This is a genomic window from Acidobacteriota bacterium (assembly GCA_026393755.1).
GTDB lineage: Bacteria > Acidobacteriota > Vicinamibacteria > Vicinamibacterales > JAKQTR01 > JBAXOX01.
This window is the reverse complement of record JAPKZO010000015.1, coordinates 1-56,340: the sequence shown is the minus strand read 5'-3', so window position 1 is coordinate 56,340 and position 56,340 is coordinate 1. Positions and strand designations below refer to the sequence as shown.

The following is a 56,340-nucleotide window of genomic DNA, read 5'->3' as shown; positions in this document are numbered from 1 at the left end:
CCGCGCCATCGCCTACGCTAGTCGCCATGCAGGACGTGCTGGCCATCATCCTCGGCGGCGGCCGGGGAAATCGCTTGTCTCCGCTCACGCTGATGCGCTCCAAGCCCGCGGTTCCGATCGGCGGGAAGTACCGGTTGATCGACATTCCGATCAGCAATTGCCTCCATGCCGGGCTGCGGCGGATGTTCATCCTGACCCAGTTCAACTCAGCATCGCTCAACCGGCACATCTCGCAGACGTACCGAATGGATCTGTTCTCGGGGGGCTTCGTCGACATCATCGCCGCCGAGCAGACGCCCGACAATCCCAACTGGTTCCAGGGCACCGCCGATGCCGTTCGGCAGGCGGCGCGGCACTTCGTCGCCTACACGGCCGACTACTATCTCATCCTGGCCGGCGACCACCTGTACCGGATGGACTACGCCAGGCTGATCGATTCGCATGTCGATCGCAACGCGGATATCACGATCGCCGCGCAACCGGTCGGCGCCGACATCGCCGGTGAGATGGGCATCTTCCTGTTCGATCGGGCCGGCCGGATCGTCGATTTCGAGGAGAAGCCGTCGGCCGAGCGGCTCGCCCGGATGGAACGCAGCATCCCGACCGGGTCCAGTTTCGGCGGGCACCAGCCCGACAAGCCCTTTATCGCGTCGATGGGCATCTACGTCTTCTCGCGGGACGTGCTGCTGGAAATCCTCGGGGAGTACGCGGCGACGGATTTCGGGCGGGAGGTCATTCCGGCGTCACTGTCCACGCACCGGGTCAATGCGTTTCTGTACAACGGGTACTGGGCCGATGTCGGAACCATCGAGTCGTTCTACGAAGCGAACATGACGCTGACGCGGGATCACCCGCCGTTCCGGTTCTATGATCCAAAAAAGCCGATCTTCACGCGGGCGCGATTCCTGGCGCCGTCGCGCTTCATCGACGCGCACGTCGAGCACGCGCTGGTCGCAGAGGGGTGCTACGTCAACCGCTGCACGGTGGAAACCTCGATTGTCGGGATCCGGGCCCGCATCGACGAGCGCGCGCGCATTCTCCGATCGGTGCTGCTCGGCGCCGACTACTACGAAGCCGACGAGGATGCAGCGGGCGATCGATCAGTGCCGCTCGGCGTCGGCCAGGATTCCATCCTCGACAGGGTGATCGTGGACAAGAACGCCCGGATCGGGCGCGGCGTGCGGCTGGTGAACGCGGCCCACGTCGAGCACGTGGATGGCGAGAACTACTCCATCCGCAACGGCATCATCGTCGTTCCAAAAGGCGCCGTGATCAAGGACGGCACCGTGGTCTGACCCTTCGACTCAGTTGAGTTGACCACGACGCGATCGTCTCCGAGGCAGTGAAACACGCGGTCATCCCCGAATTGCGTTTCTCAACGCTGATGAGCTCAGGGTTCAACCGGCCAGGCCGCGCAACACGCGGGGCGGCAGGAACCACTGGAGCTGGCCCGACTCGGTTGGCGGCAGCGTGGCCACGTCGATGCGGCATACGGCGCCCTTCTTGAACCGGATCGCGCCTCGCGCCCCCATGAGGCGGGCCGCGGCCATCCCAATCGACGGCTCATGCCCCACCAGCGCCACGCCTCTCACGCGGGGGAGTTTCGCCAGTTCCGCCATCAACGCGTCGAACCGGTCGCCTGGCCTCAGAGCGTCCACTACGACGACAGCCGGCGTGGGCGTGAGCGATTCCCGCAGCAGCGCCGCCGTCTGCATCGCCCGGACAAGCGGACTGGTGAGGACGCGCTCGATCTCCACGTCAAGCCGGCTCAACGCCTTGAACTGTTCGCGCAACCGGGCGGTGCCCTCGTCGGTCAGCGGTCTGGCCGCGTCATCGGGAAACGCCGAGCTCGGCTCGGCAGCGATGCCGTGGCGGACGAAATACAGCGCGCATGGTGACGACATGAGACAAACACCCCCGGAGTGACTGTGCCGGCACAATTCTCGTGCCGGCACCGTTTTCGTTCCGGCACAATCACTCCGGGAGTGACTTGCCCAGCGCTCCGAGCCCCTCGGCCGTGTGGCGCGCCCGAATGATCACGGGAACGAGGGTCTCGCGCTCGTCGAGATAGCGGCTGTGGAATTGGCGCACGCGCTGGTCGAGCTCGTCCGCCAGCGCGCGCAATTCGCGGCGGGCGCCGGCCGCGCGAGTCGCTGCCTCACAATCGCGGACCCGGTTCGCCAGCACCTGAAGGTCGTGGAGAGAACCCAGCAGATCCTGCAGGGACTTCAGCCGCCTCAGTGATCCGTCCAACCGGCATCCCGCGAGATCCGCCGCAATCTCGAAGGCGTAGCGAAACTTCTTCAGCGCGATCCGCACTTCGTGCAATGGCCCTGACGCATAGAGGGCGCCGACGGCCCGGACCGCCTCGTCGAGCCGGGCGATTCGCCCATCGAGGCGGGCCGCCGACCAGGCCGCGCAGCCGACATTCTGTTCTGGCGAACCCAGACTGGCCGCCAGGTCGCGAACGCCCCGCACAATGTGGCTGACGTGAATTCTCGAGAGTGCGCGCTCGGCCTGCCGCCATATCCTCTCGCGCTCGAGCGCCGTCCGCGTTCGGACGCGCGCGATGGCCGCCCGGTGCTCGGGAGCGCTGCCTTCCAGATCGGCCAGCGTCGCCAGCGCCACGTCGATCTCGCGCAGCGGACCGAGCCGCCGCGTGATGGCCCGAGTGTCCCGCTGGAACACACGCGTGGCGTGCTCGCCCTCCACGGCAGCCACCAGCGGCAGGATCTCCCGCAATCGCCGACTGGCGACCCGGGCCTGGTGGATGCCCTCGATCTCGCCGGTCGTCGCACGCGGCATCTGCCGCTCGAGCTCGTTCACGCGACGTCGCAGCAGGAACCCTGGTCGTGTCAGCACCGCCATGGGCCTATTATAGTGACTGCCCCTGGATAGTGCGGCTGCCGCCCAGCCGTGCCGAGAAGTGTTGCCGCGATGCAGTTAGCCGCCATCGACATTGGTACCAACTCGCTCCACATGATCCTCGTCCGGGTCGCTCCGGACGGGTCGTTCACCGTCGTGGGCCGCGAGAAGGACATGGTGCGCCTGGGCGCGGGCGGCCTGGAAGGCCGCCCGCTTGGCGATGCGGCCATGGCGGCGGCGTCCGCCGGCACACCGGCATCGAAGCCCGCGTCATCACGGGCATCGAGGAGGCGCGCCTGATTCACCGGGCGGCCGTTCACGGTGTCGACGTCGGCGCCGGCACGGCCGTCGTCATCGATATCGGGGGCGGGAGTACCGAGATCACGTACGGCACGGCCGCCGGCGCCCAGCAGGCGCGCAGCTTCAGGCTTGGCGTCATCCGCCTGACCGAGCGATTCGGGATCAGCGACCCGCTCAGTCGGTCCGACGAGCGGCGGATGGTGAGGCACATTCGCGGCGAGCTCGGTGGCTACCTCAAGTCACTGGCCAAGGCGGGTTTCGCCCGCGTGATTGGCACGTCGGGCACGGTGCTGAGCCTCGGGGCGCTGGCGCTCGGCACCCCGCGCGCGGCGGCGGAACACCCAATTCACCATAGGCGAGTGCCGGCACGCGCCATCCGGCGCGTGAGGGACCAGTTGACGGTCCTGTCGCTCGAGGAACGACTGGCGCTGCCTGGGCTCGATCCGAAGCGCGCGGATCTCGCGGTCGCGGGCGCCGTGCTGCTCGACATCATCCTGCGCCAGCTGGGCGTGACGCAGCTGACGCTCTGCGGGCTCTCGTTGCGGGAAGGCGCGGTGCTCGATTACGTGCGTCGGAATCGGGTCGCGATCGAGCGGATCGAGCGGTATCCGGACATCCGCCGGCGCAGCGTGATGGAACTGGCGCAGCGCGGCACGCCCTCCGCGGAACACGCCCAGCAGGTTTCGCGCATGGCGCTGTCAATCTTCGATCAGACACGGCGCCAACATCGCCTGGACCAGCGCGCGCGGGAGTGGCTGGAACTCGCCTCGGCGGTCCACGACGTCGGCGAGCACATCAGTTACGAAGACCACCACCGCCACTCGTATTACATGGTGAAGAACGGCAATCTGCGCGGGTTCGAGCCGGACGAGGTCGAAGTGATCGCGCTGCTCACGCGCTACCATCGGCGCGGGACGCCGAAGAAGAGCCACCCGACCTTCGCGCGCCTGCCGCGAACGATGCGCCGGGCGGTCCGCTGGCTCTCGGCGATGCTGCGGATCGCCGAAAGCCTCGACCGAAGCCGGGCGCAACTGGTCGAACGGATCACGCTCACGGAACACGACGACGGCTGGCGGATGCGCGTCGCCGGGCGCGCGGACCTCGAGCTTGAGGTGTGGGCCGCCCAGCGCAACAGCGGGCCCCTGGCCGAGGAACTGGGTGCGCCCGTGCGTGTCGAGGGCGCGCGAGGCCGCCGCCGCGGGATTCGCCGCCCCTCGACCTTGCTCGGGGCGTCCTGAGCAGCGCCGCAGGACGGGCTCCCCGACTTCGCTCGTTGAGCTACGGTCGAGGTCTCGCCGTAGCGCTACGCGCGGAGGCGGACAGCCCGGCCTGCGGTCCGGTCGGCGTGACACCCCTCTGGGATCGCCGGGCCTCAAGACCCGGGCGTATACTACCGTTCATGACCAACGCGCTTCGGCTCGTTCTGATCCCCTGCCTGCTCGTCGTGACCACCTGCTCGTTGATGGCCGTCCAGCCACCCGGCACACCAGCGTTCGACGGCGGAAAAGCCTACGAGCACGTGCGGGCGATGGTGGCCCTCGGCCCGCGGCCGGCGGGCTCGCCCGCGCTCGAAGAAACGCGCAAGTACATTCGGGCCCAGATGACGGCACTTGGGTTCAAGACCGAGGATCAGGCCTTCGACGCCGACACGCCGATCGGCCGGATTCACATGGTGAATCTCCGGACGACGATCCCGGGGACGCGGCCCGAACGTCTGATCATCGGCGGCCACTACGACACGAAGTTCTACCGCCAGTTCCGGTTCGTGGGCGCCAACGATGCCGGCTCGAGCGCGGCGTTCCTGATCGAACTCGCGCGTGTGCTGAAGGCGCGCAAGAACCCGCTGACCGTTGAGCTGGTGTTCTTCGACGGTGAGGAAGCCACCCTGCCTGACTGGACCGGCAACGACCACACCTACGGAAGCCGCCACTACGTCGAGACCGCCAAGCGGACCAACGACCTCGCACGCATCAAGGCGATGATTCTGGTGGATATGATCGGGGATCGCAATCTGAACATCCGCCGCGAGTCGTATTCGACCCCGTGGATGACCGACATCATCTGGTCCGAGGCGCGCGCCAACGGATATGGCGACAGCTTCCCCAACGACACCATGGCCGTCGAAGACGACCACATGGCGTTTCTGCAGGCCGGGTTGCCTGCCGTCGACATCATCGACCTGGACTACTCGACCTACTGGCACACGCCCGAAGACACGCTGGACAAAGTGAGTGCCCGCAGCATCGAAGCCGTGGGACGGACGCTGGTGGCGGCGCTGCCGAAGATCGAAGCGAGGCTACTCGCTCCCGCGCGCTAGCGTTCTGACCCGCCGGCGGCCCGCCAGCCAGACGAGCGTGAGGCCGACGGCCGCGACGCCCCCGCCAATCGCGGTCGCCGTCCGTGCGCCGCGCGCCACGGCCTCGTCCATCACCCCGTGGATGGTCACGGCCGGCCCGATGCCCCGTTGGTGACGCTGCTGCCGGACGAGGTAATCGCGCCCGCCCTGCACGACAATCGTGTCGAAGACCACATTCCACAGGACGCCGCCGAGGACCAGCCACAGCACAACGGCCGCCCTGCGAGAGAGGATCCAACGCCGGGTCGGCGAGTCGGCCTCCCCGTTAGTGACCATGGCGAACGATGAGCACCGTCATGTCGTCGCTCTGGCTGGCGCCCGCCGTAAACGTGCGCACTGAGGTGAGCAGCGCCTCGCGCATGCCGGCCGGCGTCGCGCCGCGGTTGGCCGTCAGGCACCCGATGAGCCGTTCGTCGCCGTATTCCTCGCCCGCCAGGTCCTGCGCCTCGGAAATGCCGTCGCTGAAGAGGACGAGTGTATCGCCGCGATCGAGTTGGATGGTCTCCTGGTCGTAGGCCGCGAAATCGAACAGTCCGAGAATCATGCCGCCCGTCTCGAGCCGCTCGACGCGATCCTGCCTCACCAGTACCGGCGGATTGTGCCCCGCGTTGCAGTAGCTGAGCCTCCCGTCAGGACCGACAATGCCATAGAACATCGTGACGAAGCGCGACTCGACCGACCGGCGCTTCAGGGCCTGATTGATCTCGGCCAGCGCCTCGGCCGGCCCGGAACTGGCCGCCGCCTGCACGGTGAACATCCCCTGCACCATCGCCGTGAGCAGGGCCGCGGGAGCGCCCTTGCCCGACACGTCGCCCAGGGCAAAACCCAATCGGCCGTCGGGCAGGTCGAGGTATTCGAAGAAGTCGCCGCCAATCGCGCGGCACGGCACCGAGGTGCCCGTCGCCTCGAAGAACCCGCCTCGGCGCTCGCCTTCCGGCATCAGCGCCTGTTGAATCTCAGCCGCGATCTTCAACTCCTGTTCGAGTCTGGTCTTCTCCGCCGCCTCCCGGTACAGCCTTGCGTTCTCGATGGCCACGGCCGCCTCGGTCGCCAGTGTCTCGAGCGCGCCGCGCGTCACCGGCGACAGGATTGATCCGCGCTCCCGGCTGTCGAGATACAACACCCCGATGCGCTGCTGGCCCAGGTCGGCTTCTGCCTGCTCCACGTAACGGACCAGCACGAGAGGCACGCAGAGCACGTGCCGGATGCCGAGCGCGACGGTGCCCAGATGGGCGCCAGCCAGATTGCCGTCCAGCAGGTCGGCGACCATGCGGGCTTCGCCGGTCTCGAACACCTCCTCGGGAATCTTGCGGCTGGTTTCGAACGACTTGCCCGGCAGCGTCACGCGGCCGCGGGCGCGCCCCATCTTGAACTCGAGGCGGTTGTTGGATCCGGCCAGCATGATGAACCCGCGCTCGGCACTGGCGACATCGATGGCCGAATCGATGACCATCGCGAGCACCTCGTCGAGGACGCGACCGCTCCCGAGCGCCCGGAGACCTTCGAGCAGAGTGGCCACCTGCCGCAGGTCACCCACCGCCGAGGCCGCCCGCTCGACCGAGGCGGTGCTGCCTGAGTCGAGCTGGAAGATCACCTGACTCTCGTTGTCCTGTCCTAGTCGGACAGTGTCTCCGTGCTTCAGTTCGCGATCGCCGGCCACCGGTTCGCCATTGACGAACGTGCCGAAGCGGGAGCCCCGGTCGCGAAGCAGGTACCGTTCACCGTCGCGGACGATTTCCGCGTGATCGCGCGAGACGTCGGCGCCGGACAAGCGAACATGGCATTCGGTCCGCCGCCCGAGCGTGGTCACCGCATCCTCGATGCCGACGACACGGCGGCCGGTGGGGTCGATGATTTCCAGTCGTGCCGTCATCGCCTCCTCCTCAGGACCAGCCTGGACGCCAGCACGATGGCCGCGCCCGCGGTGATCGTCCAGCGCAGCCATTCCGGGATCCGGCCCGCTGCCGCCGTTGCCATGAACAATCCGGCGGCCACCAGCACCAGCAGGCCAATCGCCGCCGGCCACAGCGGCTTCCGCGTCGCCCGCTTCGTCACTGATGCCGGCTCCGGCAGTCCGGCGGTGGAGCGCCCGCACCGGTAGCAGATCAATGCCTTGTCGGCGACTTCTGTCCCGCAATATGTGCACGTCACGTGGTGAATCCTCGCAGCGGATTATACGTGTCTGCCTGCCGGACACGCCAGCCGCCGGCCGGACACGCCAGCCGCCGGCAGGACCCGATTCTCCGGCATTCGGCGGGCGTGGCATCGGGCCTTCGGTATACTGCTGCGATGATCCCGATCCGGGACGCCGTTCCGTCGCCGACGCGCCCGATCGTGACGCAGTCGCTCGTCGCGGCGGGCGCCGCCGTCATGCTCCTGTTCAGCGTGCTGGAGACGGGACAGCCTGGAGCCCCCGGATCGGCCGATCTCGGGACCGGCGGTGCGCATGGCCCCGCCGCGGCACTCTGGGCGGTGCTCTCGCTGATCCGACCATCAAGTTGGTTTCAGGGCGCCGTCTGCGCCTTCGCCCTCTGGATCTTCGGGCCAACGGTAGAAGATCGAGTGGGACACGGCCGGTTCCTTGTCCTGTACGCCGGATGTGCGGCCGCGGCTGCAGTGGCGGCCGCCGCAGCCGGCGGCCTGCCGCCCACTGCGGTTGTGTTGCTGCCCGGTGCGATCGGCGGCGTCATCGGCGCGCACATCGCGCTCTACCCGAAGGCGCGCGTGCTGGTTCTGATTCCGGTGGCGCGGGGCCTGGATGTCGATGTCGTACCCGCCGTGCTGCCGGCCGGCTTCTGGGTGGTTGCGCAGCTGGCGACCTCTGTAGGCCGTGGGATGTTTCTCGGGCCGTGGTCGCCCAGACTGGCGCTTCTGCAGGTGGCCGCCGGACTCCTGTCAGGGGCCGCCGCCGCGTTCCTGCTCAAACGCCCCGAGCGGATGCGGGTTGAATGGTGGAGCCCTTGACTCGAGGCCGGGGTGTCGGTTCCTGACATCGGGTAGGATGGAAGGCCACACGTGACCGGACTTCTCATGAGAGCAGCTGCTTCGTTCGCCAGCCTCGTGACCGTCGTCTGCCTGACGTCGGCCCTGGACGGCCACCAGACGAATCCAGCGGCGGTGCCGACGACGGCCGCGCCGAAAGCGCCTGCGATCGCGCCCGTCGATCACAACCTCGACGTGAGGCTCGATCCGCCCCGGCACGCCGTCACGATCACTGATCAGATCGCCTGGCCGAACGACGGCAAGGCCTCCCCGTTGTCCTTCGTGCTGAACAGCGCATTGCACATCACCGCGTCGAGCCCCAAGGTAGAGGAAGTGACTGCGCCTGCGGCCGCGCGTCCTGTCGGCATCGATCAGGGCAGCCCCGTTCCGGTGAAGCGCTATCGGGTGACGCCGACGCCGGGCTCGCCGGGGCTGACGCTCACCTACGAGGGCATCATCGACCGGCCGTTGTCGGATCCGAAGGAGGAATACACCCGCGGGTTCCGCGACACATCAGGGTTGATCGGTCCCGAGGGCGTCTACCTCGCTGGAAGCTCGGTCTGGTATCCGCGCTTCAACGAGGACTTCGTCACGTTCCGGCTGCAGGCCGCGGCACCCAACCGATGGCACGTGATCAGCCAGGGCAACGGCACGTCTCGGGGGGTTGATGGCCTGGCGCGGTGGGATTCGGGCGGGTCGATGGACGAGATCTACCTGGTCGGCGGACCGCTCAATATGTTCAAAGACTCGGCCGGCGCGGTCGAGACGCTCGTCTATCTGCACGAGCCGGACGCCTCGATCGCCAGCAAGTACCTGACGGCGACGGCACAGTACATCGAGATGTACCGGACGCTCATCGGCCCCTATCCTTACGGCAAGTTCGCGCTGGTCGAGAACTTCTGGGAGACCGGCTACGGCATGCCGACCTTCACGCTGCTCGGCCCGCAGATCATCAGGTTCCCGTTTATTATCAACTCGTCGTACCCGCACGAGATCCTTCACAACTGGTGGGGCAACTCGGTGTTTGTCGACACGGCCGACGGCAACTGGTGCGAGGGCCTCACCGCGTACATGGCCGACCACCTCATCCAGGAGCAGCGAGGCACGGCCGACGAATACCGGCGGTCGACGCTGCAGAAGTACCGGGATTACGTCAAGACCGGGCGCGACTTCCCGCTGTCCGAGTTCCGCAATCGCTTCAGCGCGGCCACCGAAGCGGTGGGCTATGGCAAGGCGCTGATGGGATTCCACGCCCTGCGGCGCAACATCGGTGATGACGCGTTCCGGACCACGGTCGCACGGTTCTACCGCGCCTTCAAGGGCAAGCGGGCGACATTCCGCGACTTGCAGCGGACGGCCGAATCGGTGAGCGGCAAGCCGCTCGCGTGGCTGTTCGACGATCTCATCACGCGCACGGGTGCGCCGACACTGCAGGTGGCCGGGCCGGTTGGCGCCGGATCAGTGGTCGCGGTGAGCCAGCAGGGCGGGAGGTTCGTCGTCTCGGGAACGCTGCGCCAGACACAGACCGGTGCCCCGTTTGTCATTGACGTGCCTCTCGTGGTCCAGACCGAGCGGGGAACGACACCCTCACTCGTGCGCATGGACAAGGCGGCGCAGACCTTCTCTGTGACCACCGACTCGAGACCGCTGGCGTTGCACGTGGACCCCCGGTTCGACATCTTCCGCCGTCTCGACGCGCGCGAAACGCCGCCGTCGATCGGCCAGATCTTCGGCGAATCGTCCATCCTCGCGGTCCTCCCGTCGAAGGCCGGCGCGGCCGAACTCGACGGCTATCGTGCGCTGCTCAAGGGATGGCAATCCGAGAACCACGCCATCGAAATCACCAGCGACACCGCGATCTCGGCGCTGCCGGCGACGAAGGCCGTCTGGCTGCTCGGTCGAACGAATCGGTTCGCCGGCGCGGTGTTCGGCCGCCAGCACGGATTCAAGTCGACGCCTGACGCGATCGAACTCGAGCGCGAGACGATGGCGCTCGCCGGCCACACGCTGGTCGTCATCACGCGCCATCCAGCCACGCTCGAAAAGGCGGTGGGCTGGATTGTGGCCGACCCGGTGGCGGCCATGCCCGGACTCGGCCGCAAACTGCCCCACTACGGCAAGTACTCGTATCTCGGGTTCGAGGGCGACGAACCCGTCAATACGATCAAAGGACAGTGGCAGCAGTCGGATTCTCCGCTTCGGGTCGATCTGCGGCCGGCGGGTCAGTCGACCACTGCCCTCACGGCACTCGCGCCGGACGTGCGCAAGGCGCTGGCCGAACTGCCGCCGGTGTTTTCGCCGCAGGCGCTCCGCGATCACGTCGCGTATCTCGCGTCACCGGCCTTGCAGGGACGCGGGCTCGGCACCGCCGGCCTCGAGGCCGCGGCCCGGTACGTCGCGGAGCAGTTCAAGGCGTACGGTCTCGTGCCGGGCGGTGATGGCGGCACGTACTTCCAGACCTTCACGTCTCCGCGGGGCGAAGACGGGCAGCCGCACGAGGTGGCCAATGTCATCGGCGTGCTCCCTGGAGCGCGCGGCGACTGGAAGAACCAGAGTGCGATGCTCTGCGCGCACCTCGATCATCTGGGCCTCGGCTGGCCCGACGTCCGCAAGGGAGACGAGGGCAAGATACATCCCGGCGCAGACGACAACGCGAGCGGTGTGGCTGTACTGCTCGAGATGGCGCGAGCGCTCGGCTCGGGCGAGAAACCGCCGCGCACCATTGTCTTCGCGGCCTTCACGGGCGAAGAAGCCGGCCGCCTCGGCTCGAAGTACTATGCGGAGCATCCGTTGTTCCCGCTCAGCGCGATGGAAGGCGTGATCAACCTCGACACGGTCGGGAGGCTCGGCGCGCAGGCGCTGACGGCACTCGGTACGGGCACCGCGACGGAATGGCAGCACATCTTCCGCGGCGCCTCGTTTGTCACGGGCGTCGAAAGCCGAAGCGTGCCGGAATCGATCGAATCCTCCGATCAGACGAGCTTCATCGAGAAGGGCGTGCCGGCGGTGCAGATCTTCACGGCGGCCCATGCCGATTACCACCGGACCACCGATACGCCGGACAAGATCGACGTGGCCGGTCTCGTCAAGGTCGCGACCTTCGTCAAGGAAGGCATCGGCTATCTGGCGGAACGCCCCGAACCTCTGACCAACACGATACGTCCGGCGGCGCCCGCGCCCGCTCAACCGGCAGCCGGGGGCCAGCCGGCAACTGCTCGGCGCGTCAGCTTCGGCACCGTGCCTGACTTCGCGTTCGAGGGCCCCGGCGTCAGGGTCAGCGGACTGGTGCCCGACTCCCCCGCCGCGAAGGCGGGCATCAAAGAGGGCGACACGTTGTTGACGATCGATGGGAAGCCGGTGGCCAATCTGCAGGGATTTTCGGATCTGCTTCGGGCGCTCGCACCAGGTCAGACGGTACAGGTGGTGATCAGCCGCGGGGGCAACCAGCAGACGGTGGCGGTGACGCTGGTGGAGCGGTAACACAGGCTTCGGTGTAGGGGCACGGCATGCCGTGCCCTTGCGTCAGTCGGGCAAGCGTGATTCCAGGCGAGGGAGCATCCATGTCAACGCGATCGATTGTCGCTCTGATTCTTGTGCTGATGCTCGGCGTGCCGGCCATCGCGGCCGCTCAGGACTCCTCGTGGCGCTTGAAGATTGGCGACCCGGCGCGAAAGGACCGTGACGTCGCCCTGGTCCTCGACGGCATCATCGACACGGCGGCCGGCAAGACGCTGACGGCCAGCGAACTGGCCGCGAAGCTCGATGATGTGAAGGTCGTGTTCATCGGCGAAAGCCACACCGACATCGCCTTCCACCGCGTGCAGCTGCAGGTCATCGAGGAACTGCAGAAGCGCGGACGCGATGTTCTGGTCGGCCTCGAGATGTACCCCTATACCGAGCAGGCGTCGCTCGATGTCTGGAATCAGGGCAAGCAGAGTGAGAAGGACTTCGTCGCCGCGTCGAAGTGGTACAAGAACTGGGGTTATCACTGGCACTACTACCGCGACATCTTCCTGTTTGCGCGCGACAAGGGGATGAAGATGTTCGCCGTGAATACGCCCCGCGAGGTGGTGACGGCTGTTCGGAAGAAGGGATTCCAGAATCTGACCCCCGAAGAGGCGGCGCGCATCCCGTCGAAGGTCGATACGTCGAGCGAGGAACACAAGCAGCTGTTCCGTGCCTTCTTCGCGGGCGACGACACCCTGATGCACACGATGAGCGGCGCGATGTTCGACGGCATGTTCGCCGCGCAGTGCACGTGGGATGCCTCCATGGGGTACAACGCCGTGCAGGCGCTGAAGACATTCGGGGGACCCAGAAGCGTGATGGTCGTGCTGATTGGTTCGGGCCACGTCGCCTACGGGCTGGGCATCCAGCGTCAGGCCGCGCTCTGGTTCGACGGCAAGATGGCGTCGATTATTCCCGTGGCGGTCACCGATGGCCGGGACCGGCCGATGGGCAGAATTCAGGCCTCCTACGCGGACTACCTGTGGGGGTTGCCGCAGGAGGACGACCCGGTGTATCCGTCGCTCGGCCTGTCGACGCGCGACAACAAGGGCGAGGCGCCGCTCGAAGTGATCGACGTGCCAAAGGACTCCGTTGCGGGCCTCGCCGGATTCAAGGTGGGCGACGTGCTGCAGGCGATCGACGGCACGCCGCTCAAGAGCCGGGAGCTCATGAACACGCTGATGGCGGAGAAGCGGTGGGCGGACGCCGCGGTGTTCACGGTGGTGCGGGGCAGCGAGACCATCACGTTGACGGCGGTCTTTCGACGGACGCTGCCCGCGGCAGTCAAGTAGGGGCACGGCATGCCGTGCCCCTGCAACGCGCCATCCATCGCGCCCGGGCGGCTACTTGACGGTGCGGTAGACGAAGGCAGGCGGGATGTTGCGCCAGATCGTCCGGGTGGATGACACCTCGGAGAATTGCGCGCGCAAGCGGCTCCGGAAGCGCCGCCCCAACGGCCAGGCCAGACCGCCGAGGTAGGCGAACGTGACGAACCGCCCGCCAGGACTGAGCGAATCATGGACGGCCGCCAGCATCTCGTCCTGCTGCGCAGGAGAGAACGACGAGAACGGCAGCCCCGAGATGATGCAGTCGCACGAGGTCTGGCCGCACTCGTGGAGGCGCTCGCGCACGGAGACCGCGGAGGCGTGAAACACCCGGACACCGGGGCAGCGCTTGCGCGTGGCAGCCGCAAACGATGCATTCGCCTCAATCGCGAAGAACATCGCGCCGGGGTCGAGCTTACGCAGGATCACCTCGGTGAAGGCCCCGGTTCCCGGGCCAAACTCCACTACGACCTTGGCCCGCTCGAGCCCGGCGGCATCGGTGATGAGCTCGGCCAGGCGCCAGGAGCTCTCGGCGACAGCCCCAACCGACGTCGGCTTTCGCACGAACTCGCCCAGAACGTGAAATTTCTCCATCTGTGGGGTTCTTCCGCTGACACGACTCCGTCAGGTTTCACACCGTTCGTACTTCCAGGTGTCGGAATCGATGAGCAGGTACGACTCACCCACCGGACCGAGCCCGATCGACCGCACGCCCTGCCGCACGTCGTCGTGATAGACGTGGTGATGGCCAAACAGGTGCAGCCGCGGCCGCACCGAGGCCAACACTTCGTTGATCGGCGTCTTGCCGACATCCTGCTTGCGCCCGCGCACATCCAGAAGAAACGGCCTCGCCGCTTCGTGCGACACGAACAGATCAATGCGGTCGAGGGCCCGCAGGGCTTCCACTTCCGCGCGAAGAAAGTGCCGGCGCTTGTCGTCCCGGGCCATCACGGGGAAGTCACCTTTCGACGGCGCCAGCCTCGGCCGCGGAATGTCGGAGGGCGTTCTATCGTACCACGTGGGTGCCATCGTGCCGCCAAGTCCCGCGACAACGATGGGACCGACGTGAACGGCGACGCCGTTGGGGATGTGGTGGAGATTGAGCAGCGGCGCGCGCGTGGCGGTGGCCAATCCGGCCACGAACTCGAGATTGTCGTTGTTGCCCTTGATCCAGTACAGGGGCGAGGGCGGAGACTCGTATGCGCCGTTGGCGTCGGCGAGATCGCCGACCGACACCCACCAGCCGATGTCCGGGTGGCGGAGCATGATCGTCCGGACCGACAGAAAATCGCCGTGCACGTCGCCCAACGCGCCGAATTTCATGGCAGATCGGTCGCTAGCGAGCAGCCGCCCGGGCAGGCACGAGCAGGTCCTGCTTGTCCCAGATGAAGTCGTTCTTGGTGTAGACCGCCAGTTCGTAGTCTTTGCCCATGAAGATCGCCGACACCGGGCACGCTTCTTCGCAGTAGCCGCAGAAGATGCATCGGGTCTTATGGATCTGGTACGTGCTGGCGAATCTCGGGCCCGCGGCCACGCTCCCGTCGTTTTCGGCCGCCTCGAGGTAGATGGCGTCCGACGGACAGGCGACGGCGCACAGGCCGCATGCGACACATTTCTCGAGACCGTTCTCGTCGCGCATCAGCACCTGCTTGCCGCGATATTTCGGAAACATCGGGACCTTCTGGTCCGGATAGTTCACCGTGATTGGTTTCTTGAAGATGTGTTTCAGCGTCGTCGCGAAACCGACAATCAGCGGACGAATCATGCGATCTGCCTCCGCGCCCGCCCGGGCGCGCCAAAGAGGACTCCACAGCGGCCTTGGACCACGGGCCGAATGATCATAACACGTTCATCCGCAGCGGTTTGACAGCCCGCGAGAGCGGCCGGTATAGTCGTGTTGTAGGCATCCGATACAGCGAGACCGCTAGTCGAAGCTGGTCAACGTCAACGAGATCAACGGGATCAAGGAGAGCGTCGCTTGGTTCAGCCGGAATTTCCAACTGAGGATGAGAGACGCCGGGCGGGCGGCGAATCCAGTGAGCCGGTCTTCGACCAGACGGCTCCGGGCGCACCTGGAACTGTCGATCTCTACAGTGACCCGCATCCGATAGACCCGCCTGCGTTCTCGGCACCGGTCTGGCCTCAGACGCCCCCGGCCGGCGCCGGGCCCGCCCGGCCCGGCAAGCTGGCGATGTTTCGCGAAGAGTTGTTCGCGTGGGTCAGGACGCTCGCTTCGGCGGCCGTGTACGCCACGCTGATCGTGACCTTCGGATTCCAGGTCGCCCGAGTGGAGGGCCAGAGCATGGCGCCGACGCTCGCCGACCAGGACCGCTTGATCGTCAACAAGTTCATCTACCGCATGAGCGCGCCCAGGAAGGGCGACATCGTCATGCTGTACTACCCGATCAACCCGGACAAGTCGTTCGTCAAGCGCGTGATTGCAGAGGAAGGCGACACCGTCCGCATCAGCGACGGCCGCGTGTACGTCAATGACGTGCGGCTCGACGACAGTTACGTCCCCTCGGAGTACCGCAGCCACGACGATTGGGGACCGCAGGTGATTGCCGAGGGGTACTACTTCGTGATGGGCGACCATCGGAACAACAGTTCCGACAGCCGCCACTGGGGTCTGGTGCCGAAGAAGTACATCATCGGCAAGGTGCAGGTGCGCTGGTGGCCCGTGCCTGCGGCGCGAGTGTTCTAGAACCCGTACGGCGCGTCATTTCTTAGGCGGCGCGATAATCGTCGGGTCGAGTCCCTTCTTCACCTGCGGCACACCGTCAGTCATCCACAGCGGCGCCGGAGTGCCTTTGAGGTAGTGGTCGAAGAACTGCCGCATCCGGACCTGGAAGTCCTTCTGATTCTCCTTCTTCGCCAGGTGATGCGACTCGTCGGGATACGAGAGCAGAATCACCTGCTTGCCTAGGCGCCGGGCGGCCGCGTAGAATTCCAAGCCCTGCCCGGCATCCACAGAACCATCGGCTGTGCCGTGAAGAATCATGAACGGTGTCTTGATTTTCGGCGCGTTGTGCACGGGCGACTGGCTTTCGAACAGCTCGCGCGCCGACCACGGGGTGGCGCCCGCGCCCATTCGCACCTGCCCGACCTCGGTGATGCCCTGCTGAATGGTACCGGTCGACCGGTACAGCGTGCCGTAGAAGCTCGTGAGATCGGTCGGCGGCGCCCCTGTGACGACGGCCGCGAAGATGTCGGTCTGCGTGAGGATGAACGATGACTCGTAGCCGCCCCAGCTGTGGCCCTGCAGGCCGATGTGCGCCGGATCGGCGTAGCCCAGCTCGATCACCTTCTTCACGGCGCTCGTGACGCAGTCGAGCGCCGACGATCCCGGCTTGCCAATCTCGTACCTGACGTCCGGCTGGAGCACGAGATAGCCGTTGCTCGCGTAGGTCGACATGTGCGGCCGATCGTCATAGACCGGAAACGAGAAGGTGTGGTGCGTGTCGGACATCAGCTCGTAGAAATACACGAGCATCGGGTACTTCTTGCCGGGTTCGTACCCGGCCGGCAGCGTCAGCGTGGCCTGCAGGCGCTGTCCCTTGCTGTTCTTGTAGTCAACGAGCTTCTTGGTTCCCCAGGTGAACTGCTTGAAGAGGTCCGGCTCGGCGTCGGTGACCTGCCGGGGTGCCGTAAACCGCTTGTCTGCGACCCAGTAGTTCGGGTACTGGTTGAACGTCTGCTCGGTGAACAGGATTCTGTCGGCGTTCTTCGCCGCAATCGGCGCGCCGACGGCCTTGTCGGCCCAGATAAGCGGCGAAGGCGACTGGCCCGGCCCAATCTCCGAGTAGCCCGATTTCTTCGTGTACTCGCCGAAGGCCGACAACAGCACGGCCTTGCTGAGATCGATCGGCTCCGCCGCAGCACCGCCGCCACGGCCGCCGCCGCCTCGCCCGCCGCCACCCGCACGGCCGAGCTGGGTCACACGGTATCGCACCTCCTGCTTTGCGCCCTCGCCCTTCGTCAGGTTGGAGATCGATCCTCCCGCGAGCGGCAGCGCCCACACGTCGTAGCGGTCGTACAGCAGCGCTGACGCCCCATCCGCCGTGAATCCGGCGACGCCGTACACGGGCTTCTCGTAGTCGTGGTCGTCTTCGGCGTTCACGAAGCTGCGACCGCCGTCGATGACTGTCTTCTTCCCAGTCGCCATCTCGTACGAATAGACGTGGCCGCTCTTCAGATACAGAAACCACTTCCCGTCCGGGGAAAAGCCCATCGTCCGGGACAACCCGGGCTCGACGAGCGTGCGAACGCCATTCAAGAGGCTCACGCGGTAGATATCGCTCTTGCTCGCGCCCCACTCGACCTGTCCCCTGTACGGGGTGTCGACGCGGCCAATCGCCCACTGCAGATCGTCGGCTGGCGTGATCGTCTTCATGTCGTCATCGGCGATCTGGCGGATGGAGCCCGACACCACGTCGAGGATGGCCGCCTTCGTCGATCGTCGTTCCTGATTCAGCTGGACGATCTGCACCGACTGCGGGTCGTCGTCTCTCCAGTGCCACACGTCCACGTTGGCCTGCGGTTCGGTCGATGGCGTCTTCTCGTCATCCTGCGCCTTCAGACCGACCAGCACTCGGGCTCCGTCGGTGCTCCATTTGGGCGCGGTGAATTCACTGATCACCATGCCCGAGGGCAACGACGACCCCTTGGCGGGATCGAACGTTGCGGCCTTCATCTGCGGCGTGCCGACGTTGTTCCACGAGAGCAGCGCATTGTCGCGTTGCATCTTGCCCTTCGGCTTGTCCCCGCGCAGTACGGCGAGGTTCGCCCCCTGGGCGCTCCAGACAAGCTGGTCGTAGTCTGCGTCAGCCGCGTCGAGCATCCGCTGCTCGCCGCTGGCGAGCGTCATGACGTATACACCGTTGCCCAGGCGCTGTTGGCCGCGCACCGTATAGGCCAACTGCTTGCCGGCGTCATCGAAGGTGTACGTGCCCACGTTGCCGACGTAGCGCTGGTTGCCGGACGCCAGGTGCCGCATCAACAGGTCTGTGCCTGGCGCGTTGCTGTCGGCGGTGTCCCCGCCAGCACCCGTGCCGCCGCGGCCACCACGGCCTCCAGCCGTTCCGGCGGCAGGCGCCGCCCCGGCGGCTTGCGGGCGCATCAGCAGCCATTCGCCATCAGGCGAGAAGGCGAAGCTGCCCACCGACGGGTACGTCTTCCTGGTGCCGGTCGCGAGTTCGAGCACTTCGAAGATCCGCGCGGGGGCCGTCTCGGCGTCGGCGGTCGCGCCCTGAGCCGGCTGCCGGCCGCCGCGCCCGCCCGAGCCCCGACCGCCGCGGCCGGTCGTTGCGGGCGGTGCGATGAAATAGCCGATCCACTGTGCGTTATCAGAGAACGACGCGCCGGTCCCCCGCGGCACCTCGTAGACCTTGTCGCTGTCGAGCGCCTTCACGTAGAGCGTGCCATCGCCGTCATTCGGCGTCACCGTGTAGAGCATCCACTTGCCGTCTGTCGATATCGCGGCGCCGGCGATGCGCTTAATCTTCGCGTAGTCCTCGAGCGCAATGGGCTTCGGCGCGGCCGGCTGCGCGCGCATCAGCAGCGGCACCAACGCGAGACCGAAAACAACGAGGAAGACGAGACGGCGAGGGCGACGGGAAGCAATCATCCGTGTGCTCCAGATGGCTCAAATCGAGGTTCGACCAAGCAGTGGACTTTCGAGTCCCGGTTTCGGGCGAACCGGCGAAGGATATCATCAGATTGCGGCGCTCAGCTGACCGCGGGCTCGCGCGTGGCGTAGAGTTGCTCGATGACGGCTGCGCATCGCTCTTCAACCACGGATCGGCGCAGCTTCAGCGTGGGCGTCAGTTCGCCGCCTTCGATCGTCATCTCGGCCGGCAACAGCGCAAATCGCTTGATCCTCTCGAACTGCGCGAGTTCCATGTTGATCTGATCGAGCAGCCGCTGGAACAGTGCGTGCACGTCGGGGCGCGTGACCAGTTGTTCGCGCGTGCCAGACGGCGCGCCTTGTTCCCGCAGCGAGGCTTCGACCGCGACGAAATCCGGCACAATCAGCGCCGCAGGAAACCTGCGCCGATCGCCGATGATGATCGCGTCTGACACAAGCGGACTCGCCTTCAGCCGCAGCTGGATGGGCTGTGGTGCGATGTTCTTGCCGCCAGACGTGATGATCAGATCCTTCTTGCGGTCGGTAATCGAGAGGTACCCGTCCGCGTCGATCCGGCCGATGTCCCCGGTGTGCAGCCAGCCGTCAACCAGCGCGGCGGCGGTCTCGTTCGGCCGGTTGTAGTACCCCTGCATGATGTTCGGGCCGCGCGCGAGAATCTCCCCGTCGGCGGCGATCCGCATCTCGACCCCGGGGACGGCTGGGCCCACGGTCCCCAGTCGTGGAGCGTGCGGTGGATTGACCGTAATGACCGGCGCGCTCTCGGTCAGACCGTAGCCCTCGAGGATCGGCAGACCGACGGCGTGAAAGAACTCCGCCGTCGTGCGCGCCAGCGGCGCGCTGCCAGACACCATCGCCCGGATGCGGCCCCCAGTCCTGCTTCGGAGCTTGCGCAACACCAGTGCGTCCGCCAGCGGCGCCTGAATCGTCGTAAACCACGAGGGCCTCCGGTGCTCGATCCTCGCCTGACTGCTCAATCTCCCGACGCCTACCGCCCAGGCGAACAGCCGCCGCTTGAACGGCGGAGCCGTGGCCACACTGTCGAGCGCGGCGTGGTGAAACTTCTCGAACACACGCGGCGCGCCGGTCATGATCGTCGGGGCGGCACGGCCAAGATCCCGTGCGACCGTCGCCAGCGACTCGGCAAACACGATCGACGCGCCCGCAAACAGGTAGAGATACATCACCGTGCGCTCGAACACGTGGCTCAGCGGCAGAAGCGACAACGCCACATCCGAGGCCGTCACTTTGAGCACCGCATTGGTGGCGACGACGTTCGACATGATGTTGTCGTGCGTGAGCACCACGCCTTTGGGCGCTCCGGTGGTTCCCGACGTATAGATGATGGTCGCAATGTCGGAAGGCGCGACGCGGCGGGCCTCCGTCTCGTAGCGCGCCTCGAGTCCGGGATCCTGCAGCAATTGCCGGCGCCCGTCCGCGACCACGTCAGCCATCGTCAGAATCGCCGGCCCGCCGCCAGAGAATTCGGGCGCCGGTGTCGGCGCCACAACGACGATCACCGTGTGAAGCCGGGGCAGGCTCGGGGCGGCCTCCTGGAGTTTCGCCAGCTGGATCGCGTCGGAGACGATCACCACGCTGGCGCCCGCATCGTCCAGGATGAAGTGCGTCTGGGTGGCCGACAGCGTCGGATACACCGGAACCGTGATCGCCCGCGCCGTGAGGATGGCCAGATCGGCTACGCTCCATTCGGGCCGGCTCTCGCACACGATGCCGACGCGATCGCCGGCGCGGACACCGAGCGCCTGCAGGCCGAGGCTGAACGCCCGGATGTGTTCCAGAAACTCGCGGCCCGAGAACCCCACGAACCGGTCGCCCTCGCAGCGGCGTATGAGCGCAGCCCTGTCGTGCCGCGCCGCCACGTGAAACGGCAGTGCGGCAATGGTGCGAACGTCGTCGTGGGCGCTTGATGGCGCGGTCATTCGGAAACGATCTGGCCCGTGTGTGTTTACCGTAGACCAGTACCGCACACCGGTCAATACCCGGCGCGTTTGTCCACCACATTCAGGAGCGCTTCGCCCGCCAGATATCTCCGCAGGTTATCGCTGAACAAATCGACGGCGGCCTCCCAGTAGTCCGCGCGAAAACCGGCCACGTGCGGCGTCACGATCACATTCGGCATCGCCCACAAGGGGCTGGCCTGATCCAGCGGCTCGTGCTCGAACACGTCGAGCGCCGCGCCGGCAATCGTGCCGGAGCGCAGGGCGTCGACCAGCGCGTCTTCCTGCACCAGTTTCCCGCGCGCGACGTTAATCAGCCACGCCGTACGCTTCATCCGGGCGAACTCGGACCGGCCGATCATCCCACGCGTCTCCGCCGTGAGCGGGGCTGACAGGACGACGACGTCGGATGCTTCCAGCAGTCTCGGAAGGTCCGAAGGCCCGAGCGCCTCGGCGACACCCTCCGGTACGGGCCAGTCGGTTTCGCGGCGCGTGCCGACGACCGTCATCCCGATCGCCGATCCGATTCGGGCAACCCGGCAGCCGATCGCACCCAGGCCGACGATGCCCAGCGTCCGTCCGTCGAGCATGGGCAGGCCGGACAGCTGAGGCTGAATCCACTGCCGCCCGTCCTGCGCGCGGATCGTCTCTGGCAGCCTGCGCAATGCTGCCAGCATCAGCGCGATCGCGTGCTCGGCGACGGATGCCGCGCTCATGCCGCGCGAATTGGTCAGCACGACCGGGCTGGCCACCATCGCGGGAAACAGCATGCTGCCGACGCCGACGGCCGAACTGTGAACCCACTTGAGGCGTGGCGCCAGCTCAAGGGCCCGCGGCGTGAGCACCGACGTGAAGGCGACGTCGGCCTCGGGGAGCAGCCGAATCAGGTCGGCGTGATCTTCGGCGTGCGAGAACACCACGCCTGGAAACCTCCGCCGCAACACATCGACGAAGGATGGCGGGATCGTCCACGCCTCACTCGGGCTGTAAATCGCGACGAGTACCTGCATCGCTATGCCCCGCGCTTCCAGACGCCCGATCGGCCGCCGCGCTTCTCCAGCAGAAGGATGTCATCGATCACGACGGCGCGATCCACGGCTTTCACCATGTCGTAGATCGTCAGCGCCGCCGCCGCGACCGCGGTCAACGCCTCCATTTCCACGCCGGTCGGGCCAACCGTCCGGACGCGGGCCTCGATCTCGTATCCTTCGCGCCGCCGGCGGAAGTTCACCTCGCAGTGGCTGATCGCGAGCGGGTGGCACAACGGGATGATCTCGGACGTCTTCTTGGCCGCCATGATGCCGGCCAGCCGCGAGGCCTGCAGCGGGTCACCCTTGGCGATCTGGCCAGAGCCGATCAGCCTGAGCGTCGCCGGTGCCATCCGCACGAAGCCGCGCGCCACCGCCTCGCGAACCGTGGCGGGCTTCTGGCTCACATCCACCATGCGGACGCGCCCCCGAGCGTCCACGTGCGAGAGCTGCCCGGCGGATTTTCTCCTCAACGAGGGCGTGATCTTCCTGCTCGCCATCTCAGCGCCCTGTCTTCTGTGCCTTCTCGGCGTCGATCACGGTCGTACCCTTGGTGATCCAGTCGGGCGCGGCCGCGCCCTTCAAGTAGTGATCGAACCACTGGAGGATGCGCCGGTGGTAGTCGATCTGGTTCGGCTTCTCGCGCGCGCTGTGATTCTCGCCGGCATACACCAGCATCACCAGTTGCTTGCCGGCGCGCCGCGCGTAGTTGTACATCTCGACGCCCTGCCGGAAGTCAACCGTCCCGTCCTTGTCGCCGAAAAAGATCATCATCGGCGTCTCGAGCTTGTTGACGAACAGCGTGGACGAGTTGCGGATGTAGGCCTGCAGATCCTCCCAGTACGGCACGTCCATCCGGGCCTGCCCTGTTTCGAAATGCGCGGGTTCCGGCAGACCCTGATTCCAGTGAATCGCGCCGTAGAAACTCAGGAGGTTGGTAATCGGCGCGCCCGCGATGGACGCCGCAAAGATGTTGGTCTGCGTCGGGATGAAGCTGGCCTCGTATCCGCCCCACGAATGCCCGACCAGGCCGACCCGCTTCGGATCGACCGCACCCGCGGCCAGCACCGCTTTGACGGCTGCGGTGACGCAGTCGACCGCCGCGAGACCGGGATCGCGCGGCCGGAACACGATGTCCGGCTGCAGCACGAAGTAGCCGTTGGCCGTGAACACCGCCGCGTTGTAGGGCGAGCGCTCCGACGGAGCCACGTATCCATGAACGCCTTGCGACAGCCGTTCGTAGACGTACACGATCATCGGGTACTTCTTCCCGGGCTCGTAGCCGGCCGGGTAGTACAGGGCTCCCTGCAGCCGTTCCCCCTTCGCGTTCTTGTAGTCAACCAGCGACGATCGGCCCCACGTGTAGCTCTTCTGGAACGTGTTCGTGGCGGTCAGTTGCGTGGCGTCGGCGAGCGCTGCCCCTCCCACAAGGAGGTCGGGCGAGTCGTCGAAATCCTGAACCACGTACGCGAACGCGTCGGCCTTCCTGGCCTTCGCCAGCCGAGCGACGTTCTTGTCGAGCCACACGAGACGTTCGACGGCCGGTACGGCGCCAGCCGCCGGCGGTGCGGTCGGCACACGCGCATACCCGAACTTCTTCGACCAGCGGCCGTAGAGGCTCGTGTAGATCGGGGATGCCGGGTCGATGAACTCCTCGTCGCGGTTGGTCCGCGCGTACCGGTGCACGACGGACTCCTCGGCGCCCCGCGTCAAGCGGACGCCGCCGGCCCCCTCCGGCGCCACGCGCCAGATGTCGTGCTGGTCGTACAACAGGACCGCCGCGTCATCCTTCAACCAGCCCGCGACGCCCGACGGCGGCCTCTGCACGCGAACCGGAGTGTCGTAGTCGGGATCGATCCAGACGGCCTTGATCGTCGCGGTGATGTTGGTCGCCTTGCCCGAGCGGATGTCGCAGGTCCAGTACTGGTCGCCCTTGAAATACAGCAGGTAGTTTCCGGCGGGGCTGTTGCCCTGAAAGTACCAGACTCCCTCGATGGCCTTTCTGCGCGCGCCCGTCGTCAGATCGACCAGGTAGACGTCCTGCCTGGTCCGGTCGAACATGTTATCGAACATGTACGGCTTGCGATCGGTCTCGGTCGCAAACCGATCGCCTGCGACGACGCTCACCCGCTCGTCCTTGTCAGTCCCGATACGCAGCCACTTTCCGCTGTCGACGTTCCACAGCGACAGGTAGTTGCGTTCGACGTCGCGGCTCTTATCGACGCGCTGCATCGGGATGATGCGCTCGTCTTTGCTGTGCCACACGTCCACGCCGGCGGGCTTCGGCTTTGGCGCCTTGTCGCCGGCCTTGTCCGCGCCATCCTTGGCCGCTTTGCGATCCCATTCCTGGATCCCGAAGTAGAGCGTCTTGCCGTCCTTCGACCACTGCAGCCGTCGGAAGGTCACGACCCGCATGTCCTCGGGAAACCCGTTGTCGGCCGCGTGATCGTACCGCCGCGCTGGTGTCTCGCCTGGGGTCTGCAGACCGCGCCACGCCAGCACGGTATTGGTGTCTTCGTCGCGAGTGTCATCAGTGCGCGACTTGAAGACGGCCAGATCGTCGCTCTTCGCGCGCCACGTGAGGCCGATGTAGGTAGCGTCGCCCGAATCGAGCAGCCGTAACGCGCCCGTCTGCGGGTCGTACACGTGGACCCCGTTACCGGCCTTTCCCTCGGCGTCAATTGCGAGCGCGAGCAGTCGGCCTTCATCAGCCCAGGCAAATTCCGACACATTGCCGAACGTCATGACGGCGCCGGTGGTGAGATTTCTCACCAGCAGGTCCGCGCCCTTCCGCTTCACGCCGTCAGGCAGATACCGCAGCATCGCGAGATACGGCCCGGCGGGCGCAAAGGCGAATCGGGTGATATCGGCAACGACGATCGGAGCGGCTGGAGCGGCAGCCGCATCCAGACGAACGAGGCCCAGCCTGTCGCGAACCGGCTTCTTGTCGTCCTGCATCTTCTCGCGCTCGGCCTCGGAGTAACCGATCCGGTACGCCAGCCACTGTCCGTCGGCCGAAAACGCGGGTGCACTCCCTTCGGCGGCCTTGTGCCATGGCTTGCCGGGCGTTGAGCCAGTCGCCGCCGGCACCGGATAGACCTGCAATTCGCTTGTTCCATCCACGCGCGTAATCGGCACCCCGACCCACTTGGCGTTATCCGCGAGGACCGAGACGCCGAGCGTTTCCCACTTGCCGTAGTCAGCAGCCTTCACAGGCGCCAAGGTCGGCGTCGATGGCGACTGGGTCAAGACCCGAGCCGATCCAGGCGCGAGAGAGAGAATGACAAGAGCCGCAAGCTGTATCCGCGTTGTTCGTCTCACGTTCGCCTCCAGAAAGCCTCCGTGCACCCCGCCGGCCACGTCTGCCGGCATACTGTACACCGTCTCGTTCCTGCCTGCGCGACCCGCCCGCGTCGATCGGCGTCGAGAGGGACCCTTCTGGGTCGTCATTCCGGCGACCTGTCCCGCCGTAGCCCGGGGAAGACGCAGGGGCGAAGGCGGAATGCCGGAATCCAGTCGTGTCCCTGTCTGCCTGACTGTCATGCTAAGATGCGCCGCATGAGTGTGAAACCGACTAGCCCAACAGCCCCTGATGACGGCTTCAAGCCGTTCGTGCCCGACAACTCCGATCAACGGGAGTTCACGGTACGCGCCCTGCTTCTTGGCCTGCTCATGTGCGTCATCCTCGGAGCGGCCAATGCGTATCTCGGCCTGAGGGCCGGGATGACGATTGCGGCCACCTACCCGGCAGCCGTCATCGGAATGGCCGTCCTCCGCATCATGAAGGGCAGCCTCCTCGAAGAGAACTTCGCCAGGACCGTCGGCTCAATCGGTGAGTCGGTGGCAGCGGGCGCCATTTTCACGATGCCGGCGTTTGTCATCCTCGGGCTGTGGCACTTCGACGCAGCCAACATATACACGGAGTACCTAGCGGCCTCGACTCTGATGGTGCTGGGCGGCATGCTGGGCATCCTCTTTGTTACCATCCTCCGGCGCGTGATGGTCGAGGACAAGGGCCTGCCGTTCCCCGAGTCGGTGGCCGCCGCCGAGATTCACAAGGCTGGTCAGCGCGGGGCGGACGCCGCCATGCAGCTCTTCCAGGCGATGGGCGTCGGCGCGATCATCCGGTTGCTCTCGCGCACGGACATCGATACGAAGGACGGTCTGGGCATCTTCTTCTCGGGTAACACGTTCGAGCTGGCGGTTGGCAAACTCAAGGAAAGCGTCGTCAAGCTGGGCCTGGGGAAATCACCCACCGAAATCGCTGCCGGCGGCGTCACCACCATCGCAGCGCCCGCCGTAACCCCGGCGTACATGGGCGTCGGCTACATCATCGGGCCTGAACTGGGCGCGCTGAACTTCGCCGGAGGCCTGCTGGCCTGGGGCTTGTTCGTGCCACTGCTCGTCTTCTTCCTCGGGCCGAGCCTGATTGACAAGTACACGTCGCCCGACGGCGTCCAGAACTGGGGCGGGCTGGTCGGCCACCTCTACCGCTTCATCGTCCGCCCGATCGCGGTCGGCGGCATGCTGGTCGGCGCCTGCTACACGCTGTTCAAGATGCGGAAGAACCTCATCCTCGGCATCAAGCGCGGCGTGGCGGATGTCAAGAAATCGGCGGTGGCCGCAGCCGCCACTAAACGCACCCAGCAGGACCTCTCGTTCAAAGTCGTGCTCTTCGGCATCGCGCTCGTGTTCGCGCTGATGACGGCGGTCTACTTCTACTTCACGAACATGCTGTCTGGTGCGCTGTTTGCGGCCATCGTCATGCTCATCACGGGGTTCTTCTTCGCGGCTGTGTCGGGCAATCTGGTCGGCATGATCGGCTCGTCGAACAACCCGATCTCGGGTCTGACGCTCGCCACCACCATCGTGGCGGCGCTGACGATGGTGATTGTGGGCGTGAAGGGCGAGGCGGGCGTCGCGGCCGTGCTGGCGGTGGCCGCGGTGGTGTGCGTGTCGTCGGCTGTGGCAGGCGAGATGCTGCAGGATCTCAAGGTCGGGCACATCCTGGGCGGCACGCCCTGGAAGATGCAGATTGGAGACATGATTGGCGTCGCGGTAGCCGGCCTTGTGATGTTCTTCCCGATCTACGTCCTGCACAACTCCGAGGTCGCGAGTGGCGGTCTCGGCGGCCGCGTGCTGGCGGCGCCGCAGGCGGGCCTGATGGCCGCGCTCTCACAGGGGATCGTCGGCGGCGACATGCCGTGGCCGCTGGTGATCGTCGGCATCGCCATGGGCATCTCGCTCATCCTGATCAAGGTGCGCAGCCCGATGCTGTTCTCGGTCGGGATGTACCTGCCGCTCGGCACGACGTTCGCGATCTTTGTCGGCGGCATGATTCGCGGCATCGTCGACAAGATGGCCGCCAGACGCGACTACAACGCGGCGCAGAAGGCGCGCGTCGAGAATGCCGGGGTGCTGACGGCGTCGGGGTTGATCGCGGGTGAAGCGATTATGGGGCTCATCATCGCCGCGGTCGTGTTCTTCAGCACGAACAAGGAGTTTCCGGGTATTCCGGGCCTCGACAGCGTTGCGGGGCTGCTGGCCATCCCGGTCTTCGCCGTGCTGGCGGTCTACATGATCTTTGTTCCGCTGCGGAAGGCCGGCACCCCAGACGAGCCCGCACCGCCGACTGCGGTGATGTAACCGGCCCAGTCGATTCGTCACCCGATCTGCCGAGGGACGTTGCGCATGCCGTGCGCGGCGTCCCTCGTTTTGTGTGCGCCAGGAGCGGGGTTCCCTCCGCGTCCCCGCTCACGCTCGCCGGCAAAACACGCCTACCGGGGCTCGTGACCGGTCTGACGTTTGCGCTATTCGCGCAGCCTGTCCTTGGCCCTATCGGCGCATTTTGCGTGCCTGACGCTGTCGGCTCGGTTCGAGGGGCCGCTTCGGGAACCACGCTCCCGGCTAATCCCCCTCTCCGAATCCCGAGTCAGGGCACAATCCGAAACGGCGCGAGCATGTGGAGTGTCTGTGTGCCCTGCTCCGTCGTGATCCGGATCACGTAATCGCCGACCGCGAGCGGCGCCAGGGTCAATTCAGCGCGCACCCAGCGTACGCCGTCCTTCTCGACGACCGTGGCGCCGACGGGCAGCGCCATCGTCTTGCCGTTGCGATCGACCAGTTCGCCGCTCACCTTGTTGGGCGCCAGCGACGCGGACAGCTGGATGATGATGCGCTCGGTTCGCCGGAAACGCCGGTCTGTCGTGGCGTTCTCCGGCGCGATCGCAGCGGTGCCCCGCCGGAAGTAGATCGGCTGTCCGAGCATCAGCGCATCCGATCGGGCTGGCGATGCCACGTCGAATCGGGCCGTCTCCGTCATCGGCAGGCCTCCCGTCGCCGGCGTCACGCGCACCCGCACCGCGTAGCTGCCGGGGTCGAGCCACACGTCTTCGAGGGTCCGGGGGAAGCGCGTGAGGAATCGGCCCGACCCGGCGGGAATCGGCACCGTGTAGCGGATCACCGTCGAGCCGTCCTTGGCCGTGATGGCCACGTCCGCGTCGCCGCCCTGGCTCCAGTTGTCGCCGGTGTTTGCGCGAGTGTCGATCTCTCCCATGATCCACAGTGCGGGTTCGGCACCCGCGGGCTTGGCCTTCGAGGGATCGCCGGCTGGAGTCCACCAACCCGGGCTCACCGTTACGCGCAGCGGCACGTCGCGGGCCGAGCCTTCGAGCGTCGCGATCGTCTTCCTGATGGCTGCGGTGGCTTCGTCGACCGCCGGTGCGGCGGCTGAGGTGGTCCGTGCCGTGGCTTCTTCTGCGGTTGGCGCTTTGTATCCCCGTCTGGCGCGCACTTCGACGCCGGGCCGCTTGACGCGCACCTTGATCGCGCGGTACTTGCCGTCGGCCTTCGAGTTGGTCGATGAATAGCCCAGGAGATAGTAGGACGACAGGTCGGAGACGACTCGTTTGAGCCCGCCTTCGATGTCGTTGGAGTTGATCACCGCCACGCCGTCGGTGTTTTCGGCGACCGTCAACAGCGTGTCGTGCCGATTCCGGAGCATCATGAAGTCGTCGATAATCGAGGGCGGAGGATTGGGACCCATGTCGCTGTCGAACACCGGCAGGCCGCGCGGCTCGATCGGGTAGAAACTCGCGTTCGCACGATTGGCCTCGTCCATGACGTCGCGAAAGCGCCGTTCATCATCAAGGCCGGAGAGCATCACGCGGTCCTGGTCGCAGAGCGTCCGGACCGCGCCGACGGAACTGCCGCGATCGATCATGCCAAGGCGCCCGTCCGGGCCGACGCCCATCGTTGGCGGGCGGGTGCCGGCCGCCATCATGCTCGGGTCCGGACGAAACAGCTGCCATCCCTCGCTGACCAGCAGAATCGCCTTGCGCTCCTCCCGGATCCCGTGAAGATGCCGGACCAGATCCACCAGCGCATCCAGCGTGTTCTTTTCGCGGCGCCGCTCGATCATCTCCTGCGCCACCGAGGACGTGGCCCCCTCCCCCGCCTGCGGCGGGTAGCAGTTCATGTACTGCTGTTCGGTCTGGTCGTTGGTGAACCCCTCCTGCCCCCGCTGGCCCCACCAGCGGAAGCTGGCGAGCGCCTGGGCGATCTGGTCCGTCCGCCGCGTAAACATGATGTCGGAGGCCGCCATTTCGGGCGACATCACGGCAATCAGGTCCTGGTCGCCAACGACGCGATTCAGCAGGTTCATGAGCGGCCGCGTCACATTGTGGGAGGCGGTCATGTGGACGTGGTAGGTGTCGAGGAACAGCACGAACACCCGGGCGCGGGGGTCGGCTGCCATCTGGTTCGCCTCTCGGACATTCCGCGGCTCGACTCGCGTCGCCGGCACGCCGCTGTTCTGGATCTTGATGTGCTCAAACGCCTCCACCTTCTGCGGCGTGTTGTCCTCGAGCACCTCGAAGTCGTCGGCGGTCAGGTCCTCGACCGGCACACCGTTCCGGGTCGCGAACACGTCCACGCGCACGGCGTTCGCGCCGGTGCGAAACACGGGGCGTTGGGGCGCCTGGGCCTCGGGTGGCGGCTGACTCTTGGGGGGCGGTTGCGTTTCGGGCCGTTGCTGGTCTGCGGGCGACCCCACCGACTGGCGCGCGCCTTGCTGATCTGGCTGGCTGATTGCGCGCTCGCCAGCCCGCGATGCGACGGCCAGTCCGGCGCCGAGGCCGATGACGGCCACGGCAACCGACAACCGCGTGACGCCGCCGAGTAGCCGAAGCCGCGACGAGCGATCAATGGTCATAACGCACTCCGAAGCAGGGCGCTATCAGCATCATAAGAGAAAAGGCCCGACCCGGGGATGCCGGATCGGGCCTGGGAGATCAAAGGCGACGGCGAGAGGACTTTACGACACCCTGGCGCGAGCCGCCGGCTTGGCAGACGCCTTGACCGCTTTCGCCTTCTCGATACCCCGGGCGCGGGCCGCGATGCACTTGTTGAGGGCGGAGTCGAGACGGCTCTCGATCACGGGTTGCCCTTCCTGCATGACCTCTGAGACTTCCGTGATGATCAGGAATCGGGCGCGATCGAGCATGCGCTTTTCGCGGAACGAGAGGCTCTTCGACTTGCTGAGCAACGAAAGACTCTTGAGCACGTCGGCCACATCGTAGATGGACCCCGTGCGCATCTTCTCGGAGTTGTCCTTGAAGCGGCCTTTCCAGTTCTGCTGGGCGTCGATCTTTCCATCGCCGAGCAGCTTGAACAACCGGTCGACTTCACCATCGTCGATTGCGCGACGCAGCCCGACGCCGTCCACGTTTGTCAGCGGGACGAGCACCGTCGTGGCGTTGGCGGCAATCCGGAGATGGTAGAAACCGCAGGTTGTGCCCAGGATGGTCTTCTCTTCGATCCGTTCGACAATACCAAGGCCGTGATTCGGGTAGATGACCTTATCGCCGATCTGGAATGTCACTGAGTTCCCTCACTTCTTAGGAGTTACTGGGGAGGTGCCGGGGGTTCTGAGATACCCGCAACAGAGCCATTATACGCCGGTTTTCGCGCGCAGACAACCAAAAACAGGGCAAATCCGTCGATGTTTCGCCTTGTGTTCGCCATTGCAGGAGTCTGGCGGAGGCAATTCATCGCGGCGGGATTGCCGGCTCGCCCTGGGCTGGATCGAGGCAATCAATTGACAATACAGGTGTTATCCACTTTGTTGGAATGGCGTCAGGCGCCGGCTCTTCGAACGTGCGAGAAGTCCAGTTCTGGGCAGACCGCTCAACCACTGCCCAATTTCTGGACAGTCGATTCACCGGGAACGATCTGTCGTCGGACTGGCCCGCGGCAGCCGCGTGAGGGCAGGAATTGCGTTCACGCTGTCCCTCCCTCATGGCACTTTCTGCCTCCGGCGAATCGCTCTCTCTTCACGAGCCCCGGTACTCCTGCTGTTGTCGTGACTTGCGAGGTCGCTGCGCTGACTGGAACGGCATCCGGTATGCAGCAGGCGACGATGTACAATGCGACCCATGCCGAGGGTTCCACCGTTCGACCGACCTGCGACGTATGAGGATCTGGTCAACCTGCCTGACATTCAGGTGGGCGAGATTGTGGACGGCGAGCTCCACGCGTCGCCGAGGCCGGCGCCGGTTCATGCGCTTGCGGAGACTGCCATTGGCGATACGCTGAGGCTGCCTTACCACCGCGGGCGTGGCGGCCCGGGCGGTTGGTTGATCCTCATGGAACCTGAATTGCACCTTCGCTCCGACGTCTTGGTGCCAGACTGGGCGGGGTGGCGGCGAAGCCGGATGCCCGCGGTACCGGCGACTGCGTACTTCCCGCTCGCTCCCGACTGGGTGTGCGAGGTGCTGTCGCCGTCTACCGCATCGCTCGATCGAGAGAAGAAGCTTCGCATTTACGGTCGTGAGGGCGTCGGCCACGCATGGCTAGTCGATCCGATCGCGAGGACGCTCGAAGTGCTGCAACTGAGCGGCGGCCGCTGGACGATGCTGGCCACACACGTCGGTGACGCCGTGGTTCGCGCTGAGCCCTTCATCGAAGTCGAGCTCGAGCTGGCGTCGCTGTGGGCGGAGACGGAGCCGGCAACGACGGTCGAGTCGGCTGGGCGCACTACCTGAGCGGGCCTCCCTGGCGGTTTGACCAATTGAATATTCAATGTTTAATTTGACAGGGCCGCATCTGCCGCATAGACTTTCCCCATGAAGCGCAGGGCTCTCACCCCGAAATTGCGCATCCTGGCATCTTCATTCCCCGCGGTCTATGTCGGCGGGCCACGTCAGTCCGGCAAGACCACCCTCGCACGAGCGGCGTTTCCCTCCCACGCGTACGTCTCGCTCGAAGATCCTGACGAGCGCGAGTTCGCGAGGACCGATCCTCGGGGGTTCCTGGCGCGATTCCCAGCCGGCGCCGTGCTCGATGAGGTCCAGCGGGCGCCGACGCTCTTCTCGTACTTGCAGGGCATCATCGACGAGAACCGAAGGCCCGGTCGGTTCATCCTGACCGGATCACAGCAGTTCCTGCTGATGCGCAGCGTCAGCCAGACATTGGCCGGCCGGATTGCCATCGTCACACTTCCGCCCTTCAGCCTGGCGGAACTGCGCGAAGTGTCTCAGTTGAACGCAATCCACTTCGATCAGGTGAAGCCTAATCGCACAACGCCGCGGTTCAACCTGGACTGGATTCTGCGTCAGGGTCTCTACCCGGCGGTGCACGAGACGGGAAGTGACGCCGTCGATTGGATGGCGTCGTACTATCGCACCTATGTGGAACGCGATGTGCGTGAATTGCTGGCCGTTGGCGACATCGAGCTGTTCGGCCGATTCGTCCGGCTTTGCGCCGGCCGGTCCGGGCAACTGCTGAATCTCTCGTCTCTCGGATCGGACGCCGGTGTCGCCCAACCGACGGCGCGCCGATGGTTGTCGGTGCTTGTCGCAAGCGGCCTTGTGCATCTGCTGCAACCACACCATGCCAATTTCTCGAAGCGCCTGATCAAGAGTCCGAAGCTGTATTTCCTGGATTCAGGATTCCTGTGTTACCTGCTTCGGATCACACGCGACGCTGATGTGGCGACGCATCCGCTTCGCGGAGCCATCTTCGAAACGTTTGTCGTCTCGGAACTCGTCAAGGTGTTTGCCGCCATCGGACGGGAGCCGCCGCTGTTCTTCTGGCGCGACCAGACCGGGCACGAGGTCGATCTGGTGATCGACCTTGGTGGCCGCCTGATTCCGGTGGAGATCAAGTCGGGCACGACGATTGCGCGCGACTTCTTCGCCGGATTGGGGTATTGGTTGGATCTGTCGCGCAGCAGCCGGAAGCGCGGCGTTCTCGTCTACGGCGGTGGCGAAGAGCCCCATCTCCGCGATGGTCACGTCGTGCGGCCCTGGTTTGCCTGTTCGTAGTTGGACGCCGCATCGTGGGCCGGGACCTGCGTGCTATACTTTTTGTCTTCGTCTGCGACTCCATCCCTGACGTGCCGGAGTGGCGAAACTGGCAGACGCGCGGGACTCAAAATCCCGTTCTCAGCAATGAGAGTGTGGGTTCAATTCCCTCCTCCGGCACCAACTCCTTTATTATCAATATCTTACAGAGACGACAACTACTCGTTCTGTGTTTGTACAGAGTTTTGTAGTTGTCTTTTGTAGTATCACTGTCGCTTCCGCCGCCCACGCTTCCTCGCCGCTTCCGTCGCCTGTCCGTCCGTCATTCGCCTAATCGCATCAAGCGAAAGGGACGTTTTGTAGTTCTTCTTGATTCGTGCCTGGCATTCACGAAGCGGGACCGCTTCGCTCCGCCACTCCCTCAACTTCCGCACCACTATCCGCTTTGAGTCGTCGTCAACGAGTTTGCCGTCAACAACCGTCTTGTCCCACGGAATCTTTCCCCCGAGATAGCGCCCCTGATCCTTCGCCACTCTCTTGGTATCTCTTGTGCGTTCTCCGATGCGTTCCCTCTCCCACTCCGCCACGGACGCCATAATGCCGATCAGGAGTGCCGCAATCCCGTTGCCTGTCACGTCCGCGCCGTCAGGAAGATCGCAGATGGACGTTGACACACCCAGCGTCTTCAACTCCGCCAGAGTGTTGTGACAGTCCCGAGCCGAGCGGAATGCCCGATCCAACTTCGCAAAGCAGAGATGATCGCCCTTCCTCAACTTCGCAAGGAGAGCCGCCCCCTGTGGACGCTTTGGGAATGCCACGCTGCCGCTGACTTGTTCCCGCACGACGTTCACCGTCAACTGCCCCGAAGCCGTCGTGACGGACTGGAACCGCTTTCTCCACGCTTCCTGCCCCAACAAGTTGCCGAGAAATGAACGACACGTCGCCTCCTGTGCGTCCAGTCCGTCGTTCTGCTGAACCGTTGAAACTCTCGTGTAAAGGTAAATGTTCACGTCCGCCTCGCTTTCCGAAGCGGACTAAATGTCCGCTTGTTATGCCACAAGCATACACTATGAACGCTTGCGAACGCAAGCAGACATTTATTCCCCCAAACCCCACGCTTTTCCTGCCAGAAACGCCACAGAACTGCTGTCAGACCCCCGCCAAGACCGCCAGGAAGCGTCAGGAACGACGATCCCGCTGGATGACGGAGTGGGACCCCCTTGCGGGGAAGTAGGGGGAGAGCGGGGAAGGACGGGGAGCAGTAAGTCGTTGTAAATACAGGACTTACGGTTGCTCGCTAAGCGTGCGGTTGGAAACCACAGAAAACAAAGGACTTATAGTTTCTTTTTCGTTCCGAGCCGTTTTCTCATAGACGACTCCTACATACCTTTGTGGACAAAGCAAACGTGTGCTTGTCCGCTGCGTCAGGAGTTAGCCGAATGTGACCCTGATGTGCTTGCGTTGGATGTCCTTGACGTTAGGAGTGTGTCCAGCGAACGACGAACACGACGAAGGAAGCGACGATGAGGAACAGAGAACGCAGAGAACTACTGACGCAGGAATGGAAGAATTTTCTGTCCCACCCGAGTATTGAGCAGTCGTTGAACGTCCGACTTGAATTGACGTTGAAACAACGACGGAACAGTGACCTCGTGACCGAGCGTCCGAGAGCGGAAGACGTAAGCGTCCGAGTCCCAGAACGACGCATCGCACTCCGAGACGCACCGCTATTCGCTCCCTACTACTACCTCACCGAAGACGAAACCAGACGCATCGCTATCCGTGTGATGAATCGCTTGAACAAGGAACTGTTTGGAACCGCAGCACGCAGGAAGCACGCTCCGATTCGTCTGACCGCACTTGCCTGCCATCACGACAAGGGAACGAGACGACATCTTCACATTCTGCTCGCTTTGCCACCAGACGTGACGCTTCCGACGTTTCAAGTCGCACTCACCCACGCTTGTCACAGCGAGCCATTCATCTACCGCACTGCCCGACTTGAATACGTCCAGAACCTCGCTGCGTCCATTCGCTACAACGCCAACGACTTCAAGACGCTCACACAGAACGCCATTCTCTACATCCACACCCAAGCCGAGCAACCGCATCCCAAGAACGGAGAACCACAACAATGATCGTGAACCCGCAGCCAAATGGGAAACAGATCGAAGCACCGCTAATGACGGAAACCGTTTCCCTCCGCCTCACTCACCTTGAACGTGTCGCACTCGAACAACTTGCCGCCCGCGAAGAACGCACCGTCAGCAACTACGTCCGCAAGCACTTACGCAGTCACCTGGAACAGGAAAGATGAGAGCAACGATGAACAAGCAACTTACCGAAATCGAAATCCCGAAGAACGCCACCGAGCCGATCTTCCGCTTGCTGCTGGAAGATGTCGCCAAAGCCCTGAAAACCGCCAGAGCGATGAGCAAGAAGCGCCTGACGATCTTGATATCGCAAGGGGAGTAGTCGAAGCGATAGCAAGTCCTACTCCAATAGCGTGCCCTGCTTTCCAGCAGCCGACTTCGCTTTCGGAGCCTTCTTGAACGTCGCGTCAACCTGTCGCACTGGGGGACGCTTCACCGTCTTCCCGTTCAGCAAGTCCTCTATCGTCAACAACTGCCACATCGGATACGTGCCCCACTCGCAGATGTAGAACTCGCCCGTCGCCGCTTCCTTCCGCATTTCCTTGCTCGGGACTTCAAATGAGATGAGCACCCCGATGACCGCCTTTTCCCGTTGAACCACGCCCTTCAAGTCCCGCACGTCCGTCGCTTTCAAGTTCCCGCCCTTGACGGAGTAGATGATCTCCTGTGTGTTGCCAAGCCCGTCGTGAAAGATGCTCTTGCCGTCCACTCCCCGATCCGCACCCTTCTTCACGCCGCCAGCAGGACGAGCGCCAACGAGTCCAAGCGCCCAGTTCTGAAACTGGAACTTGTCTTCTTCCGCCAGTTGTCGTGCGTCGTCCAGCGTCGTCGGTTCACCAATGACCTCATACGTGCTTGCGACCTCGTCGCCGTATGAGTGTGCCAACCGAAACTTGATGAGCCCGATAGCGAGATGCGTAATGTCTATTCCGATCCACCGACGCTTCAACTGTTGAGCGACTGCCACCGTCGTGCCGCAGCCGCAGAACGGATCGAGCACCACGTCACCCTCGTTGCTGCTCGCATTGAGGATGCGTTCAAGGAGTGCCTCGGGTTTTTGCGTCGGATAGCCGAGCCGTTCCTGTGCTTGCGAGTTGATCGGGAAGATGTCCGTGATGACGTCTTGGACGGGAGCACCTCCCGACAGGAACCTCTTGAACCGAGGGAAACCACCTCCGTCCTCTGCCGCCTTCTTTGACCAGAGGATAGAACCGTGTTCATCCATCAGATCGAGTTTCTCCGTCGTCGTCATCCTCTGCGCCTGTTCCTGCCCAACAAGCGCCGCCACTGTCGCCGAGTTCGCCTTCCAGTGAACCCCTCTCGCTGTTGGATCGTAGCCACGCCACACCGCGCCCGAGTCGCCGTGCCGCACGCCTGGAGCCGTCAAGTTGTCGTCGCTATACGCTCGTCCTTTCTCGTCCAGTCGTCGGAAACGAGCAGCGTATTCGTTACTGTGAGGGAGCGACAACGAGTTCCAGCAGTAGTCATCAGAGCGAGAGTAGAACAATAGCGTGTCGTGGACGGGACCAAAACGCTTCGCACTGTTTTGGGAACTTGTCCGCTTCCAGATGATCTCGTTCTTGAAGTTCACCGCACCGAACACAGCATCCAACAGCACCTTCAAGTAGTGACTTGCCGTCGGATCGCAGTGGAGATACAGCGATCCCGTCTGCTTCAACACCCGCCGAAGTTCTACCAGACGGGGAGCCATCATTACGAGATACGCCATCAAGTCGTTCTCGTCGAGGAACGTGCGGAACGCCCGCAACACGTCGCTGACTCTGCCGCCCGTCTCCACCGTCGCTTGATAAAGTGCCGCCGCTTGTTCGTCCCAATGCCACGTATCCTCAAAAGCGTGAAGTTGAGCGGACGCCTGCTTGCCTGATCGCTCCTTGAACAGAACGTTGTAGTTCTGCTGACTGTTGAACGGGGGATCGAGATAGACGAGATCGACGCTCTCATCTGCGATGTAGCGTCGGAGAACGTCCAGGTTATCGCCGTAGAACAACTGGTTTTTCATCAGGATCGCCTTATCGTGCGTTGGATTTTACACCAGCGCCACCCGCTCCTGTGCGGGACTTCCGTGGTTGTCGCTTCGGTATCGCCGAGAGTGCGTCCTTGTTCATCTCTGCCGTCAGCCGCTTTGCGTAGAACTCGTCAATCATCACAACCGACGTGCCAGCGTTCCGAGCAATCACCTGGAGATTGAGATCGGGACTGTTGAGTATCCGAAAACTAATCGCCGTCGCACGGAGTGACTTGAAGTTGCGTTCAAACCCCGACTTCTGGTCCTGTCGCAATTTCGCCGCTTCCAGCAACTCACGGAACGCGTCCCTGTGATGTTCGGGGAAGATGAGTGCGTCTGTGTCCTTCGCCCTTTTCAGACGACGCTGATAGACCGACGCTGCCCCAACAAGAGCAACGACCGTTCTTGTGCCTCGCTTTCCGCTGACCTCACAGAGCAGGATGTTGTCATCGTCCTTGTTCTTCTCAATCCGACAGTCACGGAAGCGAAGCGACAGCACTTCCCCTACCCGACACATAGAGTGAACGAGAAACACCATCACGTCGTGAGTGTCCTGCCGCTGCTGCCGCAGTCGGGGATTGCGTTTCGCCGCACGTATCCGCTTGTCGGACGTCCGCAAGAGCAACCGCCACTCTATCGGAGTCAGCCAGGGACGGGGATTCTTCGCAATCTCGCCAACCTTCGGAATGATCGGGAGTGTTGGAAGTTGTCCGTCCTCCAACGCCCGTTTGAGAATCTGACGGACAAGCACCACATCCTTGTGGAGCGTGTGATTGGAGACGTTCTTGCGCCGCCGCCACACGTAGAAGTCACGGAACGTCTGTGTAGAAGCCTCCCGCACGAGAAGCGCCTTCCAGTAGTCCGCAATCGGTCCCCACTTCTGCTTTGCGTATTCCTGCTTCTTTGGGGACAGTCCCGTGCGATAGGTCGAGAACACCTCCGCCACGGTTGGGTCTGCGGTCAATCTCGCAATCGGATGTGCCATCCCGAACGACACCGACGAGCGGAGTATCCGTCGGTACCAATCCTCTGCGAGTTTGAACGCTGTTGGGAGATTCGTTGTCTTGGTGGACTTCTGAACAAGTTTGCCGTCCAGAAACGTTCGTGCCTGGTAGAAGCGTGAATTCGTCCGAAGGTCCACAACAAGACGAGGGAACTTCGGATGAAGGTGTTGTTCAATAATCTTCGTTTTCGGCACGGGATGCGTTCTCCGTCAGCAGCAGACGGAGAGATGATACAGGGAGGGAAACGGTTTTGTATATGTCTGCCGCGTATTTTGTAGTATTTACTGTAACATATTGTATATACAGCACTTACTAGAACACTCGTCGGACTCAAAATCCCGTGGGGTTCACCCCCCGTGTGGGTTCGATTCCCTCCTCCGGCACTTACTACTCAAGCACTTACAGCCACGCTCGGGACGGTCACGCCGTCCCCGTTTTCGTCGCTGTCCCCGTGATTGTCCCTGTCGCGTTCCGGGCCTCGTATAACTTGGCTCCAGCGTCGCGCAGATCACCCGGGCTCGTGATGTCGTAGCGATCGAACACCGATCGCGTCTTGTGCCCCGTGACTTTCATGGCGACGCGTTCCGGCACGCCCGCGCGTACGAGATTGCGAACGGCTGTCCGCCTCAGGTCGTGCGGGATGCGTCCCGGGCATCCCGCCGCCGTCGTCGCGGTTTCCCACGCGTGCCGGAAGTCGCGGATCTGCTTGCCGGCCCGATTGAACACCCACGGCACGATCTTGTGTTCCGACTTCGCGAACGCCTCGTGAGCCGTCCACAAGTCGTTGAACAGGTCGACCAGATCCGGCAGTCCCGAGTAGTCGAATACCCGGCCGTCGCCGTTCTTCGTCGTGCCGGACTCCAGACGGACGATCCCGGCGTGCCGGTCCACCTGTCCCCAGGTGAGCGGCAAGACTTCACTCTGAACGCGCCAGCCGGTGAGGTAGGCGAACGTCGCGATCGGTTGCACGTCGGCCGGCAACTTCGCCCGCATGGACTCGAAGGCCGGTCGCTCGAAGAACCCTTGCCGCGCGTTGTCTTCGCGCAGCATCGGGATATAGGGCCGGTGAAGCAACTTCCCGGCCTGGATCGCCAGCGAGAACATGCGCTTGAGCGCCGCCAGTTCCCGGTTGATGCTGGCGTTCGCCGCCGCTTCCTTCTGTCGCTTGTCGACGTAGGCCCGAACGTCCGTCGTCGTGATCCCGGTCATCCGCCGCCCGCCAAACGTGGGCTTCAAGTGCTGGTCGACGCGCCGGGTCACATGCTCAAGGGACTTCTTGCCGTTGACGCGGTAGTCGGTGATCAAGTCCTTCGCCGCGTCGTCGAACTTCAGTCGCCCAATCTTCGGTGTGACCGGGACGCCTTGTTCGATGGCACCTTCCCGCAGCCGAAGCAACCGCTTCGCGGCGCCTTCCTTCTTGCTGTGCGTGCTTTCCTCGTACCGCTTGCCGTCGCGGTAGTAGCGAATCCAATAGACGGCGCCACGTTGTCGGATCTGGCCCATGCGTCACCGTCCCTTCGCCGTGGTCCGCTTCGGCGTCGCCACCGGCGCCGCCTGGCCCGCGGCCCGATCGCGCTGCTCCCGGAAGGCCCGCAGTTCCTGCCACATCTCTTGCCAGTGCTGTTCGTAGAACTCCAGCGACTTGTTGGTCAGGCACGCCATCGACTCGAATAGGTCGGGGTCGATCTCGTCAAGGCAACCGCAGCGATTCGCCTTCACGGACTGCCCGGCCAAGCTGCAGAGCTCGCCTAGGACGAGCAAGGTGTGCCGAGCGTCGTCGATCGTGAATTCCTTGGTCGTGTTCATCGGGCACCTCCAGCCGCCGCGTCCGTGGCGCTCGGCGCGACGTCGTTATCGAAGGCGTCTTGCGCCTTCATGAGGAGGCAGGTCATCGCTTGGAACAGATCCGAACTCAGCGCGTGGTTCCTGTCCCCGGGGCCGACCGGCTCGACGATTTCCGAGGCCATTTCGCAGAGCCCGATCGCCACGGTCAGGCAGTGTCGAGCATCGTCGGCGTCGAATTCGATCGGCTCCGCGGCCGGCGTGGTACGTGTGGGTGTCTTCGTCTTCATCGTGACCTCCGGACTGGAGGCCGGCGGGTCCGCTGCTAGAATAGCAGGAGACCGGCCAGCCTGGTTACGCAGGGTGACGGTTTAGGGCCGCTTGCGGGCTGGTACCCGCTTGCGGTCCGCCTTGATGACGCCTTCACGCTCCAACCACTCGCGCAACGCGCGTCGGATGATTGATGCTTCAGAACTTTCCGGATCGCGTTCCTTCGCGCGCTTGAGCGCGTCGGCCAGTTCCAGATCGATCATGAAGGTGTAGTACTTCTTCGGCGTCATACCTGCCACCATTCTATACAGAGTCTACATAGTGTCAAGCGGAATCAGACGATCCCGTCAGCCGGGACAATTCCGCAATCAAGCCTTCCATGCGCCGGACCTTGGCGGCCCGGGCTTCCCGGTTGGCGGCTGCCCGACAGCGGTCGGTACAGAATCGCTTGTCGGCCCGCCCCGGTGGAAACGTGAGGCCACACTGGACGCAGCGGAGATAGCCCGCCAATGCCGCACGTTCGGCTTGTGGTGAGACTTCGGGCTGTGCCTGGCTCATGACCCGCTCCTGTTCCCTAGCTGCTATGGCTGGCCGTCCAGCTCCGCAAATAGATCCGGCGCGCGGTCCTTCCCGTCACCCGTGACCCGGGCGCAACTCGGCCGGCAGTGCGTCTGCCGCGGCCGGACCGGCACGAACAGGCCAGCGCAGCCCGCGCACCGTCGCCACGTCGCCGCCGGTGGAACCGCCAGGACACGCCGAACCGGCCGGCGTCTCATCGACGCGCCAGCCCGGGCCGGCACACCCGGTCATTGTGGACCGCCAGCCAGACGCGGACCCCGGCCGCGACGTAGAGGCCGATGGCTGCGAGTCTGCGGTGCTTCTTGCCGACCACCTTGACCCAGAGATAGGCGCCCGCCGCATCTCCAGCCGCGCCAACCGCCAGCATCGCGCTTCGGTTGGGTATCCAGTTCACGACTGGATTCGTCTCTCTGGCGCCCCGCCCCAACGCCTGATACGTCGTCGCATAGTCCAGCGCCACCCCGTGCGCGTATGTAGCCGTGGCCCGGCGCAGCGATTGCGCGGACGCCGGAGCCACCACCAGCAGCACGAGCAGGGCCGCGATCGCCGCTCTCATCGACGCGCCAGCATCGCTTCGAGTTCCGCGATCCGCCGTTCCAATGAGGCGATCCGGGCCGACGTCGTGTCGGTCCCACAATCGACCGCCGTCACAATCCCCCCCGCGACGTAGATGCTCTCTACCTTGTTCGCGCCGCACACGAAATTGTCCGTCACGCCAGCCACGGCGGCGCCGCCATAGTACGTCGTCGCATAGATCGCCGCGAACGGCACGAACGAATTGCCGATCGTGGTGATGCCATTCGAGAGCAGCGAGACGCCGCTGAGGCTGAGACTGTTCGATCCGACAGTCAAGTCCATCACCCCGCCAGACGGCGAAAAGATCTCAAGCGACGGGGTGCCAGAGTTGAAGTAATACATCCCGGCCGATAGGGCGCCATCGACCCACTTCAATTGGTTGGCCGTGCCGGTGCCCTTGTTGATCTTGATCCCGTCGGCGTCGATCGTGACTTCGCTGGAGATGAGCGTCAGGTTCGTCCCGTCCCATTGCAGTCGGTTCCCCGCCGGATCGCCCACGCGCAGCCGTGGCGTGCCGGTGTTGTAGTCCATCCACCAGCCGGTCCCGGTGCCGTAGGCCGATGCGCCGGAGTGGATATTTCCCGCGGTCCCGATCGCCATCCCTCCCGTGATGCTTCCGGACGTCGCGGTGATTTCCGCGCTCAGCGTGGCGCCGCCGACGACGACACACACCAGAGAGAGAGCCACACACGCGCGCATTCTCGTTGTCATGATTACCGTCCTTTCGGCCTGATCGGAATCGCTGGACAGGTCGAGGCCGCATCGCGCCACATCCACCGTGCGCCACCATCGGCGCGAATTTCCAACACATCGACAGGGCCGCCGACCCGCGTCGGCGTCGCCGCCGCCTGCAGCAAGATCAGCCGGCGAGCCGCGGCGGCGGTCCCGGCCTGCAACCACGGCGGGCGCGGTCGCTGATTCATCAGTTTCACGGCGGGCATGTCCGCTCCCACGCTGGCGGCATAGAACACCGCGCCGTCGGCGTCACACCCAGGGCCCGGACACGTGCCCAAGGTTGCCGTCGCCTCGAAAGGATCGGCCCGCTGCAGCTCGAAGCTGAAGGCTCCGACGGTCAAGACCCCGCGATCGAGACCGCCGATCACGATGGTCAAGAGAGGCAGGCCCGACGCTGCCGGTTTGGCTGACTGAGAGGCTTTGAGGCTGGCGTACACGGGCCCGGCGTTCCGGCGAATCGCCTCCAGGGCGTCTAACATGGTGGCCGTCGGCGCGATGGCCTGCTCCACCACCTCGTACACGTCGATCGCGTGGGTCCCGACTCGCCGCGAAAACCCGCCGATGACGAACCACCATTTGCCAGCCGGACGGACCTTGCAGCTCCGGAGGAAGCGCGTCTCGGTCTGGCCGTCATCGCGGCCGGCTAGGACGGAATCACCGGCGAGAATGATGTGCGTCGGTTGACGGAACACGACAATCGCGGTCGCCGACAGGCACGGCGCGAGCGCAGACACCGCGAGCGCCGCAACGAGGCACAGCACGAAGCACGGTCGTTTCATGGCTCGATCCTTTCAATCGCCGGCACGCGACACCGATCCGGAAACCGCCAGATTTCCTTCGTCGTGTTCGCTGGCGCCAGGCAGCTCGCCAGGGCTTCCCGCTCGAGCGCGGACGCGTACGCCGTGCCGCTCTTGACGCTGATAAGCCGGAAGCCGATCGCGTCCCATGCGATGAGATCCGCCAGCCCCTTCGAGCCCGCCGCCCGCGTCACCGTGTAGCCGCTCGCCTCGAGCAGGTGACGCGCCCGATGCTCAGCCCTTCGGCCCTTGTGTGCCGTGTTCATCGCTCGACCCGCTCCGCGTCGCGCGTGGCCCACTCAGTGCGCTTGATCTGCCGGCAGGTCGAACACCGCTTCGGTTGACTCAGTTCCCGCTCGGCATAGAACCGCCGCTGCCCCGCCGTCCAGACAAAGGACTGGCCGCAGTCGCAGCACGAAAGCGGCATATCCTCGAAAGTCGTCTCGTTGTTGTCCATGTTCATCCTCGAATCAGATCCCGCTCTACCGCGTCACCGTGGGCGCCGGCCGATACCGCCGCGCGCCCTCAGGTTGAAACGAAGCCCGGCCCGTGATTGGGGAGAACGTTCACGAGCCAGGCCAGGCGCCCACTCAGCGAGCGCCCACGCCCGCCCCAGGCGAGCGATTACAGAATCGTGATCCCGTCGGTGCCCTGGGGCTCGATGCCCTCTTCGCGCAACGCCTCTTTGACGTGCTCTTCGACGCACGCAATGAGCGACTTGTAGTTGCCGGCCAGGTGGTCCAACTCGGCAAGCTCGGGATTCATGCTGGCGATCCGCGCGTCATCGATCGCGCGAAGTTCCTCGAAGGGCACGGTCGGGAACATCCGCGGCGCATCCTTCAACGCCTGGACAAACTCCTTGTCGCCGTTCTTGACCGCTTGCGCGAGCATGGCCGTGAGCTCGAAATCTTTCTTCCCGACCAGCCGTGCCCGGATTTCGGACCCACGCAAAAACGCCAGCACCGGATCGACCTTCGGCGCGTCGTACGCCGACAGGGCGCGCAACCGCTCCCGCTCCGTCGTCGCCTTGGCCTGAAGGGGGTCGACGTGCTTCGCTCTGCGCTCACTCAGGGCGGTCCGCGCGAGCAGGGCGGCCTCTCTGATCTTGCCCTTCTGTTCGCTGGCCACGTAGGCCGTCTTGACGCGCTCGCGCCGCAGTTGGAAGTTTTCGAGGATCAAGCCGATGTCCTTCGCCTTCGAGAGAAAGCCGTCTTTGTGTTCCGGCTTCAAGCCGGGAAGCAGCGCGTTGACCGAATCGCCGAAGGGTAGAACTTTCAACATGTTCGTGTGCTCCTATGTTCGTGTGTCCGTGGTTACGCGTTCAAAGCCGTGAGAGCCCTTGTGTAGAATTCCGACTGCCCCTCCGCCTCGGTCAACTCGTTCGTCAACCGGCCGATGTCCGCGCCGGCCGATGCGCCGGACCCGATACGCACTTCGTCGGTCATCGCCGCCGCACAGGCCGTCTCCAGTTCCGCCGTGAGCGAGACGATCCGGGCATCGACCGTGGCCTTGCGCGCCGTCGCCAACGCGATGACGGAGGCCGGATCGGGCGCGGGGCGTGCCTGACTGAATACGCCGACGGAAAGGGGATTCGGGAAATACTTGATGTTCATCTGCTGTCTCCTGTCTATCGAACGAGTTTGACGATGACCGCGCTTGCGGCCGGTGGTTGGCTGGCGTCGTCACCAGTCCAGAGCGTGTGCCGTGATTCGTCGAAGTCCGTCGCGTTGATGGTCACGTAGCCGTCGCCCCGCACAACCCGCACGGTTGGAACCCGGACGCCGGGTTTCGTCGGCTGGTCATAGAACGTAACCGGCCCGGCTGGCGGGACTGGCCTTCCGTCCCGATATTCGATGTCGCCATAGAGGCCGTTGATAATCCGGCCGGACAGCGGGTCGAATTGCTGCATTCCGGTTGGCGCGTGCACACCGATGAGCGTGAGCGCCAGGGCTGCACTGTTGGCGCGATCGTCGTGAGATCCCGCCCCGAAGTGATCCACTCGATCGCGTCCACTTGGCCCGCGTCGACGTTCCAAGCCTCGAAGTTCCCGCAACAGGTCGGGTTGATCCAACAGCACGACGCGGCCCGCGTTCACGAGCGGCAGGAAGTCGAGATAGATCACGGAGCGGTCCCGCGTCGACGGCTTCACCGTCACACCATGCGATCGAAACTGTTCAATCGGAAAGCCGGCCGCGTACCGATCCATCGTGATCTCGCGCAGACCGTAGCTCTTGAGCAAGTCCGAGATTTCAGCGATGACACCCGACGGGTTGAAGGGCGGTTTCCATGCGCGCAACGCGAACAGGACGGACTTGTCGTCGACCTTTCCGGCAATCCCGACCGTGAACGCATCCTTGCCCGTTCCGCTCGCCGCGTCGCCGCCGGCCTGATAACGCACGGACGGTTCAAAGGGTCGCTCGAATACGCCGTCCGCCACGCACGCCGCGATCGCGTCCGGGTCCAGCAACGTCGACAGCCCTTGTCGAAACTCTCCGAGCACTTCAGACCGATACGCGTCCGGATCGTCCTGCTCCATGCGGGCGAGGTAGTCGGCCGGGAGTGTCGGGTTCATCTCTGGCGCCGACGCCTGCCACACGAGCGAATGCGGATCGTCGGTGCCAAACGCGCGACGGTGCATCTCGTACAGCACGCCGCTCTGACCGTACGGGCTGCTCAAGACGATCAACTTCCCGCCCGTGGTCGCAAGGCACGGCTTGACGGCTGTCAACATCTCGCGATCGATTGGCAGGTTGTCGCTGTTGCGATAGAACGCGGCTTCGTCCAGGACCACAAGCGCTGCTCGCAGCCCACGCACGCTCGCCGGCCGGCACGGATACGCGGCGAGAATCACGCCGTTATCGAGTTCGAGGGAATCGGCCCGACGCGCCCGCACTCGCGCCCGGAAGAGCGGGATCTTGTCGAAGGGTTCACACGCGGCCCGGAACAGGGTTCGCAAGGCGGCCCGTTGATCTTGCGCCAGCAGGATCACGTACTCGCCCGGCTTCGCCCGGGTCACGGCCGCGATTGCCCCGAGTGTGCCGGCGGTTTGCGTCTTGCCGCTTTGCCTGCCCGTGATCACGACGGCTTGCGCCCATCCGCCAGCCGGCGGGATGTAGGCGGCCCGGCCCGTGTGCCGAGTGAAGATCTCGACTTCCTCCGGCGTGAGTGTCGCGCCGTCTTGCGCCTTCGACCACACGATCCACCGATGCCAGGGCGACACGTCGCGATAGTGGGACAGGGCGCCGAAGAGATGACGATCGGCGATCGCGTCGGCAAACGTGAGCGTTCGGAGTGTGGCGCGTATCGTCATGCTTGCTCGCTGTTCTCAGGTTCGACGGAATCGCCCGCCCCGCTGGCAGAATCGGCCCGTGGTGCGCGTTCGTCGCTGTGGTCAACGTGAGCGTCGATGGTCGCTGGCGTCGCGTCCTGCGAGGCGTAGCGGGCTTCGAGGTAGCTTTCGAGTGTCACTTCCCGACGATCGGACAGTCCAAGCGACTTCCGGGCCGCCGGTGTGAGCCCGAGTTCCCGCGCGTACGGCAACTGCGCTTGTCGAAGCTGGCGGTAGGCGTCCAACATCCGGCGAGGCGTGCCGGTCTCAGTCGTCAATCGCGGTCCGCCGTCGGCGCCCTTGTCGGTCAAGTCCAGGAACGCGAAGGCGGCAAGCACTTCGAGTTCACACCACGCCCGCAACGTCGGCACGTCGGACGGCTGAAGCCCGGGCATGGCCCGGAGCACTTTCGCGACAAGTCGCCGGACGCGCCGGTCCCGACGCTGAAGGCCGGTTTGTGCCCGCGCGTACAGTCCGGAGCGTTGCGCGTTCGCATTCGCGGGCGGTCCGCTTCGTCCAGGCTTGCCGCTCATGTGGTGACGCTCCGAATCCGCGCGGGATTCTCTATCCAAGGCCCGTCAAAATCAGGCCGGGAATCCGGGCCTGTTTGCGCCGACTGTCCCCGGACTATCCCTGAAAGTGGGCTCATGCCGAATACCTTTCCTTGTGCGACTCGATGAACCGTTCCAGGTCGCGCCGATCGAAGAACCAGCGTCGACCGACTTTCACGACGGCGAGTTCCCCGCGAAACGTCGCGTCTCGAAGGCTCGTGTACGGCAAGCCGAGTGCCCGGGCGGCCGTCTTTGCGTCCAGGAGTCGCGGGCCGCGCGTCAGGATTCGATCTGCGCTGTCGGCGAGTGCTTCGAGGCCCATTCCTGAGGCCCCGTTTTCCCCGCCTTGCGCCGTTTGGTGCGTCGCGTCAGACATCGGCGCCTTCCTCGAAGTCTCGGGAACCTGAATCGGACTCGGTTCTATCGGGTGTTTCTGCGGTTTCCGAGCCGTCTATCTCGCGATTCTCTGAACAGCCCGGAACCTCGGGAACCTGCGGAACCTCGGGAACATGAACGCTTTGAGTGTCGCGGTAGGAAGAACCTCGAAGAGTACGTACAGGGCTTTCGTAGTTCTTGTTCCCAAGGTTCCTTATAGGGAACCCCGGAACCTCATCACCGAAATCGAGGTTTCGATCAATGAAACTGCTACTCGATTGAGGTTCCCGGCACTTTTCAGAATTCGGTGAATTTCCCGAGTCCCGGGAACATGAATCCCCGAGACTCAACTTGTAGCGGTATGGGTCTTTTCGGCCGCCGCCGCCACAGCGTTGAACGCGGTTCATGCCGCACAACCGGCGAAGGCATCTCACGCGGTCCGCGTTGCGCCCCTCGACGTGTGCCTCGAACCACGTTTCGGGAACGGGCTCGCTCACGCTACCCAGCGCGTCGAGCATCCGCTGTTCCATCTGGTCGTCGTCCACTTGGCGTTTAGTGCCAGCGATGCGAAGGCGGCCCGTGGTGGAGTCGCGTTCAATGATGACGGGCTCCAGGTCGTCGCCGATCCGTTGCGTGCTGGAGAGCGCCCGCTGTTGGCCATTGCGGGCCAGGACGAACACCTGGTCAACGCTGCCGGCCAGGGCCGTGCTGCCGAGAATGGCGTCGATGCCTTGGCGGGTGTGGTGCATGCTCGCGTGGTGCACGAGGATGAGTGTCGCGCCCGTCTCGCGAGCCAACTTCAGGATCGGATCAAACGCCAACGTCGTCTGCGCGTAATCGTTCAAGTCCCGCACGCGGAGCGCCCGCTGTAGCGGGTCGAGCACGATCACCCCGGGTCGCTCGCGTTCCGCCAACTCGCGGAGCTTTGGGAGGATGTCTGTTGGAGCCTGCGACACGAAAAGTCGGATCGGTTCGTGGCCGGTCGCGCCCATCGATCGAAAGTGTTTCCGAATTTCGGATCGCTTTTCCTCGAACGCGCAGTGCCACACCGGAGCGTATGCCGTACGCCAACCCAGGAACGGCGTGCCGCTCCCGACCGACAATTCCAAGTCCCGGACGAGCGTGCTCTTGCCCGCCTTCGGCGCGCCAACGACCAGCACGACCGCGCCGGTCGGAATGCGACAATCAACCAACCACTCGACTTGATCGTCGGGCTCGGCGAGCAAGTCTCGAAGAGAGGTCAACTCGAAGGGTGTGCCGCCAATCGGCGCCGCGGCGGACTGTTGCGGATCGAAAGGCGCCGCGTCGCGGATGCACGCCAGTAACGCCGCTTTGTCGTGCGTTTGCAGGTAGTCGCTCACGTCACCCTTTGCGGGCAAGTCCCGCAGCGTGACGATCTTCACACTGAGGCCCGCCGCATGGCAGGACCGGGCAACCGCGCGTGCATGAGCTTCGCCGGGCGGATCGTTGTCGGGCAGGACGGCGACGCGTTTGCAGCCGGCCGCCTTCAACTGAGCGGAGTACTCGTCACGCCACTTGCCAGCCCCTCCCGCGTTCGTGGTGGCCGGTACACCGATCGACCAGAGGCGGTCCGCGTCTTTCTCGCCTTCCACAGTAGCGACTGCCTCTTTGCCGGCGAGCTCCGGCAGCCGATAGATCACGCGCCGCACGTCCCCGAGTGACCAGATCCAACCGCCCGATCCGTCCGGCCGTCGCTGGCGGAATTGCTTGTTCGGGAAACGGCACACCTCGAAGAGAAGCACGCCGGATTCGTCGCGGTAGTCGAAGGTCATCTCTGGCGCGTGATGCTCCCGGGCAGAAAACAAGTCGCGCATCTGGAGCCCAACCGCCGCCACGATCGACGCGGCCGTGCAGCCGGCGTGACACTTCAACAGCACGCGGCCGTCGTCACCTTGAGAAATCGAGAGCGACGCGCGATCGTCTTCGTGAGCCGGGCACCGTCCCTGCCAGCCGTGCCCGTTCTGTTGGGCACCGTTGGGTAAGGCTGCGAGGAAGCGCGCGATCGGGGTGTCGAGCATCACAGGTACACCGATCGGGCGACAGCCTCGATTCCGACTTCTTTGATTGCGTCGCGCAACGCTCGCTCGCGTTGGTTCTCGAAGTCGACGAGACGCGCCGATTTCTCGTGCATTCGGACAACGCCGGCGTTCACATCCCGCCGTTCCTGGTCAAGATCGGCCGCCGCGTCAGTGACGCACTCGCCAAGCACGCGAAGGTGAGAAAGCGTTTCGGTGTATACTGGTGACATCGTTTTCCCCGTCCCGGGCCGCACGCCTGCCAGCGTCGCGGCCCTTCGTGTGTCAGGCTCGCAGCCTGTCTCGAAGTGAGCCGTCCTGGTTCACGTCGCGCGATTCGTCGGTGACTGCCTCGACAGGGCAGAGAAGATCGGCCGGGTCAAGCCCGAGCGTCTTTGCGAGCCGGGCCGCCTGCGAGGGATACGGCTTCGCCATGCCGTTTTCCCAGCGGGAGACATCGGCACAAGTGACGCGGGCGTAGAACGCCAGGTCTTGCTGCGTCCAATCCCGGCGCCGTCGCTCCTGTTGAAGTCTGGTCATATCGTTGGCTCCTAACGTGTGCATGTCCAATATACCGCATCTGTAACGGGTGGACTGACCGTTACTGAATACTCATATGCAGCCGTTACGGGTTGTGATAGAGTCGTGAACATGAACACACGACGAACGGAAGCGGATTTCCAGCTAGGACAACGCAACGTGCTTTTGAGCCGGGCCGCCGCCGATGAGTGCGGCGCAAGTCCGGTGTTTCAGCCCAAGTCGGGACGCTTCAGGCGAGACGTTGTGGTGCCAGTTTCTGAGGCGTGGGTCGAAGCCCCAATCGGTGAGGCATGGGTCGCAGCGCTTCGGTTGGGCTTTCGGAATCGTCAGCCGGTAGTGAGCGAACTTCGCATCTTTCCAGCCGAGCCAATGAGCGCGGCGAACACAGATCAACCGCTTGGTCACTGGAGCGGCGAGGCGCGCGGCGTTTCCGTGAAGGGCATCCCGCCAGGCGGTTTGACGGCTGGCGTACTCCGGCGCGTTCGCATCGGCGAGTGGCGGCGATTCCTGAAGAAGTTCCTTCGCCAAGTGGGCACGGAACGCGGCGAACAGATTTTCAGCGACGACGGCCTATTGGGGCACGCGGGGTTTCAGGCTCCAGCAGATCCGATCCATCGGGCGACCCGTAAGCCCGGTCCCGTGGGCCGCGATGACACGTTCTATCGAACCATCGCCCGCGAGTACGTTGCGGCGTTCAACGACGGAAGTGTCAGGCCGGTTGCCGATGTAGCCAGGCGTCATCCGAATGCGTCAGTGAACCTTGTTCGTCAATGGGTTCACCGGGCGAGAGTTCGCGGTTTCCTCACGCCGGCGGTCGATCCCGGCCTAGCGGGTGGCAGCCTGACGGCGCTAGACCCTGCCAGGACGGCCCGCCTCCGAAAGGTGGCCGCGAACGGAAGGCGCCGCACCACACGGCCGCCTAGTTGAGGGGATGCACGCTCCAGCCGTCGCCGGGATGCTGGAGCTCCTCAATCAGCATCCGCGCTGGCGATGGATCGAACGATGTCCCCTCAAACTTCACGACCGTCTCATCGAAACGAAGGAGTAGCCCGTCTCGCTCATCCCAGACGAGCGGTGCGGTATTCGCGGAGAACTTGGTATCCGCGAAATACACGACCACACTGAAACGCATCCCGATGTCGGGAAGGCTAATAGTCTTCTTTGCCTCAAACTTGCGGTTCCCCCCAGTCCCGGTGACATGAAACGGCAGAATCATCTTCACGTCCACAAAGCACCTCCAAGGGGGACGCGCTGATTCTACGCCGTTTCGTGTCCCTGTCCCTTTCGGTGTCCCTGCCGCGTCCGCATTCGCCGTTTTCTGGCTCACTCGCCGTAAAAGAAAGGGACCGGGTAACGTCCGGTCCCTGTTGGGTTTGCGCCTGATTTCGCGGATCGTCGGGAAGACGCTCCGACTACTCAAAATCCCGTTCTCAGCAATGAGAGTGTGGGTTCGATTCCCTCCTCCGGCACCATATAGTCACCCCAGGTTCCGTCATCGAGAAGGCGCGGCTGGCAAAGAGCGACCCAGCGTCGCCGGTACTGTCCCCCACCGGCGGCATCTGTCAGAGCGTAAGCTCCCCTTATGGATCGACACCCGGGCTCCAGCGGCGGACTTGTCAGGGCGGCGAAGAACTCCGTCGTCCCAAGCAAAGACTTTTGTGAGCCGCGCTCGCCGGTCCCCCGCGCAGGGGCCAGGTGCGGATTGGTACCGCTATTGCGACGTTATATAGTCTTCCTTTCGGCAAGTTCGACATGCCCCCGGCGTCATACCAGGAGGAGGGCACATGTTCTCGTGGCTCACACATCGGAGCGGTAGAGGCACTCTGGGAGTCCTGCTAGTCGCGGCGGCGTTCGTTCTCGGTCTCACCGCGGCGCCGGCCTCCGCCGACAGCGACAAGCGGGTCGTCAAGGTGATGACCTACAACATGGACGCGGGGACTGACTTCGTCTTCTTCTTCGCGTACCCCAACGACCTCGCTGCAGCGTACGCCGCCACGGTGGACGAGCTCGCGCAAAGCGGATTCGACATTCGTGCGGCGCGGATGGCTGACGTGATCGCCGCCGAAGATCCGTATCTCGTGTCCCTGCAGGAAGCCACGGTCTGGGATTACGTCACCAACGGCGGGTCGAGGATCCAGCTCCTGGCTGATCAGCTGGAACTCCTGATGGCCGCCTTGGAAGAACGGGGTCTGCACTACAAGATCGTCGCGGTGCAACCGCTGACGAACCTCATGCTGCCGCTCGGTGACGACGTCAACTTCCACTACCTAGACCAGAACGTCATCCTCGCGCGCACCGATCTCAGCCAGGCGGAGCTGGCTCTGTCGAACGCCCGGCAGGCGCAATTCCTGACGACCAGCGAACCGCTCCCCGGGTTCAGGCAGGTCAACGGGTGGATGTCCGTGGATGCCAAGATTCGAGGCAAGAGCGTGCGCTTCTTCGCCACGCACCTGGCCTCTCCGCTGTTCCCAGGCGACCCCGTTCAGGAGGCGCAGGGGGCCGAACTGGTCGAGATTCTGAGCGGCTCGCCGTTCCCCGTCATGCTCGCCGGTGATTTCAACTCCGACATGAGCGGCCTGGGCATCGGCCCCGACCAGACACCGACGGCATCGGCGATCGTGGCCGCTGGCTACGCAGACAGCTGGACGGCGGTGCATCAGACGTGGGAGGGTCTCACCTGGCCGCTGTTCTGGGAGGACATCTACGCCGGTGTCTATCCGGATGGGGAGCCGGTCGAGCGGATCGACCTGATCTTCGCAAAGGGCCTGGAGGTGCTCGACGCCAAAGCGGTCGGTGTCAGCAAGCCATACCCATCCGATCACGCCGGCGTGGTGGCGACGCTGCTCATCGAGAAGTAGCGCCGTTCTTCTGGGCCGAGGCTGCAAGTGGTTTCACAACCTGGCCACATGGGCGGGAAACTGCGCCCTCCGAGGTTGTGAAACCCCTGCTCAAACATCCCGGGCATCCCGCGTTGCAGGCGGGGCGCTGCCGCTGAACGGCAACGCGGGTGCCCGCGTGGTTCGGCAGTCTCACCACTAGCCGCCGGTGAGCGCGATCGTTGGGCAGCGCTTTCTCTCGTCCCTGCACCTTGGCGTAATATATGGGGCCACTACCACTCAAGGAGGCTGCATTGGGTCTAGCTGAATCTTTCGGCAAGTCTGGGTTCGCGCAGCTCGTGAACAGCCCGATCGGTCGCATCACTCGCATTGCGATTGGTCTCGGCCTCATCGCCTGGGGTTACACACACAGCGCGACGTCCACAGGCGCCGTCATCATGGCGGTTGGCCTGGTGCCCTTGGCGGCTGGTGTATTCGACCTGTGTCTGATAAGCGCGTTGCTGGGCGGTCCGCTGAGTGGTGCGCGCATTGGCAAGAGCGCGCCGCATTCGTAGGTCGCACCAGATCGAGCGAGCGAGTTCACGGGCACAGCAGTCGGCGACGCTACTAGATCGGGTCCGCCATAGCGCTGCCTGACTTTGAACGGCCGGGAAGATACGTGACAGATCAGTTCGGGAACATGGGTGACACGGTTCTCAGAACCGTCGGTCCCTCGTGGCTTTCGTACTTCGGTGGTCTCCGATGTTGTACCGCTCGAAGGGTGAATCGCTGATCGGCCCGCCGGCGAGCGGCACAGCACTTCAAACGATCTTGAAACTCTGCCCCTCAGAACACCCGACGCGGCTATGCAGCACCTGACGCCAGAAATCGAGCACGCCGACAAACCCGACTGCGCCAGCATCTGCTTCAGCCGCCTCCTTCGACTGTGCCTTTTCGTGTGCCCGCGACCATCCAACCCAAGCCAACCTGAGCCAACGCCAGCCAACTCGACTCTCATAGAACGCACGAAAACCAGCGTTTTCAGGCCTAATCTCGACCGGGCGGTCGAACTCAAAATCCCGTTCTCAGCAATGAGAGTGTGGGTTCGATTCCCTCCTCCGGCACCAGCCTTCGCTCACCGTCCGGCATGCACCTTTCCTCAGGTGAGCTTCGGCTGGCGAGCCAGTTGACACGCGAAGGTTGTCCGCCGAAGCAACGCGAAGAGAGTGTCGGGCTGGAGCGTTGCGAAGGCGGACGGGACTTCCGAACCTCGCGAGGACGGCCCTCTGTTTGCCCGCCGGAACGGGTTTTCAGACCGATCCTCGTTTGGTCCCGGCAGGCGGGTCAGTCGGATCTTTCCTGGCTCGGCGGTCACGAAAGACCCGGAGAATCGATCACCGAGGAGTTCCACGAGTCGCACGACGTCCAATCCTATTGAACGGCGAGCATTCGCGGGATACCGCAGGAGCACACATCCGATCACCCTGCCGTTCCCCCGCAAATGCCAACTGGCCGAAGTCTTTGTCTTCAGTGATGACGACCCTCCGTTCTATCTCAGCAAGTTCCATCACGTCACGGTCGGTGATTCCATGGCGCGATTCGGCAATCGCTACGACGTCATGGCCGGCGGCACGACGCGCCCGGACCACCGCGAAATCCCAACTTTCGTCGGCGAGGAACCGCACTGGCGTGGCTCGTCAGCTGTCCGTCCCGGTTGGACGGAAGACAACTTCCTCGTGGGCGAGCGTGTCGGCGGCAAACCGGATGGCGGCTTGAATATCGTCGGTGGTGAGTCTGGGATAGGCGTCGAGCAGGTCCGCTTGCGTCATTCCCTCGGCCAGTTTCCGCAGCACCAGTTCAACGGTGACCCGAGTGCCGCGTATCACAGGCTCGCCGAGCATAACGTCTGGGCGCATTTCGACGCGCGGGTGAACGGTCATGGCCAAGCCTCCACGTTTATCGCGCCACGCCCGCGGTTGCAGGTCCACAAGAAGGGTGCACCGTGCCCTACCCGCGCACACGCCCGCTGATGAGGAACACGGGATAGTCACGGTCGTTCCGATGGTGGACAAACGCGGTCGCGTCCGCGAGGTCGTCGAAGCCGGCTTGCGCCAGGAGGGCCTTCAGATCGGCCCGGTCGAAGCCGAGGTGGAACACGTCGGTGACGTCCGGTCTGTGGAACGTGCCGTCCTCGCGGTCCAGGTCGGCGAGCGCAACACGACCGCCCGGACGCAGATGATCGCGGAATTGGGCGAATAGGGGCGCCAGGCTCGCCACGTGGTGCAGGGTCATGCTGCTGACGATGAGATCGTAGTCGCCAGGGAACGCGTAGCTGTCGTCCGGCCGCAGCAACCACGTCGTCACCAACTTCAGCGCCTGCTCCCGTGCTTTTCGCTCCAGCACGCTCAGCATGCCGGTCGAGGTATCCGCCCCCGTGACGCTGCGCACGTTCGGCCTGAGGGCCAGCGTCAGCAGCCCCGTCCCGCACCCGAAATCCAGCACGTCCATCGCCGCCGCCAACCCGACCTGACGCACGATGGTGTCGGCCACAGCGTTGGCGAGCGAGACGCGCTTGGGGTCGTCATCCCAGGTCGCGGCAACTTGATCGAAACGGCGCGTGTCGATCATCGGAACAGTCGCCTTGCAGATCGGATCATGGATGGCTCCCGCGGTCGATGGCCCCCCGCCACGCCGATCATAGCGCACTGCCGGCAGTGGCGTCGGTGAACATCTCCGCCATTTCTCGTCGCTATCAACACGCCTCGGTTCTTGATCTCCCACATGCGAGTTCAGCGAACGATCCCCGGTAACGTCTCGACCTCAGCAGAGACGACGATGCGAGCTGCGCCGAACCGCCCGGTTTCGGTCACGTCGTGGGATTCGCCGACGACCAGTTGGAAAGTGCTGACATGCTTTTCCAGCCCTTCTGGCGTGGCGGCGTTGAGCAGAACGACTACATCCGGACCGTCCCACCACGCCCGGATAATGAACCTGGTGGCGGCGGCCTCCGTTCCCTCCACCAGAGCCTTGGCAGGAACCGATGCCGACGGCGGGCCAGTGTATTGGGTCGCCTGGACCTTCACGGCTGCCCGTGGGGCCTCTTGGGGGGGGGATCTGAGGCTCACCCAGACCGATGGACGCCCTGTGGAGTCCTCCTGTTCGATCCATCTGCCACTCGTGCAACGGGCGATGGTCTCCTCTCCCTTAAGCCTTACGAGCGCACCCTCTGAGAACGTCATGCCCCGATCGTCGAGGCAGAACTTCGCCGGCGTTCCGGGGCGCGAAACGTCCGCCAGCGAGTCTCGCCCCAGGCTGGGACCTGCAAGGTGGAATACATCCGCCGTTGTCAACGCCCCGGTGGGCCTTGCCCACCCCCAGTTTTGAGCATCACTGAAAAATGACACGGAAGCGTGCCTGTTGAAACGGCGAGGTATGTGTGTTACATTACACATATACTATGGCTACCCGCGCATCTGAGACCGTGACCGACGTCGAGCGCTGGTT

55 protein-coding genes and 1 tRNA gene are annotated in these 56,340 nt (G+C 64.4%); 17 read left to right on the top strand and 39 right to left on the bottom strand.

The features are described from left to right. Positions 1–26 precede the first annotated feature (26 nt). Positions 27–1,295 (top strand): glucose-1-phosphate adenylyltransferase, encoded by a 1,269-nt coding sequence (locus tag NTV05_05365; protein ID MCX6543826.1) that lies wholly within the window; start codon positions 27–29, stop codon positions 1,293–1,295. A gap of 102 nt (positions 1,296–1,397) precedes the next feature. On the opposite strand, the gene sixA is transcribed toward NTV05_05365, so the two are convergent. Further along, entirely contained in the window at positions 1,398–1,904 is a 507-nt protein-coding gene (sixA, locus tag NTV05_05360; GenBank protein MCX6543825.1) for a phosphohistidine phosphatase SixA, read from the bottom strand. Positions 1,905–1,974: 70 nt separating this feature from the next. Then, complete coding sequence (locus tag NTV05_05355) at positions 1,975–2,868, bottom strand: CHAD domain-containing protein (GenBank protein MCX6543824.1); 894 nt, start codon at positions 2,866–2,868, stop codon at positions 1,975–1,977. A gap of 69 nt (positions 2,869–2,937) precedes the next feature. Here NTV05_05355 and NTV05_05350 point away from each other — a divergent pair, with 69 nt between their 5' ends. From NTV05_05350 to NTV05_05340, 3 genes are all read left to right on the top strand, one after another. Further along, on the top strand, positions 2,938–3,165 hold the full coding sequence (locus NTV05_05350; GenBank protein ID MCX6543823.1) for a hypothetical protein: 228 nt from the start codon (positions 2,938–2,940) through the stop codon (positions 3,163–3,165). Beyond that, complete coding sequence (locus NTV05_05345; GenBank protein MCX6543822.1) at positions 3,123–4,403, top strand: Ppx/GppA phosphatase family protein; 1,281 nt, start codon at positions 3,123–3,125, stop codon at positions 4,401–4,403. The genes NTV05_05350 and NTV05_05345 overlap by 43 nt, the downstream gene beginning before the upstream one ends. 161 nt (positions 4,404–4,564) lie before the next feature. Beyond that, entirely contained in the window at positions 4,565–5,482 is a 918-nt protein-coding gene (locus NTV05_05340; protein ID MCX6543821.1) for a M28 family peptidase, read from the top strand. On the opposite strand, the gene NTV05_05335 is transcribed toward NTV05_05340, so the two are convergent. The 3 genes from NTV05_05335 to NTV05_05325 are packed head-to-tail and all read right to left on the bottom strand — an operon-like array spanning position 5,462 to position 7,672. Beyond that, positions 5,462–5,731, bottom strand: a complete 270-nt coding sequence (locus NTV05_05335; protein MCX6543820.1) for a hypothetical protein — start codon at positions 5,729–5,731, stop codon at positions 5,462–5,464. The two genes, NTV05_05340 and NTV05_05335, sit on opposite strands and share 21 nt — an antisense overlap. 55 nt (positions 5,732–5,786) lie before the next feature. Next, complete coding sequence (locus tag NTV05_05330; GenBank protein MCX6543819.1) at positions 5,787–7,394, bottom strand: SpoIIE family protein phosphatase; 1,608 nt, start codon at positions 7,392–7,394, stop codon at positions 5,787–5,789. After that, complete coding sequence (locus tag NTV05_05325; GenBank protein ID MCX6543818.1) at positions 7,391–7,672, bottom strand: hypothetical protein; 282 nt, start codon at positions 7,670–7,672, stop codon at positions 7,391–7,393. Before NTV05_05325 ends, NTV05_05330 begins: the two co-directional genes overlap by 4 nt. Positions 7,673–7,810: 138 nt before the next feature. On the opposite strand from NTV05_05325, the gene NTV05_05320 reads away from it, so the two are divergent. The 3 genes from NTV05_05320 to NTV05_05310 all read left to right on the top strand — a co-directional run bounded on the left by NTV05_05320 (position 7,811) and on the right by NTV05_05310 (position 13,302). After that, entirely contained in the window at positions 7,811–8,485 is a 675-nt protein-coding gene (locus tag NTV05_05320) for a rhomboid family intramembrane serine protease (protein MCX6543817.1), read from the top strand. Between the two features lie 66 nt (positions 8,486–8,551). After that, positions 8,552–11,983 carry a M20/M25/M40 family metallo-hydrolase gene (locus NTV05_05315; GenBank protein ID MCX6543816.1) on the top strand — a complete coding sequence of 1,144 codons (3,432 nt, stop codon included), beginning with the start codon at positions 8,552–8,554 and terminating at the stop codon, positions 11,981–11,983. Positions 11,984–12,063: 80 nt separating this feature from the next. Next, positions 12,064–13,302, top strand: coding sequence for a ChaN family lipoprotein (locus tag NTV05_05310; protein MCX6543815.1), 1,239 nt, complete (start codon positions 12,064–12,066; stop codon positions 13,300–13,302). Positions 13,303–13,353: 51 nt separating this feature from the next. On the opposite strand, the gene NTV05_05305 is transcribed toward NTV05_05310, so the two are convergent. The 3 genes from NTV05_05305 to NTV05_05295 are packed head-to-tail and all read right to left on the bottom strand — an operon-like array spanning position 13,354 to position 15,100. Next, positions 13,354–13,929 carry a methyltransferase domain-containing protein gene (locus NTV05_05305; protein ID MCX6543814.1) on the bottom strand — a complete coding sequence of 192 codons (576 nt, stop codon included), beginning with the start codon at positions 13,927–13,929 and terminating at the stop codon, positions 13,354–13,356. Between the two features lie 30 nt (positions 13,930–13,959). Then, positions 13,960–14,658 carry a hypothetical protein gene (locus NTV05_05300; protein MCX6543813.1) on the bottom strand — a complete coding sequence of 233 codons (699 nt, stop codon included), beginning with the start codon at positions 14,656–14,658 and terminating at the stop codon, positions 13,960–13,962. Between the two features lie 13 nt (positions 14,659–14,671). Continuing rightward, positions 14,672–15,100: an NADH-quinone oxidoreductase subunit I gene (locus NTV05_05295; GenBank protein MCX6543812.1), complete on the bottom strand. Its 429-nt coding sequence runs from the start codon at positions 15,098–15,100 to the stop codon at positions 14,672–14,674. 213 nt (positions 15,101–15,313) lie between these two features. On the opposite strand from NTV05_05295, the gene lepB reads away from it, so the two are divergent. Continuing rightward, entirely contained in the window at positions 15,314–16,039 is a 726-nt protein-coding gene (gene lepB, locus NTV05_05290; GenBank protein MCX6543811.1) for a signal peptidase I, read from the top strand. Positions 16,040–16,054: 15 nt separating this feature from the next. On the opposite strand, the gene NTV05_05285 is transcribed toward lepB, so the two are convergent. The 5 genes from NTV05_05285 to NTV05_05265 form a co-directional block, all read right to left on the bottom strand. After that, on the bottom strand, positions 16,055–18,961 hold the full coding sequence (locus NTV05_05285) for a prolyl oligopeptidase family serine peptidase (protein MCX6543810.1): 2,907 nt from the start codon (positions 18,959–18,961) through the stop codon (positions 16,055–16,057). Between the two features lie 101 nt (positions 18,962–19,062). Further along, positions 19,063–20,919 carry a long-chain fatty acid--CoA ligase gene (locus NTV05_05280; GenBank protein MCX6543809.1) on the bottom strand — a complete coding sequence of 619 codons (1,857 nt, stop codon included), beginning with the start codon at positions 20,917–20,919 and terminating at the stop codon, positions 19,063–19,065. 53 nt (positions 20,920–20,972) lie between these two features. Continuing rightward, on the bottom strand, positions 20,973–21,947 hold the full coding sequence (locus tag NTV05_05275) for a D-2-hydroxyacid dehydrogenase (protein ID MCX6543808.1): 975 nt from the start codon (positions 21,945–21,947) through the stop codon (positions 20,973–20,975). 2 nt (positions 21,948–21,949) lie between these two features. Continuing rightward, positions 21,950–22,465: a cyclic pyranopterin monophosphate synthase MoaC gene (gene moaC, locus NTV05_05270; protein MCX6543807.1), complete on the bottom strand. Its 516-nt coding sequence runs from the start codon at positions 22,463–22,465 to the stop codon at positions 21,950–21,952. Position 22,466: 1 nt separating this feature from the next. Continuing rightward, on the bottom strand, positions 22,467–25,286 hold the full coding sequence (locus tag NTV05_05265) for a prolyl oligopeptidase family serine peptidase (GenBank protein MCX6543806.1): 2,820 nt from the start codon (positions 25,284–25,286) through the stop codon (positions 22,467–22,469). Positions 25,287–25,523: 237 nt separating this feature from the next. Between NTV05_05265 and NTV05_05260 the strand changes: the two genes are divergently transcribed. Further along, positions 25,524–27,611 carry an oligopeptide transporter, OPT family gene (locus tag NTV05_05260; protein MCX6543805.1) on the top strand — a complete coding sequence of 696 codons (2,088 nt, stop codon included), beginning with the start codon at positions 25,524–25,526 and terminating at the stop codon, positions 27,609–27,611. Between the two features lie 286 nt (positions 27,612–27,897). On the opposite strand, the gene NTV05_05255 is transcribed toward NTV05_05260, so the two are convergent. Then, entirely contained in the window at positions 27,898–30,177 is a 2,280-nt protein-coding gene (locus NTV05_05255) for a VWA domain-containing protein (GenBank protein MCX6543804.1), read from the bottom strand. A 102-nt stretch (positions 30,178–30,279) separates the two neighbouring features. Continuing rightward, positions 30,280–30,846, bottom strand: a complete 567-nt coding sequence (locus tag NTV05_05250) for a CarD family transcriptional regulator (protein MCX6543803.1) — start codon at positions 30,844–30,846, stop codon at positions 30,280–30,282. A gap of 553 nt (positions 30,847–31,399) precedes the next feature. Here NTV05_05250 and NTV05_05245 point away from each other — a divergent pair. The 3 genes from NTV05_05245 (at position 31,400) to NTV05_05235 (ending at position 33,451) form a co-directional block, all read left to right on the top strand. Then, positions 31,400–32,008 carry a Uma2 family endonuclease gene (locus NTV05_05245; protein ID MCX6543802.1) on the top strand — a complete coding sequence of 203 codons (609 nt, stop codon included), beginning with the start codon at positions 31,400–31,402 and terminating at the stop codon, positions 32,006–32,008. A gap of 81 nt (positions 32,009–32,089) precedes the next feature. Continuing rightward, a complete protein-coding gene (locus NTV05_05240) occupies positions 32,090–33,289 on the top strand; it encodes an ATP-binding protein (protein ID MCX6543801.1) in 1,200 nt (399 codons plus the stop codon). Positions 33,290–33,362: 73 nt separating this feature from the next. After that, a tRNA-Leu gene (locus NTV05_05235) sits at positions 33,363–33,451 on the top strand. A gap of 83 nt (positions 33,452–33,534) precedes the next feature. Here the strand turns inward: NTV05_05235 and NTV05_05230 are convergent. Next, positions 33,535–34,278: a recombinase family protein gene (locus NTV05_05230; GenBank protein MCX6543800.1), complete on the bottom strand. Its 744-nt coding sequence runs from the start codon at positions 34,276–34,278 to the stop codon at positions 33,535–33,537. Between the two features lie 786 nt (positions 34,279–35,064). On the opposite strand from NTV05_05230, the gene NTV05_05225 reads away from it, so the two are divergent. The 3 genes from NTV05_05225 to NTV05_05215 are packed head-to-tail and all read left to right on the top strand — an operon-like array spanning position 35,065 to position 35,743. Next, complete coding sequence (locus tag NTV05_05225) at positions 35,065–35,406, top strand: hypothetical protein (GenBank protein MCX6543799.1); 342 nt, start codon at positions 35,065–35,067, stop codon at positions 35,404–35,406. Continuing rightward, a complete protein-coding gene (locus NTV05_05220; GenBank protein MCX6543798.1) occupies positions 35,403–35,585 on the top strand; it encodes a hypothetical protein in 183 nt (60 codons plus the stop codon). The genes NTV05_05225 and NTV05_05220 overlap by 4 nt, the downstream gene beginning before the upstream one ends. Positions 35,586–35,593: 8 nt before the next feature. After that, a complete protein-coding gene (locus NTV05_05215) occupies positions 35,594–35,743 on the top strand; it encodes a hypothetical protein (GenBank protein ID MCX6543797.1) in 150 nt (49 codons plus the stop codon). A gap of 18 nt (positions 35,744–35,761) precedes the next feature. Here the strand turns inward: NTV05_05215 and NTV05_05210 are convergent, their stop codons facing one another. From NTV05_05210 to NTV05_05115, 20 genes are all read right to left on the bottom strand, one after another. Further along, on the bottom strand, positions 35,762–37,441 hold the full coding sequence (locus NTV05_05210; GenBank protein ID MCX6543796.1) for a DNA methyltransferase: 1,680 nt from the start codon (positions 37,439–37,441) through the stop codon (positions 35,762–35,764). Positions 37,442–37,451: 10 nt separating this feature from the next. Further along, positions 37,452–38,432: a hypothetical protein gene (locus tag NTV05_05205; GenBank protein MCX6543795.1), complete on the bottom strand. Its 981-nt coding sequence runs from the start codon at positions 38,430–38,432 to the stop codon at positions 37,452–37,454. A gap of 439 nt (positions 38,433–38,871) precedes the next feature. Further along, complete coding sequence (locus tag NTV05_05200) at positions 38,872–39,954, bottom strand: tyrosine-type recombinase/integrase (protein MCX6543794.1); 1,083 nt, start codon at positions 39,952–39,954, stop codon at positions 38,872–38,874. A 3-nt stretch (positions 39,955–39,957) separates the two neighbouring features. Then, positions 39,958–40,257, bottom strand: coding sequence for a hypothetical protein (locus NTV05_05195; GenBank protein MCX6543793.1), 300 nt, complete (start codon positions 40,255–40,257; stop codon positions 39,958–39,960). Continuing rightward, positions 40,254–40,523, bottom strand: a complete 270-nt coding sequence (locus NTV05_05190) for a hypothetical protein (GenBank protein ID MCX6543792.1) — start codon at positions 40,521–40,523, stop codon at positions 40,254–40,256. The genes NTV05_05195 and NTV05_05190 overlap by 4 nt, the downstream gene beginning before the upstream one ends. Before the next feature lie 81 nt (positions 40,524–40,604). Next, a complete protein-coding gene (locus NTV05_05185; GenBank protein MCX6543791.1) occupies positions 40,605–40,793 on the bottom strand; it encodes a hypothetical protein in 189 nt (62 codons plus the stop codon). A 482-nt stretch (positions 40,794–41,275) separates the two neighbouring features. Then, complete coding sequence (locus NTV05_05180; protein MCX6543790.1) at positions 41,276–41,638, bottom strand: hypothetical protein; 363 nt, start codon at positions 41,636–41,638, stop codon at positions 41,276–41,278. Continuing rightward, on the bottom strand, positions 41,635–42,369 hold the full coding sequence (locus NTV05_05175) for a hypothetical protein (protein MCX6543789.1): 735 nt from the start codon (positions 42,367–42,369) through the stop codon (positions 41,635–41,637). The genes NTV05_05180 and NTV05_05175 overlap by 4 nt, the downstream gene beginning before the upstream one ends. A 2-nt stretch (positions 42,370–42,371) precedes the next feature. Next, complete coding sequence (locus NTV05_05170) at positions 42,372–43,172, bottom strand: hypothetical protein (GenBank protein ID MCX6543788.1); 801 nt, start codon at positions 43,170–43,172, stop codon at positions 42,372–42,374. Next, on the bottom strand, positions 43,169–43,456 hold the full coding sequence (locus NTV05_05165; protein MCX6543787.1) for a hypothetical protein: 288 nt from the start codon (positions 43,454–43,456) through the stop codon (positions 43,169–43,171). Before NTV05_05165 ends, NTV05_05170 begins: the two co-directional genes overlap by 4 nt. Then, a complete protein-coding gene (locus tag NTV05_05160) occupies positions 43,453–43,647 on the bottom strand; it encodes a zinc-ribbon domain containing protein (protein MCX6543786.1) in 195 nt (64 codons plus the stop codon). The genes NTV05_05165 and NTV05_05160 overlap by 4 nt, the downstream gene beginning before the upstream one ends. Positions 43,648–43,814: 167 nt before the next feature. Further along, positions 43,815–44,471, bottom strand: coding sequence for a hypothetical protein (locus NTV05_05155; protein ID MCX6543785.1), 657 nt, complete (start codon positions 44,469–44,471; stop codon positions 43,815–43,817). 32 nt (positions 44,472–44,503) lie between these two features. Further along, positions 44,504–44,803 (bottom strand): hypothetical protein, encoded by a 300-nt coding sequence (locus NTV05_05150; protein MCX6543784.1) that lies wholly within the window; start codon positions 44,801–44,803, stop codon positions 44,504–44,506. 14 nt (positions 44,804–44,817) lie between these two features. After that, complete coding sequence (locus NTV05_05145) at positions 44,818–46,500, bottom strand: hypothetical protein (protein ID MCX6543783.1); 1,683 nt, start codon at positions 46,498–46,500, stop codon at positions 44,818–44,820. Further along, on the bottom strand, positions 46,497–47,051 hold the full coding sequence (locus NTV05_05140; protein ID MCX6543782.1) for a hypothetical protein: 555 nt from the start codon (positions 47,049–47,051) through the stop codon (positions 46,497–46,499). Before NTV05_05140 ends, NTV05_05145 begins: the two co-directional genes overlap by 4 nt. Positions 47,052–47,163: 112 nt before the next feature. Then, on the bottom strand, positions 47,164–47,445 hold the full coding sequence (locus NTV05_05135; protein MCX6543781.1) for a helix-turn-helix domain-containing protein: 282 nt from the start codon (positions 47,443–47,445) through the stop codon (positions 47,164–47,166). Continuing rightward, positions 47,438–49,483: an AAA family ATPase gene (locus NTV05_05130; GenBank protein MCX6543780.1), complete on the bottom strand. Its 2,046-nt coding sequence runs from the start codon at positions 49,481–49,483 to the stop codon at positions 47,438–47,440. The genes NTV05_05135 and NTV05_05130 overlap by 8 nt, the downstream gene beginning before the upstream one ends. Beyond that, a complete protein-coding gene (locus NTV05_05125; GenBank protein MCX6543779.1) occupies positions 49,483–49,713 on the bottom strand; it encodes a hypothetical protein in 231 nt (76 codons plus the stop codon). Before NTV05_05125 ends, NTV05_05130 begins: the two co-directional genes overlap by 1 nt. Before the next feature lie 52 nt (positions 49,714–49,765). Next, positions 49,766–50,020: a helix-turn-helix transcriptional regulator gene (locus NTV05_05120; GenBank protein MCX6543778.1), complete on the bottom strand. Its 255-nt coding sequence runs from the start codon at positions 50,018–50,020 to the stop codon at positions 49,766–49,768. 919 nt (positions 50,021–50,939) lie between these two features. Then, on the bottom strand, positions 50,940–51,248 hold the full coding sequence (locus tag NTV05_05115) for a hypothetical protein (GenBank protein MCX6543777.1): 309 nt from the start codon (positions 51,246–51,248) through the stop codon (positions 50,940–50,942). Positions 51,249–51,804: 556 nt separating this feature from the next. Here NTV05_05115 and NTV05_05110 point away from each other — a divergent pair. Together NTV05_05110 and NTV05_05105 are read left to right on the top strand one after the other, a co-directional pair. Further along, on the top strand, positions 51,805–52,878 hold the full coding sequence (locus NTV05_05110; GenBank protein ID MCX6543776.1) for an endonuclease/exonuclease/phosphatase family protein: 1,074 nt from the start codon (positions 51,805–51,807) through the stop codon (positions 52,876–52,878). A 272-nt stretch (positions 52,879–53,150) separates the two neighbouring features. Next, entirely contained in the window at positions 53,151–53,411 is a 261-nt protein-coding gene (locus NTV05_05105) for a DUF2892 domain-containing protein (protein ID MCX6543775.1), read from the top strand. Positions 53,412–54,533: 1,122 nt separating this feature from the next. Here the strand turns inward: NTV05_05105 and NTV05_05100 are convergent. From NTV05_05100 to NTV05_05090, 3 genes are all read right to left on the bottom strand, one after another. Next, entirely contained in the window at positions 54,534–54,776 is a 243-nt protein-coding gene (locus NTV05_05100) for a DUF433 domain-containing protein (GenBank protein ID MCX6543774.1), read from the bottom strand. A gap of 67 nt (positions 54,777–54,843) precedes the next feature. Beyond that, on the bottom strand, positions 54,844–55,464 hold the full coding sequence (locus NTV05_05095; protein MCX6543773.1) for a methyltransferase domain-containing protein: 621 nt from the start codon (positions 55,462–55,464) through the stop codon (positions 54,844–54,846). 161 nt (positions 55,465–55,625) lie between these two features. After that, positions 55,626–55,919 (bottom strand): hypothetical protein, encoded by a 294-nt coding sequence (locus tag NTV05_05090; protein ID MCX6543772.1) that lies wholly within the window; start codon positions 55,917–55,919, stop codon positions 55,626–55,628. Positions 55,920–56,340: the final 421 nt, after the last annotated feature.

Bases quoted from the DNA above. Each gene is read 5' to 3' on its own strand.
- NTV05_05305 (MCX6543814.1), bottom strand. From the start codon at position 13,929: ATGGAGAAATTTCACGTTCTGGGCGAGTTCGTGCGAAAGCCGACGTCG.
- NTV05_05330 (MCX6543819.1), bottom strand. From the start codon at position 7,394: ATGACGGCACGACTGGAAATCATCGACCCCACCGGCCGCCGTGTCGTC.
- NTV05_05275 (MCX6543808.1), bottom strand. From the start codon at position 21,947: ATGCAGGTACTCGTCGCGATTTACAGCCCGAGTGAGGCGTGGACGATC.
- NTV05_05125 (MCX6543779.1), bottom strand. From the start codon at position 49,713: ATGTCACCAGTATACACCGAAACGCTTTCTCACCTTCGCGTGCTTGGC.
- NTV05_05260 (MCX6543805.1), top strand. From the start codon at position 25,524: ATGAGTGTGAAACCGACTAGCCCAACAGCCCCTGATGACGGCTTCAAG.
- NTV05_05315 (MCX6543816.1), top strand. From the start codon at position 8,552: ATGAGAGCAGCTGCTTCGTTCGCCAGCCTCGTGACCGTCGTCTGCCTG.
- NTV05_05220 (MCX6543798.1), top strand. From the start codon at position 35,403: ATGATCGTGAACCCGCAGCCAAATGGGAAACAGATCGAAGCACCGCTA.
- NTV05_05350 (MCX6543823.1), top strand. From the start codon at position 2,938: ATGCAGTTAGCCGCCATCGACATTGGTACCAACTCGCTCCACATGATC.
- NTV05_05215 (MCX6543797.1), top strand. From the start codon at position 35,594: ATGAACAAGCAACTTACCGAAATCGAAATCCCGAAGAACGCCACCGAG.
- NTV05_05170 (MCX6543788.1), bottom strand. From the start codon at position 43,172: ATGAAACGACCGTGCTTCGTGCTGTGCCTCGTTGCGGCGCTCGCGGTG.
- NTV05_05320 (MCX6543817.1), top strand. From the start codon at position 7,811: ATGATCCCGATCCGGGACGCCGTTCCGTCGCCGACGCGCCCGATCGTG.
- NTV05_05100 (MCX6543774.1), bottom strand. From the start codon at position 54,776: ATGACCGTTCACCCGCGCGTCGAAATGCGCCCAGACGTTATGCTCGGC.
- NTV05_05285 (MCX6543810.1), bottom strand. From the start codon at position 18,961: ATGATTGCTTCCCGTCGCCCTCGCCGTCTCGTCTTCCTCGTTGTTTTC.
- NTV05_05160 (MCX6543786.1), bottom strand. From the start codon at position 43,647: ATGGACAACAACGAGACGACTTTCGAGGATATGCCGCTTTCGTGCTGC.
- NTV05_05145 (MCX6543783.1), bottom strand. From the start codon at position 46,500: ATGACGATACGCGCCACACTCCGAACGCTCACGTTTGCCGACGCGATC.
- NTV05_05240 (MCX6543801.1), top strand. From the start codon at position 32,090: ATGAAGCGCAGGGCTCTCACCCCGAAATTGCGCATCCTGGCATCTTCA.
- NTV05_05175 (MCX6543789.1), bottom strand. From the start codon at position 42,369: ATGACAACGAGAATGCGCGCGTGTGTGGCTCTCTCTCTGGTGTGTGTC.
- NTV05_05295 (MCX6543812.1), bottom strand. From the start codon at position 15,100: ATGATTCGTCCGCTGATTGTCGGTTTCGCGACGACGCTGAAACACATC.
- NTV05_05110 (MCX6543776.1), top strand. From the start codon at position 51,805: ATGTTCTCGTGGCTCACACATCGGAGCGGTAGAGGCACTCTGGGAGTC.
- NTV05_05190 (MCX6543792.1), bottom strand. From the start codon at position 40,523: ATGAAGACGAAGACACCCACACGTACCACGCCGGCCGCGGAGCCGATC.
- NTV05_05300 (MCX6543813.1), bottom strand. From the start codon at position 14,658: ATGAAATTCGGCGCGTTGGGCGACGTGCACGGCGATTTTCTGTCGGTC.
- NTV05_05095 (MCX6543773.1), bottom strand. From the start codon at position 55,464: ATGATCGACACGCGCCGTTTCGATCAAGTTGCCGCGACCTGGGATGAC.
- NTV05_05340 (MCX6543821.1), top strand. From the start codon at position 4,565: ATGACCAACGCGCTTCGGCTCGTTCTGATCCCCTGCCTGCTCGTCGTG.
- moaC (MCX6543807.1), bottom strand. From the start codon at position 22,465: ATGGCGAGCAGGAAGATCACGCCCTCGTTGAGGAGAAAATCCGCCGGG.
- NTV05_05195 (MCX6543793.1), bottom strand. From the start codon at position 40,257: ATGAACACGACCAAGGAATTCACGATCGACGACGCTCGGCACACCTTG.
- NTV05_05150 (MCX6543784.1), bottom strand. From the start codon at position 44,803: ATGAACATCAAGTATTTCCCGAATCCCCTTTCCGTCGGCGTATTCAGT.
- NTV05_05245 (MCX6543802.1), top strand. From the start codon at position 31,400: ATGCCGAGGGTTCCACCGTTCGACCGACCTGCGACGTATGAGGATCTG.
- NTV05_05365 (MCX6543826.1), top strand. From the start codon at position 27: ATGCAGGACGTGCTGGCCATCATCCTCGGCGGCGGCCGGGGAAATCGC.
- NTV05_05210 (MCX6543796.1), bottom strand. From the start codon at position 37,441: ATGAAAAACCAGTTGTTCTACGGCGATAACCTGGACGTTCTCCGACGC.
- sixA (MCX6543825.1), bottom strand. From the start codon at position 1,904: ATGTCGTCACCATGCGCGCTGTATTTCGTCCGCCACGGCATCGCTGCC.
- NTV05_05130 (MCX6543780.1), bottom strand. From the start codon at position 49,483: ATGCTCGACACCCCGATCGCGCGCTTCCTCGCAGCCTTACCCAACGGT.
- NTV05_05155 (MCX6543785.1), bottom strand. From the start codon at position 44,471: ATGTTGAAAGTTCTACCCTTCGGCGATTCGGTCAACGCGCTGCTTCCC.
- NTV05_05280 (MCX6543809.1), bottom strand. From the start codon at position 20,919: ATGACCGCGCCATCAAGCGCCCACGACGACGTTCGCACCATTGCCGCA.
- NTV05_05355 (MCX6543824.1), bottom strand. From the start codon at position 2,868: ATGGCGGTGCTGACACGACCAGGGTTCCTGCTGCGACGTCGCGTGAAC.
- NTV05_05310 (MCX6543815.1), top strand. From the start codon at position 12,064: ATGTCAACGCGATCGATTGTCGCTCTGATTCTTGTGCTGATGCTCGGC.
- NTV05_05135 (MCX6543781.1), bottom strand. From the start codon at position 47,445: ATGTCTGACGCGACGCACCAAACGGCGCAAGGCGGGGAAAACGGGGCC.
- NTV05_05205 (MCX6543795.1), bottom strand. From the start codon at position 38,432: ATGGCACATCCGATTGCGAGATTGACCGCAGACCCAACCGTGGCGGAG.
- NTV05_05120 (MCX6543778.1), bottom strand. From the start codon at position 50,020: ATGACCAGACTTCAACAGGAGCGACGGCGCCGGGATTGGACGCAGCAA.
- NTV05_05185 (MCX6543791.1), bottom strand. From the start codon at position 40,793: ATGACGCCGAAGAAGTACTACACCTTCATGATCGATCTGGAACTGGCC.
- NTV05_05165 (MCX6543787.1), bottom strand. From the start codon at position 43,456: ATGAACACGGCACACAAGGGCCGAAGGGCTGAGCATCGGGCGCGTCAC.
- NTV05_05140 (MCX6543782.1), bottom strand. From the start codon at position 47,051: ATGAGCGGCAAGCCTGGACGAAGCGGACCGCCCGCGAATGCGAACGCG.
- NTV05_05255 (MCX6543804.1), bottom strand. From the start codon at position 30,177: ATGACCATTGATCGCTCGTCGCGGCTTCGGCTACTCGGCGGCGTCACG.
- NTV05_05200 (MCX6543794.1), bottom strand. From the start codon at position 39,954: ATGGGCCAGATCCGACAACGTGGCGCCGTCTATTGGATTCGCTACTAC.
- NTV05_05180 (MCX6543790.1), bottom strand. From the start codon at position 41,638: ATGAGAGCGGCGATCGCGGCCCTGCTCGTGCTGCTGGTGGTGGCTCCG.